Annotated in this window: 51 protein-coding genes (2 of these 51 only partly in view); 24 read left to right on the forward strand and 27 right to left on the reverse strand. The window is 39.3% G+C overall.

The window, feature by feature from the left end:
- The 3 genes from DSM03_RS02600 to DSM03_RS02610 form a co-directional block, all read left to right on the forward strand.
- A protein-coding gene (locus DSM03_RS02600; protein ID WP_128759434.1) for a GAS domain-containing protein crosses the window boundary here: on the forward strand, nt 1-780 show its 3' portion. It extends 102 nt beyond the left edge of the window; the window shows 780 of its 882 coding nt (coding positions 103-882); its start codon lies off the left edge, out of view; it ends in the stop codon at nt 778-780.
- A gap of 144 nt (nt 781-924) precedes the next feature.
- The gene (locus DSM03_RS02605; protein ID WP_128759435.1) at nt 925-2463 is read left to right on the forward strand and encodes a glycine--tRNA ligase; all 1539 of its coding nucleotides are present in this window, start codon (nt 925-927) and stop codon (nt 2461-2463) included.
- A gap of 145 nt (nt 2464-2608) precedes the next feature.
- Nucleotides 2609-5623 (forward strand): GEVED domain-containing protein, encoded by a 3015-nt coding sequence (locus tag DSM03_RS02610; protein ID WP_128759436.1) that lies wholly within the window; start codon nt 2609-2611, stop codon nt 5621-5623.
- Between the two features lie 16 nt (nt 5624-5639).
- Here DSM03_RS02610 and DSM03_RS02615 read toward each other — a convergent pair whose 3' ends face one another.
- On the reverse strand, nt 5640-9059 hold the full coding sequence (locus DSM03_RS02615; RefSeq protein WP_128759437.1) for a hypothetical protein: 3420 nt from the start codon (nt 9057-9059) through the stop codon (nt 5640-5642).
- A 120-nt stretch (nt 9060-9179) separates the two neighbouring features.
- Between DSM03_RS02615 and DSM03_RS02620 the strand changes: the two genes are divergently transcribed.
- From DSM03_RS02620 to DSM03_RS02635, 4 genes are all read left to right on the forward strand, one after another.
- Nucleotides 9180-9947, forward strand: a complete 768-nt coding sequence (locus DSM03_RS02620) for an exodeoxyribonuclease III (RefSeq protein ID WP_128759438.1) — start codon at nt 9180-9182, stop codon at nt 9945-9947.
- Between the two features lie 79 nt (nt 9948-10026).
- Nucleotides 10027-10986, forward strand: coding sequence for an OmpA/MotB family protein (locus DSM03_RS02625; protein ID WP_128759439.1), 960 nt, complete (start codon nt 10027-10029; stop codon nt 10984-10986).
- Between the two features lie 210 nt (nt 10987-11196).
- A complete protein-coding gene (locus DSM03_RS02630; protein WP_128759440.1) occupies nt 11197-11664 on the forward strand; it encodes a QcrA and Rieske domain-containing protein in 468 nt (155 codons plus the stop codon).
- Nucleotides 11665-11726: 62 nt separating this feature from the next.
- Nucleotides 11727-12761, forward strand: a complete 1035-nt coding sequence (locus DSM03_RS02635) for an aldo/keto reductase (RefSeq protein WP_128759441.1) — start codon at nt 11727-11729, stop codon at nt 12759-12761.
- A 67-nt stretch (nt 12762-12828) separates the two neighbouring features.
- Here the strand turns inward: DSM03_RS02635 and DSM03_RS02640 are convergent, their stop codons facing one another.
- The 18 genes from DSM03_RS02640 to DSM03_RS02725 all read right to left on the reverse strand — a co-directional run bounded on the left by DSM03_RS02640 (nt 12829) and on the right by DSM03_RS02725 (nt 31297).
- On the reverse strand, nt 12829-13527 hold the full coding sequence (locus DSM03_RS02640) for a BamJ family beta-barrel-assembly machinery protein (protein ID WP_128759442.1): 699 nt from the start codon (nt 13525-13527) through the stop codon (nt 12829-12831).
- A 33-nt stretch (nt 13528-13560) separates the two neighbouring features.
- On the reverse strand, nt 13561-13851 hold the full coding sequence (locus tag DSM03_RS02645) for a chaperone modulator CbpM (protein WP_128759443.1): 291 nt from the start codon (nt 13849-13851) through the stop codon (nt 13561-13563).
- A complete protein-coding gene (locus tag DSM03_RS02650) occupies nt 13851-14765 on the reverse strand; it encodes a DnaJ C-terminal domain-containing protein (RefSeq protein WP_128759444.1) in 915 nt (304 codons plus the stop codon). The genes DSM03_RS02645 and DSM03_RS02650 overlap by 1 nt, the downstream gene beginning before the upstream one ends.
- A gap of 147 nt (nt 14766-14912) precedes the next feature.
- A complete protein-coding gene (locus tag DSM03_RS02655) occupies nt 14913-15608 on the reverse strand; it encodes a ZIP family metal transporter (protein ID WP_128759445.1) in 696 nt (231 codons plus the stop codon).
- A 3-nt stretch (nt 15609-15611) separates the two neighbouring features.
- On the reverse strand, nt 15612-16340 hold the full coding sequence (locus DSM03_RS02660) for a BamJ family beta-barrel-assembly machinery protein (protein ID WP_128759446.1): 729 nt from the start codon (nt 16338-16340) through the stop codon (nt 15612-15614).
- 85 nt (nt 16341-16425) lie between these two features.
- The gene (locus tag DSM03_RS02665; RefSeq protein WP_128759447.1) at nt 16426-17790 is read right to left on the reverse strand and encodes an acyl-CoA dehydrogenase family protein; all 1365 of its coding nucleotides are present in this window, start codon (nt 17788-17790) and stop codon (nt 16426-16428) included.
- A gap of 76 nt (nt 17791-17866) precedes the next feature.
- Nucleotides 17867-19003: a M23 family metallopeptidase gene (locus tag DSM03_RS02670; RefSeq protein ID WP_128759448.1), complete on the reverse strand. Its 1137-nt coding sequence runs from the start codon at nt 19001-19003 to the stop codon at nt 17867-17869.
- A 40-nt stretch (nt 19004-19043) separates the two neighbouring features.
- Entirely contained in the window at nt 19044-20120 is a 1077-nt protein-coding gene (locus tag DSM03_RS02675; protein ID WP_128759449.1) for a PA0069 family radical SAM protein, read from the reverse strand.
- A 111-nt stretch (nt 20121-20231) separates the two neighbouring features.
- Nucleotides 20232-20492, reverse strand: a complete 261-nt coding sequence (locus DSM03_RS19085; RefSeq protein ID WP_262707727.1) for a type II toxin-antitoxin system RelE/ParE family toxin — start codon at nt 20490-20492, stop codon at nt 20232-20234.
- Between the two features lie 50 nt (nt 20493-20542).
- Nucleotides 20543-20770: a hypothetical protein gene (locus DSM03_RS02685; protein ID WP_128759450.1), complete on the reverse strand. Its 228-nt coding sequence runs from the start codon at nt 20768-20770 to the stop codon at nt 20543-20545.
- 173 nt (nt 20771-20943) lie between these two features.
- Nucleotides 20944-21726: an enoyl-CoA hydratase/isomerase family protein gene (locus DSM03_RS02690; protein ID WP_128759451.1), complete on the reverse strand. Its 783-nt coding sequence runs from the start codon at nt 21724-21726 to the stop codon at nt 20944-20946.
- Between the two features lie 65 nt (nt 21727-21791).
- On the reverse strand, nt 21792-23255 hold the full coding sequence (locus DSM03_RS02695) for a sensor histidine kinase (RefSeq protein ID WP_128760089.1): 1464 nt from the start codon (nt 23253-23255) through the stop codon (nt 21792-21794).
- A gap of 28 nt (nt 23256-23283) precedes the next feature.
- Nucleotides 23284-23832, reverse strand: coding sequence for a CopD family protein (locus tag DSM03_RS02700; protein WP_128759452.1), 549 nt, complete (start codon nt 23830-23832; stop codon nt 23284-23286).
- A 145-nt stretch (nt 23833-23977) separates the two neighbouring features.
- Nucleotides 23978-27073: a VPS10 domain-containing protein gene (locus tag DSM03_RS02705; RefSeq protein WP_128759453.1), complete on the reverse strand. Its 3096-nt coding sequence runs from the start codon at nt 27071-27073 to the stop codon at nt 23978-23980.
- A 39-nt stretch (nt 27074-27112) separates the two neighbouring features.
- Nucleotides 27113-28477 (reverse strand): MATE family efflux transporter, encoded by a 1365-nt coding sequence (locus tag DSM03_RS02710; RefSeq protein ID WP_201740397.1) that lies wholly within the window; start codon nt 28475-28477, stop codon nt 27113-27115.
- 63 nt (nt 28478-28540) lie between these two features.
- Entirely contained in the window at nt 28541-29581 is a 1041-nt protein-coding gene (gene hemH, locus DSM03_RS02715; protein WP_128759454.1) for a ferrochelatase, read from the reverse strand.
- A gap of 100 nt (nt 29582-29681) precedes the next feature.
- Complete coding sequence (locus tag DSM03_RS02720; protein WP_128759455.1) at nt 29682-30407, reverse strand: ThuA domain-containing protein; 726 nt, start codon at nt 30405-30407, stop codon at nt 29682-29684.
- Between the two features lie 2 nt (nt 30408-30409).
- A complete protein-coding gene (locus DSM03_RS02725) occupies nt 30410-31297 on the reverse strand; it encodes a helix-turn-helix domain-containing protein (protein ID WP_128759456.1) in 888 nt (295 codons plus the stop codon).
- A 191-nt stretch (nt 31298-31488) separates the two neighbouring features.
- Here DSM03_RS02725 and hemA point away from each other — a divergent pair, with 191 nt between their 5' ends.
- Genes hemA through hemF form a run of 8 tightly spaced genes read left to right on the forward strand, consistent with a single transcriptional unit; the run spans nt 31489 to nt 38043 of the window.
- Nucleotides 31489-32754 (forward strand): glutamyl-tRNA reductase, encoded by a 1266-nt coding sequence (gene hemA / locus DSM03_RS02730; protein WP_128759457.1) that lies wholly within the window; start codon nt 31489-31491, stop codon nt 32752-32754.
- A gap of 3 nt (nt 32755-32757) precedes the next feature.
- Nucleotides 32758-33675: a hydroxymethylbilane synthase gene (gene hemC / locus DSM03_RS02735; protein WP_128759458.1), complete on the forward strand. Its 918-nt coding sequence runs from the start codon at nt 32758-32760 to the stop codon at nt 33673-33675.
- A gap of 16 nt (nt 33676-33691) precedes the next feature.
- Nucleotides 33692-34345 carry a uroporphyrinogen-III synthase gene (locus tag DSM03_RS02740; protein ID WP_128759459.1) on the forward strand — a complete coding sequence of 218 codons (654 nt, stop codon included), beginning with the start codon at nt 33692-33694 and terminating at the stop codon, nt 34343-34345.
- Nucleotides 34346-34349: 4 nt separating this feature from the next.
- A complete protein-coding gene (hemE, locus tag DSM03_RS02745) occupies nt 34350-35381 on the forward strand; it encodes a uroporphyrinogen decarboxylase (protein WP_128759460.1) in 1032 nt (343 codons plus the stop codon).
- Between the two features lie 23 nt (nt 35382-35404).
- Nucleotides 35405-35866, forward strand: coding sequence for a DUF6973 domain-containing protein (locus tag DSM03_RS02750; RefSeq protein WP_128759461.1), 462 nt, complete (start codon nt 35405-35407; stop codon nt 35864-35866).
- Entirely contained in the window at nt 35866-36606 is a 741-nt protein-coding gene (locus tag DSM03_RS02755; protein ID WP_128759462.1) for an EI24 domain-containing protein, read from the forward strand. The genes DSM03_RS02750 and DSM03_RS02755 overlap by 1 nt, the downstream gene beginning before the upstream one ends.
- The gene (locus DSM03_RS02760) at nt 36603-37133 is read left to right on the forward strand and encodes a GNAT family N-acetyltransferase (RefSeq protein WP_128759463.1); all 531 of its coding nucleotides are present in this window, start codon (nt 36603-36605) and stop codon (nt 37131-37133) included. The genes DSM03_RS02755 and DSM03_RS02760 overlap by 4 nt, the downstream gene beginning before the upstream one ends.
- A 7-nt stretch (nt 37134-37140) precedes the next feature.
- On the forward strand, nt 37141-38043 hold the full coding sequence (hemF, locus tag DSM03_RS02765) for an oxygen-dependent coproporphyrinogen oxidase (protein ID WP_128759464.1): 903 nt from the start codon (nt 37141-37143) through the stop codon (nt 38041-38043).
- On the opposite strand, the gene DSM03_RS02770 is transcribed toward hemF, so the two are convergent.
- Nucleotides 38044-40692 carry a DEAD/DEAH box helicase family protein gene (locus DSM03_RS02770; protein WP_236638691.1) on the reverse strand — a complete coding sequence of 883 codons (2649 nt, stop codon included), beginning with the start codon at nt 40690-40692 and terminating at the stop codon, nt 38044-38046. It abuts the gene before it with no gap.
- Nucleotides 40693-40822: 130 nt separating this feature from the next.
- On the opposite strand from DSM03_RS02770, the gene hemB reads away from it, so the two are divergent.
- From hemB to DSM03_RS02805, 7 genes are all read left to right on the forward strand, one after another.
- Nucleotides 40823-41812, forward strand: a complete 990-nt coding sequence (gene hemB / locus DSM03_RS02775) for a porphobilinogen synthase (protein WP_128759465.1) — start codon at nt 40823-40825, stop codon at nt 41810-41812.
- Nucleotides 41813-41814: 2 nt separating this feature from the next.
- Nucleotides 41815-42324 (forward strand): DinB family protein, encoded by a 510-nt coding sequence (locus DSM03_RS02780; RefSeq protein WP_128759466.1) that lies wholly within the window; start codon nt 41815-41817, stop codon nt 42322-42324.
- Nucleotides 42325-42427: 103 nt separating this feature from the next.
- The gene (locus DSM03_RS02785) at nt 42428-43606 is read left to right on the forward strand and encodes a CNNM domain-containing protein (RefSeq protein ID WP_128759467.1); all 1179 of its coding nucleotides are present in this window, start codon (nt 42428-42430) and stop codon (nt 43604-43606) included.
- Complete coding sequence (locus DSM03_RS02790; RefSeq protein WP_128759468.1) at nt 43603-44076, forward strand: methylated-DNA--[protein]-cysteine S-methyltransferase; 474 nt, start codon at nt 43603-43605, stop codon at nt 44074-44076. The genes DSM03_RS02785 and DSM03_RS02790 overlap by 4 nt, the downstream gene beginning before the upstream one ends.
- Before the next feature lie 51 nt (nt 44077-44127).
- Nucleotides 44128-45267 (forward strand): serine hydrolase domain-containing protein, encoded by a 1140-nt coding sequence (locus DSM03_RS02795; RefSeq protein ID WP_128759469.1) that lies wholly within the window; start codon nt 44128-44130, stop codon nt 45265-45267.
- Nucleotides 45268-45269: 2 nt separating this feature from the next.
- Nucleotides 45270-45983, forward strand: a complete 714-nt coding sequence (locus DSM03_RS02800) for a 3'-5' exonuclease (protein ID WP_128759470.1) — start codon at nt 45270-45272, stop codon at nt 45981-45983.
- A gap of 28 nt (nt 45984-46011) precedes the next feature.
- Complete coding sequence (locus DSM03_RS02805) at nt 46012-47703, forward strand: ABC transporter ATP-binding protein (RefSeq protein ID WP_128759471.1); 1692 nt, start codon at nt 46012-46014, stop codon at nt 47701-47703.
- Between the two features lie 555 nt (nt 47704-48258).
- Here DSM03_RS02805 and DSM03_RS02810 read toward each other — a convergent pair.
- The 6 genes from DSM03_RS02810 to DSM03_RS02835 all read right to left on the reverse strand — a co-directional run bounded on the left by DSM03_RS02810 (nt 48259) and on the right by DSM03_RS02835 (nt 54395).
- Nucleotides 48259-48915 (reverse strand): CoA transferase subunit B, encoded by a 657-nt coding sequence (locus tag DSM03_RS02810; RefSeq protein WP_128759472.1) that lies wholly within the window; start codon nt 48913-48915, stop codon nt 48259-48261.
- A gap of 1 nt (nt 48916) precedes the next feature.
- Nucleotides 48917-49555, reverse strand: coding sequence for a peroxiredoxin (locus DSM03_RS02815; protein ID WP_128759473.1), 639 nt, complete (start codon nt 49553-49555; stop codon nt 48917-48919).
- A gap of 37 nt (nt 49556-49592) precedes the next feature.
- Nucleotides 49593-50291 carry a CoA transferase subunit A gene (locus DSM03_RS02820; protein ID WP_128759474.1) on the reverse strand — a complete coding sequence of 233 codons (699 nt, stop codon included), beginning with the start codon at nt 50289-50291 and terminating at the stop codon, nt 49593-49595.
- Between the two features lie 118 nt (nt 50292-50409).
- Nucleotides 50410-52746 carry a penicillin-binding protein 1A gene (locus DSM03_RS02825; RefSeq protein ID WP_128759475.1) on the reverse strand — a complete coding sequence of 779 codons (2337 nt, stop codon included), beginning with the start codon at nt 52744-52746 and terminating at the stop codon, nt 50410-50412.
- A 4-nt stretch (nt 52747-52750) separates the two neighbouring features.
- Nucleotides 52751-53233 (reverse strand): gliding motility lipoprotein GldH, encoded by a 483-nt coding sequence (locus DSM03_RS02830; RefSeq protein ID WP_128759476.1) that lies wholly within the window; start codon nt 53231-53233, stop codon nt 52751-52753.
- A complete protein-coding gene (locus DSM03_RS02835; protein WP_128759477.1) occupies nt 53226-54395 on the reverse strand; it encodes a PSP1 domain-containing protein in 1170 nt (389 codons plus the stop codon). The genes DSM03_RS02830 and DSM03_RS02835 overlap by 8 nt, the downstream gene beginning before the upstream one ends.
- 318 nt (nt 54396-54713) lie before the next feature.
- On the opposite strand from DSM03_RS02835, the gene DSM03_RS02840 reads away from it, so the two are divergent.
- Nucleotides 54714-55787 carry a M48 family metalloprotease gene (locus DSM03_RS02840; protein ID WP_128759478.1) on the forward strand — a complete coding sequence of 358 codons (1074 nt, stop codon included), beginning with the start codon at nt 54714-54716 and terminating at the stop codon, nt 55785-55787.
- Nucleotides 55788-55850: 63 nt separating this feature from the next.
- On the opposite strand, the gene trhO is transcribed toward DSM03_RS02840, so the two are convergent.
- Nucleotides 55851-56888, reverse strand: a complete 1038-nt coding sequence (gene trhO, locus DSM03_RS02845) for an oxygen-dependent tRNA uridine(34) hydroxylase TrhO (RefSeq protein WP_128759479.1) — start codon at nt 56886-56888, stop codon at nt 55851-55853.
- A 630-nt stretch (nt 56889-57518) separates the two neighbouring features.
- Here trhO and recA point away from each other — a divergent pair.
- Nucleotides 57519-57671 carry the 5' portion of a recombinase RecA gene (gene recA / locus DSM03_RS02850; protein ID WP_128759480.1) on the forward strand. 858 nt of this gene lie beyond the right edge of the window, so only the first 153 of its 1011 coding nucleotides appear in the window; its start codon is at nt 57519-57521; its stop codon lies off the right edge, out of view.

Consider the following 57671-nt stretch of genomic DNA (forward strand, 5'->3'; position numbering starts at 1 on the left):
CTCAGTGCAAGTAAGGTCGCCTTATCTGAAGAAAAAGAATTGCTTAAAGAGGAATTGAGCGCACTTTTGACCAATTACAATTCAGAAATAGAAAGTAATAAACTGCTTACTACAGAGCTCAAACAAGCCCGGTCTCGCATTCAAAACCTACTCGTTCGTCTAGAGAATTCAAATTCTACGCAAACCACTTTGCAAAATTATCGCAGAGAACTGGCTGTTTTACGAGATGAGCGGGATGCGCTTCGTAAAAAAGCAGACAGTTTGTTGCTGGAAAACGCTTTACTCGTTTCTCAAAAAACCACTGCAGAAGCAGCTTTTGATGAAACCGTTGTACAACGAGATTCACTTAAGCAACAAAATGAAGCGCTTCAAGACAATCTGGCAAAAGGTGCACAACTCAATGTAAGCAAATTTAAAACCAGCGGTGTGATCTTACGCCGTAGTGGCAAGACAGTGCCTAACGACCGCGCAAGTCGTATTGATAAAATTGAAATTTGTTATACCGTAAATAAGAATACACTTGCAAAACCCGGAGTTCACGATTTTTACATTCAGGTTATAAATCCTAAGAATAACGTGATGGGTGAGCATGTTTCTTTAGCCTTCGGCGAGAATATTTTGATTTATAGCGCGTATCAGCAAATCAATTATCAAAACGAAGAAATTAATTCGTGCGTGTGGATCAACCCCATGGCAGAAGAATTTAAACCGGGAATTTACCGCATCAATCTTTTTGAAAATGACCGTCTGCTGAGCAATAGCGTTATAGAATTAGAATAAGCAACAATCACAAAATAACGTCTGATTATCTTCTTAAAAATCAACCTATAAAAAAACCGCTGCATTGCTGCGGTTTTTTTATTTTTACCGCCTTGTTTCTTCGTAGAGAAACAACCTATACCAAACACAAAAGCAACATACCAAATGGCACAACAGGAAGATCATTTTAAAAAGGTAATATCACACGCAAAAGAATACGGTTACATCTTTGGGAGTAGCGAGATTTATGACGGCTTGAGCGCTGTTTATGACTACGGTCAAAACGGGGCAGAACTTAAGAAAAACATACGTGATTACTGGTGGAAAAGTATGGTGCAAATGCACGAAAATATCGTAGGGCTAGACGCTTCTATTTTTATGCATCCCACTACGTGGAAGGCTTCTGGACACGTAGATGCTTTTAACGACCCGCTTATTGACAATAAAGATTCAAAAAAACGTTACCGCGCAGACGTGCTTATTGAAGATTATGCAGAAAAGCTGAATCAAAAAGCAGAGAAAGAAATTGCAAAGGCAAAAAAACGTTTTGGTGATGCATTCAATGAAGAAGAGTTTGTAACTACAAACCCACGGGTTCTTCGCTATCGTGAAGAGCAGGAAACTGTGCTCAAACGCATGGCCCGCTCTCTGGAGGCTGAAGATCTTGCAGATGTAAAAGCATTGATCGAAGAACTGGGCATCGCAGACCCGGATACCGGTTCTAAAAATTGGACAGATGTGCGTCAATTTAACCTGATGTTTGGGACAAAACTGGGAGCTTCTGCAGAGACTGCAACAGATTTATATTTGAGACCTGAAACGGCACAAGGTATTTTTGTAAACTTCCTAAACGTTCAAAAAACAGGAAGGATGAAAATTCCTTTTGGTATTGCGCAAACCGGTAAAGCGTTTAGAAACGAGATCGTTGCACGCCAGTTTATCTTTAGAATGCGTGAGTTTGAACAAATGGAAATGCAATTTTTTGTACGTCCCGGAGAAGAATTAAAATGGTACGAGCACTGGAAAGAAACCCGCCTCAACTGGCATCTATCGTTAGGCCTAGGTAAAGAAAATTACCGTTTTCACGATCACGAGAAACTGGCACACTACGCGAATGCTGCCGCTGATATTGAGTTCAATTTTCCATTTGGTTTTAAAGAATTAGAAGGAATTCACAGCCGTACTGATTTTGACCTTAAAGCGCACGAAGCGCATTCTGGTAAAAAATTACAATTCTTCGATCATGAGTTGAATGAAAGTTATGTGCCTTATGTAGTAGAGACTTCAATAGGGCTTGACCGCATGTTCTTAGCCGTATTCTCGCAATCTCTTGAAGAAGAAGAATTAGAGAATGGTTCTACACGTACTGTTTTAAAACTACCTGCTATTTTAGCTCCGGTAAAAGCAGCGATTTTACCCTTGGTTAAAAAAGACGGTTTACCAGAAGTTGCTCAAAAAATCATTGATGATCTGAAGTATGACTTTAATGTGGCTTATGACGAGAAAGATGCTGTAGGTCGCCGATATAGACGTCAAGATGCTGCAGGTACTCCATTTTGTATTACAGTAGACCACGATACCTTAGAAGATGAGTGTGTAACAATCAGAGATCGTGACACGATGGAACAAAAACGTGTTAAGATTTCTGAACTCAGCACCATTCTACATCAAAAAATAGATTTTAAACACTGGATGAAACACTAGGTTCATGCATCACAAATATCTGGGCATCAAAATTAAAAGTACTGAATAATCCCATTTATTATATAATTAAAAAGCTCCCAATGGGAGCTTTTTTTAAGCTCTTTATTTGTTTCTTTCGTACATTTAAAGACTACAACCTGTTCAAATGATAAATTTTTATAGCCGCAAGAAACTGAATACGATCGTTCTAACCACTTTCTTTTTTATAGCTGGTTTTTTTCTGATTCCAGAAACGGCTATCGGCCAAACAAAAGAAAAACCTTCCTTTGTAAGATCTATAAAATTTGTTCGTGAAGTTCCCAGTATAGCTTCTCAAATACAAAACGGAACATTTACATCACCAGACAAATCTATTGAGCCACAAGAAATCAATCCTAAAAGACGTCAGGCAAATCAGGTGGTTCCGGGAAAAGGTTTACCCAAAAACGGAGATCCACTTATTAAGGAACAAGAAGATAAAACAGAAAGCAAATCATTTGATCTGGAGCCTATAAATGTATTTGAGGCAAATACCTCAAATTTTACACCTTCAGATCCTACAGGAGCCGTTGGTCCCAATCATTATGTTGCTGCCTGGAACGCAGGATTTAAGATTTTTGACAAAGCAGGTAACGAGCTTGCTCCAGAAGCAAGTCTAGGCTCTCTTTTTGCCGACAATAACGCAGGAGACCCTATCGTTCTATATGATGCCCCTGCTGATCGCTTCATTATCACCCAATTTGAAAATGAAGATGAAAGCACTGATGAAAATGAGTTTGTAAATGGATTGAACATTGCTATTTGTCAAGGTTCTGATCCTGTAAATGACGGCTGGTACATCTATACTGCAGGTTTTGAAACCGGTGCCTTCCCGGATTATCCTAAGTATTCGGTATGGAGAGACGGTTATTATATAACCTCAAACATCCGGTTAAGCGGTGGTGAAGCAACAGGTAATGCGATCTTTGTGATGGAGCGTGAAAAAATGCTTCAGGGTTTAACTGACGTTGGCTTTATTGGTTTTCCGTTACCTACACTGCAAACTAACGGCTTTTACAGTCCACAATTTTTCAACATTAGCAGTCCCGATGCTCCTACAACTGGCGGAGCAACTGTTGTGTATTATCAAGACGACTCGTGGTCTGGTGTAGCCGAAGATCACTTAAAATTATGGACCGTTGATGTAGATTGGAACACACCTACCAATTCTTCAATTTCTCAACCTGAAGTTTTAACGGTAACAGATTTTAATGGTGTTTTTGATGGAGGAAGCTTCTCGAATCTCCCACAACCTTCCGGACCAGATATTGATGCCATGCAAGGGACAGTAATGAATCAGGCTCAGTTTAGGAAATTTGATGATCACAACTCGGCAGTTTTCAACTTTGTTGTCAATGTAGCTCCTGTTGGTGAAGAACAAGCGGGTATTCGTTGGTATGAATTACGTCAAACAGCAGATGGCCAACCCTGGTCTATCTTTCAAGAAGGAACCTACGTATCTCCTACCGGTAATAATGCGTTTGCAGCAAGTATGGTTATGGACGGGTCTGGAAATATAGGTATGGGATACACAACCGTAAGTGAAAATCAGCCGGTCACCATCAACTTTACCGGAAGATATGATAATGACACAGCTGGAGAGATGTCAATTCCCGAAGCACTAATTGCCACCAGTACCGGTGTAAGTTCTTCAGAGCGCTATGCAGATTACACACACCTTACCGTTGATCCTTCAGATAAGGAGACGTTCTGGTTTATCACAGAGTATTTCAACACCCGTCGTAAAGATCTTGTAAGTGTTTTTAGACTTGCAGTAGATGAAGCTAATGACGTTCAGGTGATCGCTATAGATAATCCTCAAGATGGCGCGTTAACCGATTCTGAAGCAATAACAATTACGATTAGAAATGCTGGTAATTCAACACAAACTGCGATTCCGGTTAGTTATACCCTAAATGGAGTCACCGTCAATGAAACATTTACCGGAAATCTTGCATTTAATGAGACAGGCACCTATACGTTTACGCAAACGGCAGACTTATCAACCATAGGGCAAGAATATGAGATCACAGCAAGTACCCATCTCAATGGGGATGAGGATACCTCTAACGATGCGATGACTGTGATTGTTCAAAATCTATGGCAAAATGATATTGGTGTTTCATCTATAGACACTCCACAATCTGATTCTGGTTTGGGTTCTGCTATTTCAATTTCTGTAACCGTAACCAATTATGGTCAGGATGCACAGAATAACTTCCCGGTTTATTACAGTATAAATGGCGGTGAACAAGTTATCGAAATCTATAACCGCACTATTGAAGCTCAAACTTCAGAGAATTTTACTTTTAGTATCACAGAAGATTTTTCTGAAATAGGTTCTTATGAAATAGTTGCAGGCACCAATCTAAATGGAGATAGTGATCCTACTAATAATGAAGTCAGCAAAACTGTAACCAACAATTACTGCCAGCCGGTTTCTAATTGCGAAGATTTTGGAGATGGAGTTACCTTACTTACCCTTGAGGGAACTCTGGTAACACCAGCCTGTTCAAGTACAGGATATAGTGCAGATCTTGACACTACATTTAACTTAAATGTACAAAAAGACTCTTATATGGGTACTTTGCAAATGGGCTATCAAAATTCTGGCTATGTGATCTTTATTGACTTTAATAACAATGGTGGCTTTGAAGCTTCTGAAATCGTTTCTAGCGGAACAGTACAAACAGCAGATACAGATGCTGTGTTCACAGTCGATTTACCAGACAATGTTGAACTAGGCACTTACAGAATGCGCATACGCGGCAAAGATAATAACGAAGATGGTGACCTTAATGATTCCTGTGGCACGTTAGCCTATGGCCGTACTAATGATTATAGCGTACGTATTTTTAACAGCCTTTCGGTAGAAGAAAATATTTTCCCAGATAGTGAACTTGTAGTTCTTGAACCTGAAAAAAATCAATTTCAAATCTCGTTAAGCACCAATACAACTACCGAAAAAATGGCTGTAACTGTTTATTCTATTCTAGGTCAAAAATTAGCTGAAAACTGGGTCGAAAATGAATATGGAAGCTATGTCTATGATCTGGATATGTCGTACGCTTCAAACGGTGTTTATATCGTAAGATTAGGGAACGGCGATGGCGGACTATCCAAAAAAATAATAGTCAAATAATCTAACGTATTTTATTCTAGAAAAATGCACGCAACTGTACAGTACCGGTATGAATGGTGTGCGTAGTTTCACTTTTACGACCAAAATACGATAGATTCAAATCTAAGAACTGAGTAAGTCTTTTTTGTGCCAAAAGATTCCACGTAAAATTGCTTCCGGGTTGTAAACCTTCTAATATTTGATATGCCACAGGCGAAAAAGCACTACCGGCAAAGTCATTTTTGATGTATTTTATTTGGGCATTTAAAGACAGTTTAGAAGCTTCGCTAAACGAAAATCCCATCCCCAGATCGTGACGGGTAAGTGCTTCTTCATCCCCTATCGTATTTGTTTTTGTATTGAAGGCATAAAATGCTTCAATACGGCAGTTATCACTAAATAAATATGAAAGTTTTGGACTTATTTCTGTAAGCGCCAAGTCATAATTACGCTGTTCAAAATTTTCTGAAATACTGGTATTAGAGCCTAGATCTGCTTTTAAATTGATCAGGTAGCTAGACTTTACTTTATGTAAAAAAACCAGTTGATGGCTGCGCAATTCATTAGTTTGCAATCCTAACGATATTAGATTTTTTGTTGAATTTGCTAAGTAGGTGTAACTCGTCGTATATTTTTGTTTTCCACGATTGAAGAAAAGAGAATTTCTAAAATTAAGGTTTAAACCCAGCGTGCTTTTGCTATCATTAAACGGGTTCAAATCAAAACTATCTCCAGATCTAAAAACTTTACGGTCGATTAAATAACTCGTCTGGTTGTAAAAATGGGAAGCTATTTTTTTAAAGCCTGTTTTACCGCTCCACTGCTGTAAATTGAGTGTTATGATTTGGCTTAATTTGTTCTGGTGTGTTTTTACAAAAATCTGATTGGGCAACAAGACCCGAATAAAATCGGCCTCATCGCTAAATTGAGCCACCTCAAATTCTTCAAGCTGCTGCACGCCATCAGCGTTGTAATCGTTCCATGTAAATATACCCTGACCTTCATCAACTTTTACATAAGTGAATTCCTGTTGCGGAAGCGTCCCGCTACTGGTTTCAAAAACCGTATTGAGTCTCACGAGGTTTTTAAACAATTTCTGATCATATAACAGCCTCGAGTTTAAAGATTGCTCTGCCTGTATTGTCTGATTCTCATAATTCAGTTTACGGTAATTGGCAAAAATTCCTAACGAGGTGTTTTTGTTTTTTACAAGTTGTGACTTAACATAATACGTGTTGCTTTGATTTACACGCTCTAAACTATTACCCCGCAAACTATCATTTATTCGATAACGGTATCCTACCTCAACAAAAACACCTGTACTATCTCCTCTTCCTACAAATGCTTCATATGCCTGAAACCGTTGACTTAACGGATCATAAATTTTGGTTAAGGGGTTTTTACTTTCATTGCTTTCTGCGCGTACTTTTGCGCCAATCCAGTTCTTTTTTAATCCATATATGGCGGCGGTATTCAGTCTAAAGAAAGAAGTATTTGCCGTGTCTGCTTTAGTTTTTAGATAACTTCCATTAAACAGGGTTCGCAAGTTTTTATGCCGAAATGCTCCGGAAACACTATTGCGTGATCCGGTATAATTCTCAGCGAAGCCTAAATGCTCAAACTTATAATCAATAAATCCTAAAGCAGTATCTTGATACTGCAGTCCCGAAGTTACCAACGTCTGATTTCCTTCAGGAACAAGCGGCAAATTCCAATCTCTATTGAATTCAATAGCATAGGTACGTTCTATATTTCTAAAATCATCCTGAATGTAATCCAGATCTCCATAGGCATCAAGCGTTTGCTTTTGCGAATTTCCTAAAAGTCGCTGCTTTACCCGAAGTCTTCCAGCAAAGCCATCGTTATCGGCATCGTTCAGGTCAGAAAATAAATTGAGATCCTGCTTGCTTCCTGTCCCTTCAAAAGAAATCGCTGTTTTCTCCGAAGGATTATAAGCCCCTTGTATGACTGCCATTTGCAATTTAGTGGGCGCAAAAAGTCGAATTACGGGTGCATAGTTTCCTTGAGGCACTCCGTTTACCGGAGCTACATACTCATAAATTCGACTAATAGCGTTCTGATTTGCCAATATATAATCACCCTGATTGACCCCTACTTGTGTAAAACGCACATTAAAAAGTTCGGCTTCAGGATCGTTAGAAAACACAAAAGCCTCCCGACCTTGAATATTCACTTTTTGATATAATATCTTGTTTTCATTATAAGCGTCAGGATTGGCACTGGGTGCGATCATTTGAGTAGCATCATCACCGGCCTGCTGCAAAACAGCCACCTGTTCCTGATTCAAATTTTGCAAAAGCGGCTGATTTTTAGCATCACTTTCAGAATATACATGAGCACGTAACTCTAGCTTACCATTTTCAGTTTTATGACCGCCTCCCGCATACGCAATAACACGGGTATAATTCTGCTCACTATATTGATATTCTACCGAAATGCGCATCTCACTCGTGATGGGAAACGTGGGGTTAAATCGCAATTCACCGGCATTGTAATCTATTACATAATCTGCGGTTTCGCCACGCTCTAACAAAACGCCATTTACAAAAACCCGCTCGCTACCGCTTACAATAAGAACGTACAACTCACCGTTAGGCCCGGTTAACTTATACGGTCCTTGATTACCTTCCTGCCCTGTAAATCTGCTTTGTGTAAACACGCCGCGCACCAGTGCGCCAGTCGCAAAAAGATCAGTCTCTGAGTTTGTATTATCTAGTCTTCCGCCCAGCGAAAGTCCCTGTACTTTTTTTGTAAAGCGACCAAAATAGGAAGTTGAATTTTCAAGATTTATATCTCCTGCTCGTATACTCCAGTCATCGCTGTAGAGTTCTATAAATATCTGATCAAATTCATCCAAACGTTGCGAATACCCACCGTTTTGCTGTGGGATATTAGCATCTTGTAAAGAGGCGCGCAAGGATACCTTTTCACTCAATTTACCGGTTATTTGCAAATCGAGTTCGCTGTTGAGTGTGCTGTTCTGGTTGTTTCCGCTGGTTATCCCGCGCACTAAACTTCCCGAAGTTGTCAAACCATCAAAAGGCTTAAAAGCCGGTTTCTCGTCTTCTTCGGTTAATGCATAAACTCTGCTTAAGTTTCCTTCGCTGTTTACAACCCGTGCAGGATCATATTCAAAATAAACTTTGGTTAAAAATTCAGGATAAACGCGATATTTAAAAGTCAGAGAATCGGGTCTTGCTTCCTTCCGCTTAAGCGAAAAAAGAGATCTACCATAATCTATCGTATAAGCCGAAGAATCAATCAAAACACCTGTTGTCGTATAGACCTCAAAATCAATCGGATTGATACTTACCGAATCTAAACGTATCGTGTCTTGTACCACAAGAGTCTTGGTCTTATTTTCTTTAAACCGAAGTTCCTGCGCAATACTTGTCGCAGAAAATACCAGTAGAACTATAAATACAAGACTTCGCATCGGCTATAAATCTACGGGAAAAAGTATAAAGGTTACTCAACTCACAAACATTTGCACACAGGATACACGCTTCTGAATTCTGCTTAAATCGCTACCTTCGCCAAAACCCAAAATTTAAGCATGAAAATCATCACCTACAACGTAAATGGTATCAGAGCAGCGGCACGCAAAGGACTTTTTGAATGGCTCAAAGCTGCAGATCCTGATGTATTGTTATTACAGGAAACTAAAGCGCATCAAGAGCAATTAGACATAGATATTTTTGAAGAAACGGGCTATCACGATTACTGGTTTAGTGCTCAAAAAAAAGGATACAGCGGGGTGGCTGTCCTTACTAAGAAAAAGCCAGATAATGTTGTTCATGGAACAGGCATAGAATATATGGATTTTGAAGGCCGAAATATCAGAGTAGATTTTGGCGACCTGAGCATTATGAGCATGTATTTACCCAGCGGAACAAATTCTGACCGTCTAGAACACAAATTAAAATATATGGCAGATTTTCAGGCTTATGCTGATGAACTTCGCAAGACCAGACCCAACCTAGTAGTAGGTGGGGATTATAATATTTGCCACGAACCTATTGATATTCACGATCCTGTGCGGCTTAAAAATGTGAGCGGCTTTTTACCTGTTGAGCGTGAGTGGTTAAGCGGTTTTATAAATAGTGGCTTTACAGACAGTTTTAGACATTTAAACCCTGATGTAGAACAATACAGCTGGTGGAGTTATCGTGCTAATGCCCGTGCTAATAATAAGGGCTGGAGGCTGGATTATAATATGGTGAGCGAGCCTTTACAAAATAAAATAAAACGTGCGGTTATTTTACCTGAAGCGAAACACAGCGATCATTGTCCGGCATTATTAGAGCTTGAACACGAATTTTAAGAATTGTTATTTTCTTGGAGTTGGTAAGCCAATAAATAGCTATTGTAAACGTTACTCAACAAACTAACAAATAGATTGTATGCTTAAAAAAGTTTGCCTTATCGCTTTTACCGCAGCCACATTGACTTCTTGTGTTTCGGCAAAAGTTTACAAAGATCTAGAAGCACGCTTCGCAGATCTAAAAGCCGAAAACCAAGACCTGGATCACGACTTGACAACTTCAGAACGTTTACGCAAGCAGTTTGAAGAACAAGCTGCTCAATTAGAAAAAGAGCTTGCAACTACCACTGCAGAACGCGATGATTTACAACGTAAATATGCTGCTGCACAAGCAAATCTTAAAAACCTGCAAGAATCGTATGATGCATTAGAAGCAAACAGCTCTAAAGCACTTGCCGAAAATTCTAAAAAAAATCGCGAGTTATTAGGTGAGTTGGATGAGAAACAAGCTGCACTAGCTGCAGAACAAACCCGTCTTGAAAAAATGCAGCGCGATCTTACAGAACGCTCTCGAAGAGTTGAAGAATTAGAATCTATGATCGCAGCAAAAGATGCTAAAATGCGTGCGCTTAAAGATGCCATTTCTAAGGCTTTGGTTGATTTTGAAGGTAACGGTCTTACCGTAGAACAACGCGATGGTAAAGTGTATGTTTCTTTAGAAAATAAACTGCTTTTTGATAGCGGAAGCTGGACAGTAGGAACTAACGGTCGTCAGGCTGTAAACCAATTAGGAAGCGTTTTGGCTCAGAATCCTGAAATCGCTGTTCTTATTGAAGGTCACACAGATAACGTGCCCTATGGTGGCAACGGACTATTGAAGGACAACTGGGATTTATCTACTAAGCGTGCTACTGCTATTGTTGAAATTCTAAGTCAAAACAGTCAGATTGATCCTAAAAACCTTACAGCTGCTGGTCGTGGGGAATTTGCTCCTGTAGCACCTAATACTACTCCAGAAGGTAAAGCTAAAAACCGCAGAATTGAAGTGATACTTACCCCTAAACTGGATGAAGTCACTAAACTTCTGAATGATATTTAAATATCATTCAATAACCTCATAATCAAAAAAAACCTCTGCAAATGCAGAGGTTTTTCTTTTATAAACTTCAGATAGTACATCTGCGAAAACCTTATCGCTTAAAATAACGTATGTTTTTAACAGGCTAGTGATTTCAATATCAACTCCTCACCCCGTTTCACCCTTAAAAACTAACAAGTGCTTATGTAGCAACTTTAAAAACTCTGTATTATGAATAGAAAAGACTTTATTTTTTCAGTAGGAAAAGGGGTATTAATCGCTTGCTCTGGATCGTGTTTACTCGCATCCTGTAGCAGTAGCGATGACGGTATGGGAGATACGGGCGGTAATCCTGGCTCAGGAGGCAATGAAGGTAGCGGCACAAGAGTTAATCTGGCCATATCAGATATCCCTAATGTAGGAGATCAAAAACGTGTAAATAGTGTTTTATTTATACGCATCGCCACCGGAAATACTGCAGATGCATTTATTGCTACAGAAGCAGTTTGTCCACATCAGGGCGGGCAATTGGTTTTTAAAGGAGCACAAAATATTATAGAATGTCAATTGCATTTTGCTACCTATGAGCTCGACGGAGACACTGTTCAGGGTCCTCAAAACTCAGCTGGAAGCACCCGAGATCTAAAAATATATGCAACAACCTTGAATGATACTACTTTAACTGCTACGGTAAGCTGATTGCTATATTTATTGTAATAACTTCGCATCTTGATTTATAAAACTAAAAGAATCTAGATCACATGCGATATACAAAACTTCCTGATACAGAGATCGAAGTAAGTAAAATATGCCTCGGGACGATGACCTGGGGCGAGCAAAACACAGAAGCTGAAGGACACGCTCAGCTTGATTATGCTATTGAACAAGGCATCAATTTTATAGATACAGCAGAACTTTACAGTGTTCCCGGAAGAGCAGAAACTTACGGAAGCACAGAACGTATCATAGGCAGTTGGCTTAAAAACCGCGGTAAACGCGATGACCTCATCATAGCTTCAAAAATCGTGGGACCTGCAGAAATGTCTAAACACATCAGAACCGGCGGCTATACTAAAGCGGAGTTTAAAGATGCGATTCATAAAAGCTTAAAGCGCTTACAGACTGATTATATAGATCTGTATCAACTGCACTGGCCAGAGCGTAATACCAACTATTTTAGCAAGTTGGGCTATAGCCATGATGCCAAAGAAAGCTGGCAAGATAACTTTGCTGAGATTCTTGAAAATTTAAAGGATTTTGTAAAAGAAGGTCTCATCAGACACATGGGTCTAAGCAACGAGACACCTTATGGTCTTTCTCGTTATTTAGAAGAAAGCCGTAAAGGACTTCCTAAAATGATCACGGTTCAAAACCCATACAGTCTTCTTAACAGAAAAGATGAAATAGGTCTTACCGAGATTATGCATCGCGAAGATGTGGGTTACTTAGCCTATTCGCCTATGGCTTTTGGGGTACTTTCGGGTAAATATATAAATGGTACAGATAAGCCAGATTCGCGAATCAATAAATTTCCACAATACAACAGATATTCTAACGAACAGGCGGTTGAAGCTACAAAGCGTTATCAGGAAGTAGCTAGAAAACACAACATTTCTTTAGCACAAATGGCACTGGCTTTTGTCACAGACCGGCCATTTATGACTGCTAACATCATTGGGGCATCTTCTTTAGAGCAACTTAAAGAAAACATAAGCAGCATAGATCTTAAATTAACACCTGAACTATTAGAGGATATTGAAGCAGTACATACTGCGATCCCTAACCCTGCACCCTAATTTTAAAAATATTGATTATAAGAAAGCCCGCTAAATTAGCGGGCTTTCTTATAATTTATACACGTCTTTACTTTACTTCTAGTAATTCTATTTCAAAAATCAAAGTTGAAGACGGTGGGATTTCTCCCATATCACGATCTCCGTACGCCAAATCAGCCGGGATATAAGCACGGTATTTGGCTCCTTCTTTCATCAATTGTAAAACTTCGGTCCAGCCTTTTATAACCTGGCCTACCCCAAAAGTTATGGGTTCTCCGCGCTCATACGAACTATCAAATACGGTTCCGTCAATTAATTTACCTTCATAATTTACCTCAACTTTATCTGAAGCTTCGGGCGTGGCACCATTACCTGCACGTATGATTTCATACTGCAATCCGCTTTCGGTAGTGATGATTGCTTCTTTCTTTGCGTTTTCAGCTAAAAAATCTTTTTGAGCTTCTACGCGTTTTTTTCGCTCTGCTTCCTTAAGCTCAGAAAGCTCTTGGTTAAACTTTACCATTACTGCTCTACCCTCTTTTTCAGAAATCACAGAACTGTCTTTAAGCGCTTCCTGAAAGCCTTCTAAAAACACTTTTTTCTCAAAATAGTTGTCATAAGCAACCGGATCTTTTTTTATACTTTCTGCAATGGTCACGCCCATGTAATAGGCCACAGAATCCTGAAAACTTTGAAGTAAAGGTTTCTCTTCAACAACAACTTCTTTTGTACCACCACAATTTAAAAACAAGAATCCCAATGGGATAAAAAGCAATATTCTTTTCATATAACAAGTATCAAATTCAATTAGGCTGCTAAACTACTCATAAATACGCAGTCTGTTTTGAGTTTTTACAAGTTGTCTGTTTAAATTATCAATTTTATCAAGCAGATTGAGAATGACATCTATACCTTCAATATTAATATCTAATTCATTGTGAATACGCATAATTTTTTCAAAAACAGGAATGCTGTCGTGATGTAAACAACGCGTCTGAGATACGGTAACCACTTCAAGAACTCCCTTGTCGTGTAATTCTGTAAAAAACGTGTGCTCGATGTGGTATTGCTCACATAATTCTAATACTGGTATATAATCTGGAGTGCTCATCAGGATCTTAATTTTGCAAGTTCTTCAAATAATTCTTTTTCCTTAGCCGAAAGGTTTTGAGGCATTTTAACCTCGTAAGTGATGTATAGATCACCAGCCTGACCTTCTTTTTTATAAACCGGAAAGCCTTTGCCTTTGAGTTTTACTTGTTTGCCGTTAGGAGTCTCTGGAGCGACTTTGAGCTTGACACTGCTGTCAAAGGTCTCTATGACAAGCTCGCCTCCTAAAATTGAAGTATATAAGTCTAAAGGAACGGTTTTATACAGGTTAGCGCCATCTCTTCTAAAAGCGGTACTGTTGTTTATGATAAATTGAAGGTATAGATCTCCGTTAGGACCTCCATTTACACCGGGACCTCCGTAGACTTTAATCTTTATGGTTTGCCCATTTTCTACTCCAGCAGGTATTGTAAGCCTTATATTTTTACCATTAACGGTAAGTGTGCGTTTGTGTTTCTCAAAAACTTCGCGCAGCTCAAGTTCTAGTGTTGCATTAAAGTCCTGCCCTCTAAATTGGGCCTGGCGACCTCCTCCGCGAAAACCACCCCCGGCACCTCCGCCAAACATAGAACCGAAAAAATCTGAAAAATCTCCTTCGTCAAAACCTCCGCTGTATTGGGCGCGTCCACCTCCAGAAGCAGATCTGGAATATGGATTGCGCTGTTGTTCTGCCTGCTCGTAAGCATCAGCATGTTGCCAATCTTTTCCGTATTTATCGTATTTCTTCCGGTTTTCAGGATTACTCAGCACTTCGTTTGCCTCATTAACCTGTTTGAATTTTTCTTCAGCTTCAGTATCGCCGGGATTCACATCAGGATGGTATTTTCGGGCCAGTTTGCGGTAAGCCTTTTTAATTTCAGCTTCAGTAGCCGATTTATCAAGACCCAAAACCTTATAATAATCTATGTAAGCCATTTTGCTAAATGATTAAAGAATTTAGAAACAGAATACCTCTGCCTTTCTTCCTTTAAAATTACACTGTTTGGCACAAAAGCGATTACATACTCTTTTAAAATTTAGTTAGAATATGGGGTAGATCTGAAGAGTTTCCGCGCAAGCGAACTATGAGCTAAGGCTGTTTAAGTAAAAAGCCAGAACAAGACCTATAGCAGTAGCGATACCCGCCCAGTAACTGTCTTCTTGGTATGCTTTAGGAAAAACTTCTATAGCGAGAGAAGCAACTACGGCACCACCTGCAAAGCAACGGATGTTAGCCAGCGTTTCATCTGGAACGTCAGCAAGCAGTTGATTGCCTAAAAGTGCTGCAAGCGATAAGATTAAAGCTGTTGCAGACCACAGTAAAAGTACTTTCTTTTTAGAAGAACCGTTTTTAGTCATTTCTTTGGCTCCGCCTGCTGCTTCAGGAAGATTGGATAAGAAAATAGAACCGGACAGCGCAGCAACGGTAAGCGCATCGGCGCCTATAAGTGCCACTCCCAGTGCAAGATTTTCAGGAATTCCGTCCAGAGTAATTGCAGCGAGTAACCCCCCTCCACTATCTGAACCCCATTTTTTCTTAACCAAATAATCAAGTGCGGTAAAAACACCTGCACCTGCCATAACAATACCCAGCGCAATACCAATACTGGCTTTTTCTATCGCCGGGTTAATCAATTCTAATACAGTAGAAACAATAAGGGCTCCTCCTGCTAAAGCAACGAGAAAGCCCTCTGTTTTCTTAGATAAACTCCCGTAAATTCCCCAAACAGCGCCTAATATAAGCGCGCCGGATACTACGGAAATTACTATAAATGTCAATTTTTATTCTGAACCTTTAACGTCAATCAATTCTACGATAAATATAAGTGGCTCTCCCGGACCAATTTTAGCTCCAGAACCTCTTTGACCATAAGCCAATTCTGAAGGGATATAGAACTCATATTTTGCTCCTTCTTTCATCAACTGAAGACCTTCTGTCCATCCTTTGATTACTTGATTTACACCAAAAGTAGTTGACTCTCCACGGTCGTAAGAGCTGTCAAAAACGGTTCCGTCTAGTAATTTACCTTCATAATTTACTTCAACTTTATCGGTCTCAGATGGACTGTCACCGCTTCCTTCTTCGATTACTTTATACTGCAATCCACTTTCGGTAGTTTGAACACCATCTTTTGTAGCATTTTCTTTCAAAAATGCTTCTTCTTTTTTCTTATTGTCTGCTGCTTTAGCTTCTTGTTCTTTTTGCTGCTTTTCGCGCAATTGCATCTGAAACTTCTGCATCACTTGCTGCATCACTTGCTGGGGCATTTCTACACTATCAGTAAGCGCTTTGCGCACACCTTGTTCATACACATCAACATCAAAAAACTCATCAGGATTATCTCCTAAAGCTTGTTTAAATTGTGCTCCGGTATTCGCACCTATGATATAAGAAACAGAATCTTTAAAGGTTTTTAATTCTGCATCGCCTCCTGAGTTCATTTTAGAATTATTACAATTCACTAATGTAAGCGCAACAGGTAACGCTAGAAATAATCTATTCAACTTCATTTTATAAATTTTAAAATTTTCAAGTGCAAATAACGGGATATTAAAACACCTATAAAAATCTTTTAGAATCTATTATAAAATAGGTTTAACTCACAAAAGCACTATAACCGGTGATCGCTCTACCTACAATAAGTGAATTGATCTCCTTAGTACCTTCATAACTGTAAATCGCTTCGGCATCAGCCACAAAACGGGCTACATCATACTCTAGCAAAATACCATTACCGCCCATCACTTCACGGGCACGGCTCACCACATCGCGGGTACGCATCGAGCAAAATACTTTTGCTAAAGAAGCATGCTCATCAGTCAACTGGCCACCATCTTGCATCTCGCTTAAGCGGAAACAAAGCGTTTGCATAGCGGTGAGATTTGAAACCATCTCAACCAAATGGTTTTGTATCAGTTGAAAACTAGCAATTGGACGACCAAATTGCTCCCGCTTCTTGGTATATTTTAACGCTGCTTCATAAGCACCACGGGCGCAACCCACTGCTTGCCATGCCACACTGGCGCGTGTCATTTGCAATACTTTTGCAGTGTCTTTAAACGAGTTGGCATTTTGCAAGCGATCACTTTCGGGAACACGACAATTTGAAAGTGTGATCAACGCATTTTGCACAGTACGCAACGCCATTTTATCTTTCATCTTCTCAGCTTTAAAACCGGGGTTCTCTTTGCGCACAATGAAGCCTTTAACACGACCGCTCTCTTCATCACGTGCCCAAATGATTGTCATATCAGAGAATGTGGCGTTACCTATCCATTTCTTTTCTCCGTTTAAAACCCACTCCTCACCTTCTTTTCTACAGGTTGTTCCCAGCCCCCCGGCAGCACCAGAACCTACATCTGGCTCTGTAAGACCAAAAGCACCTATTTTTTCAAACTTCTGCATTTTAGGCAACCAGTATTGTTTTTGCTCTTCGCTTCCGCAAAGGTAAATAGAGCCCATTGCCAGACCACTATGCACACCGAAAAATGTCGAAATAGAAACATCAACTCTGGCAAGTTCCATCGCCAGAATTCCTTCTAGTAAAAAAGATTGACCGGGACAACCGTAACCTTTATAAGCAATACCGGCTAAATTAAGTTCTGCGAATTTAGGAATGATCTCATGCGGAAACTCGGCTCTGTTCCAGAAGTCGTTAGCAATAGGTTTTACCTCGTCTTCCATAAAATTGCGCATCTTCATCTGTATCGCCCGTTCTTCAGGAGAAAGCTTTTGCGCGAGGTTGTAAAAATCCCCGTCAATGGGTGGTAATTTATGCTGGCCTTTTTTTGCTTGAGAATTCAACATTTTCATCAAACCTTTCAGTTGACGATCATCAAGATTTCCCACAGCGCTCATTACCTGAGACAGATCAACTTTTTGAGAGAGTTTGGCCAAAGCATCCAGATCTACCGATTTCAACAAGCCTATTGTATTTTTTACTTTTCCGAATAACGACATCGTTTGCGTTTTTATAATTCAGTTTAAAAATACCAAGCTTTTGGCGCTCTTGCAGCCAAAAAAACGTTAATTACAACTAAAGCGGAGTTACTAAACTTTTATGCACAAATGCTCGCTTTGCCGCTGAAGTTTCAACATGCAACCAATCTGCTGTTATACCTAAAAGATTTACTGTATCTAACCGCGTAAGTGAACCTATTTGCTGAGACTTTGCCGAAGCACTGCTTCTCAAATTAGCACGAACTGACTTAACAAAATACCTGTTATAAATTTCTGAAGCTTCCTGATCGTTTGCCAGTTTAGGCTCTTCTTTTACAAACGGCAACGGATCAATCGTACCACTACCCCGACTGTAAACCCCAAAATGCAAATGTGGCGGTGTTGTACGCGCATTACCCGTATTGCCTAACAGACCTAGAGTATCCCCAATTTTCACGCGCTGACCATTAGTCGCAATAATACTGTCTAAATGCGCATAATACAAACTGTTGCCAAAAAGACCATCTCGCAACCAGACCTGCTTACCACCCAGACCGCGATTGCCGGTTCTGCTCACATAACCGGCTACACTAGCGAGCACAGGCGTACCCCGTGATGCAAAGATATCTACACCCTCGTGACTGCGCTTACCACCATCTCTGGGCGCTCCCCAATAACTTTGTATGGCTTTACTTGAAATGCCTGCTACCGGAAAACTATAGCCAGGTGTGCTCGATATAGTTAGTGTAAAATTTGACGCAGCGTTCAATTGAGGTTGAAAAACCACTTTATAAATCGCTGACTTTTTAGGTGAAAAATTCAACGTTGAATGTTCGTAAGCGGCCTGCTCCTCGAGTTTAAAAGGAGATATACTATCTGAAGTTTTCTCATACAGGTCTATAAAAACCAAAGGGTTTAAGCTGTCTGTTATAATACTGAAATCGTAGTTACGACCCCGTTCAAGATGGAGTTCATAGGCATAGACCGGATTAATTTCAGCATTAAAAATTCCGGTTTCCTGATAAGGAGAATCTACATACAAACTATCCTGAAGCGCTTCTTTAAATGTCATATTCCAAAAAATATAGGGCAAAGAATCCGATTCAAAGTTGCGCGCATAAACTTCCCGCGCTGTGGGTTGTGTTATAAAATCGGTAGCCTTAGTCAACTTGCTACATGAAGCGAATATGAGCAACCCGATTAATCCAAAATATATTTTTTGATTATTTAGCATAGTTTATAATAATACACAGAAACTATGCCATTTTAAAATTTTAGAAGAGTGAAAGTTGCCCCGGTCTGTACTGCTCAAACAAATCACAATTGAGTGGTGCAATGCTTCTTCCTTTGAGGAATTTATTACGTCCCAATTCCATTTGTGCTTTTATCTGGTTAGCAAACTCCCCGCTTCCCCGCATTCTGCGACCAAACTGGGAATCGTTTAAATTGCCTTCGTGACAAGCCGCAATCTGATTGAGCACTTTATCTGCGCGATCTGGCATCGCCGATCTAATCCACTGTTCAAAAATTTTACCGATGGCACCATTGAGACGCACTACCGTGTACCCTACTGAGCGTGCACCGTGATCAGCTGCTGCTTTGATGAGGGGTAACACTTCGTGACTATTGATCCCCGGGATTATGGGTGCGGTCATCACATTGACTGGAACGCCCAATTCTGATAACTTTTTTACAGTTTCTAAACGTTTTTTGATACTTGCGGTACGCGGCTCAAGCAAGCGTCTGGTTTTTTCATCTAAAGTTGTAATAGACATATTTACCTGAATCAAGTTGTTTGCAGCCAATTCTTTAATGACATCAAGATCTCGCTGAATCAATGCATTTTTAGTGATGATAGCTACCGGATGCCGGTATTTATAAAAAGTCTCTAGTAAGTTACGCGTAATTTTAAAACGCTTCTCTGCAGGCTGGTAACAATCTGTATTTCCTGAAAGAACAACGGGAGCAGCTTTCCAGCTTTTTTTGGTGAGGTGCTTTTCTAGCAAACGCACGGCATTGCGTTTGACTAAAATGCGACTTTCAAAATAGAGACCGGCACCATAGCCCCAATATTCATGCGAATTGCGCGCATAGCAATATACGCAGCCGTGCTCGCAACCCTGATACGGGTTTAAGGAATATCCCATTCCCACATCTGGACTTTCTACTTTGTTGACTATGGTTTTGGGAAACGTATCTATAAAGAGCGTCTTTAAATTTTGTGGCTCATCGCCTTCCTGAGCACAGTAGTTTAGAAAATCATCCCGCAGCTCGTGACTGTTTTGATCAAACCGATTAGCAATTTGTGCCTGAGCTCCCCGCCCTTTTAGGTGTTCCCCTTCTGCTTGCATAAAATTGGATTTATTACAAATATATGGAATAATTCCTTTTTATAAAGTTGAAAAATCGCTTATAGAGAGCAATTTGAAAAGGTAGGTTTTTAGTTAAAAGGTTTTGCGACATTACTTTTTATCGCTTAATATCTGTAGTAATTTTTTCTGGTCTTGTCGATTGTCCCAAAATGCAGTAATCACAATCTCGTTATCGGCTACTTTATAGAAAATGCTGAAATTTCCAAGGGATGTTACCCAAGTGTCTTTGAAATCAGTTTTTCTATAAATGAAAGGCGTTTCAGCTATTTGATTAGTTCGTTCTGCTACAATTTGAATTAATTTCTTCGAATACGTAGTAGATTTGTTCCATTTTACCCAATATTCAGGTATTCCAACGTATTAAATATCCGCAGTGCGTGTCAATCTTACAGCTCGTTTAGTCACTCCAGATTGCGTTTATCCATGGTTTCCTGTGAAATCAAACGCCCATTTCTAATATCGGCTTCGCTCATTTCAAGCATTTCTTTTTGCTCGCCATTAAGCTCTACAATTTCATCGTCTGCGGTAGTGGAAGAAATCAGTTTATCAAGAGCGACTAAAACATCCTTGTTTTGAATAGAACGGATTTTGTCAATAAGTTCGCCACGTATTTTATCAACTGTCGCCATAATTATTTTATATAATGTACAATTTCGGAAATTTCGTCGAGTTCTCATAATGCTGTACAACGAACCAAATTAAATGACGATTAAAAAGTGATAAGCAATAGGTCAAATCTTTAATATTTAAATCAAAAAAACCGCTCAAAAGCGGTTTTTTTGATTACTCTAATAGAGTGCCTTTATTTCCCAGGAAACTCCGGTTTGCGTTTTTCTAAAAAGGCACTGGTACCTTCTTTAAAATCTTCGGTGCCAAAGGAAGCTCCAAAACCTTCGATCTCGGTATCATAACCGTTAACTCCGGTTTTAAAGCCTGCATTTACGGCTTGTATCGCTGTAGCAATTGCAACCCCACTATTGTTTAAGATTTTTGCGGCTATTTTTTCGGCGTGCGACATCAATTCTTCCTGCATTGTCACGTGATTGACCAGACCGTATTGTAACGCCTGATCTGCATTGATCATACTCGCGGTCATGATCATCTCAAAAGCGCGGCCTTTGCCAACCAGCTGCGGTAAGCGTTGCGTACCCCCATATCCGGGAATCAGGCCCAGAGAAGTTTCCGGCAATCCCATACGGGCGTTGTCACTCGCAATACGAATGTGTGCCGACATCGCCAATTCTAGTCCGCCTCCTAAAGCAAAACCGTTAATAGCTGCGATCACCGGCGTGCTTAAATTTTCGATGAAATCAAATAACAATTTTTGACCTTTTCGCGCCAGCAACGCTCCTTCTTCTTCTTCAAAATCAGAAAATTCACTGATGTCTGCGCCGGCCACGAATGCCTTCTCTCCGCTTCCGGTCAAAATGATAACCCCTATATCTTCATCAGCATCTGCTTTGGCAAAGGCATCGTGCAGTTCTTGTATGGTATCGCGGTTGAGTGCGTTTAACTTTTTAGGTCGGTTGATGGTTATGACAGCCAATTGATCATCGACTTCATAAATAAGATTTTCAAAATTCATAGTCGTAATTTTTATTCCACAAAGTGGAAGTTATTGCTAGATGTAAGGCTCAATTTCAGGTAGATCTATACCTCAGCAATAGGAAAAGTTACTTTAAAAACGGTTCCTCTTTCGGCCTTAGAAGTAAAGGTAATGGTTCCGTTATAGGTTTCCACAATATTTTTTACCATCGCCAGACCCAGGCCCATTCCGCTGGATTTTGTGGTAAACTTAGGCTCAAAGATCATTTCAGCATTCTCTTCAGAAATACCGTGACCGTTATCACAAACCAGAATGCACACCGTGTCTTCATCGCCTTTGATCTCAACCCTAATTTTAGGATCTTCGACATCTTCGGTAGCCTGAATGGCATTTTTTACCAGATTGGTTATCACTCTAATGAGCTGGGTACGGTCTAACTTTACAATAATTTCTTCGGAATCTGTACCAAAAGTAAGGTAATGCTCTGTGAAAATATCCAGTGCTAATTTGGTCACAAAAACCACATTAAGCGTTTCGTTTTGCTGCGCAGGCATTTTTGCAAAATTGGAAAAAGCCTCCGCAATCGAACTCATCGTATCTATCTGCTGGATGAGGGTTTTGCTGTATTCATCTAACTTTTTATGAATCTCTGGATCTTCGGGGTCAAAACGTCGCTGGAAACTCTGCACTGTCAAACGCATTGGCGTCAAGGGATTTTTGATCTCGTGTGCCACTTGCTTGGCCATCTCGCGCCACGCCGCTTCACGCTCACTTTGTGCAAGTTTTGCCGCACTATTTTCGAGCTCGTCGATCATCCCATTATAGGATTTTACCAGATTGCTGATTTCTTCACTGGCATCATCAATCTCAATGCGCTGGTTGCGTTTATCTAACCGGGTTTGGATCATCTTATCACTTATGGTTTTTAAACTGCGCGTAATGTATCGCGATAAGAAATATGATAGCGCAGTTGCGATCAAGAGCATAAACAAATACCCTTCTGCCAGGCGGCGTAAAAATTCGTCCAATTCACGCGTGATGAAATCATCATCCTGAATGTACGGCAGATTCATAATCGCCAGCGGCTTAAACTGGTTGTCGTTGATGTAAGTATATGAAGATTGATATTTAACGCCGTCAATCTCAGATTGTACCACCCAACGTTTTGTAGGCATATTTGCTAAACCTTCTAATACATTGGGATTTAAGGAAGTTTCTAAGGTGTCTTCGGTAAAACTTTCTTTTGATTTGACTAGAAGCTTTCCGTTGAGATCATAAATATTGATAGGTAAATCGTGAACATCTGCAATGCGGTAGATGTCGTTGTTAAACTTTAAAATAAACGGAATATTCTCAGAAATAACCTCGTAAGTCGTCTGGTCTAAAACATAAGCGATCTCTGCCCTGATCTGATCTTCTTTACGCAACAAGCGATCTCTGTGATATTCTTTAGCCTCTTCTTTATATTGAACGACACTAATAATACCAATGAGGATCGAAGCTCCCAAAATGAGAAATACCATCCCAAAAAAGATGCGCAGGCGTAAAGAAAGCTTATTGAATTTCATTGGCAGATAAGTATCAAAAACCGCGCCGTTAGGCATTAGGGTTTTTGTCGCGTATGCTTTTATAGAGTTTTATGCCTAACATTAAAAGTATGGCCAAGGTAATTAAACCGGCCAATCCCCAGATCCAGTTGGTTGTACTTTTTGTAATAACCAGAAAAATAACTGCGAAAAGAATAAGCGTTGGTCCCTCATTCCAAATGCGCATAAACTTGGTGGTGTATTTAAAATTACCGGCTTGTAACTGTTTATAGATCTGATGGTTTTTAAAGTGATAGGCATACAACAAAACCACAAACCCTAGTTTGATCTGCATCCACGGAGCATATAAAATCCCCGAGTTTAAATGCAGCATAATAAAGGCAAAAAGACTGGCTAAAATCATCGAAGGCCAGGTTATTATTTTCCAGAGACGCTTAGTCATCAAAGCCAGTTGATCTCCCAAAATTGTACGATCTGGTTCAGATTTTTCAGAAGCTTCAATCTGATACATAAACAAGCGTGGCACATAGAACAAGCCTGCAAACCACGTCACAATAAATATAAGATGCAGAGATTTTAGATAGTTGTAATATTCCATACCGCAAAGGTAAAGCTAATTGCACGTTGTGTGAAGGGATAATATAGTGTTAAAACAACTGCAGCAGTATTAAAACCACCCCTCAATTTCTGCGAAATTGTGTCCCCTCCTTTGAAAGGGAGGGGAACTCTTTAAAAGGTTTTAATTAATTCTCTTCAATGAACAGATAATTCAATTGCATTGCATTAAACTCTTTATTGAATGCAGCAACCTCATCGCTAACCAACTTGTCAAACTTGTTTAATTCTGAATCTATTTTAGCTGTTAGTTCATCTTTTACCGCTACATCCTGATCTGTAGGAGCAAAATCTCCCATCCCTACCAGTGCATTTAAATGTGCCAATTTATTGGTTAACCGGATTGGGAAGTTTAGAGGATCCTGACCACTTCTGTTTTTGGTTTGGTACAGGGCTTTTTCGATTTCTTCCAAACCTTCGCGTAGTTTTTTCGATTTTTCCCGCAATTCTTTGGTATCCGGATTGTCTTTGTATTGCTTTTCAAAAGCACTCAGCTGTCCGGTGATGTTGCGTATTTTTTTGATGCTTTGATGCGCGTGATCTACGGTTTCATTAACATCATTGATAAAATCAAACTGCGCCTGCATATCAGCTAAAGTCGATTCAGAACGGGGATCTGCTAAAACCGTATAAGGCTGTGAGTAATCCGTGCCGTTTACATTCAATTTTACGGTATAAGTACCAGGAATTTGTTTGGGTCCTTCGGTACTGGCCCACCATAAAATCATTCCGGGCAAACGTTCTGCACCTTCATAGGTCATATCCCAGTTAAACTGGTTGCCTCCTTGTTTAACTTCCAGTTTGTCCTTTTCGCCTTTGGTGCTATACGATTTAATCGTGTCTCTTTTCGCATCAAAATAGGTGAGCGCAACACTGTCTTTCTTCGCATCATATTCCGGAAGGTAGAAATAGGTCATCACGCCACTGGGATGATTGGTTCCTGCGGAATTCGATTTGCGACTGCCGCCATCCATACGATAGGTGTCTTTGGGTTTGAATAGTTTTACCACATTGGTTTTACTATCGCCATCCAATTGATGCAATACGCTCAAATCATCAATAATATACAAGCTGCGACCCTGAGTAGCGACGATCAAATTGTTGTTTTTAAGGGCCAAATCTGTAACCGGAACAATTGGTAGATTTAATTGAAAAGGCTTCCAGTTGGCTCCCGCATCAAACGAAATGTACATTCCGGTTTCGGTCCCCGCATACAGCAAACCTTCCTGCTCCGGATCTTCGCGAACCACGCGGGTGAAGTGCTCGGGAGCGATCCCGTTGGTGATTTTTTTCCAGCTTTTGCCGTAATCGGTAGTTTTATACAAATATGGCGCAAAGTCACCCGATTTGTATTTGGTACCCGCGATGTAGCAGGTTCCTTCATCAAAATAAGATGGCTCGATGCTGTTGATCATCATCCACTCGGGCATTCCTTTGGGCGTTACGTTTTCCCAATTCTTACCGCCATCACGGGTTACATAAACGAGTCCGTCGTCACTACCCGTCCATAACAGACCTTCTTTTAACGGACTTTCATTGGCTGCAAAAATGGTACAGTAGTATTCTACGGAAGTGTTATCCTGTGTGATGGGTCCGCCTGAAGATTTTTGCTTCGACTTATCATCTGTCGTCAAATCGGGACTGATAACCTCCCAGCTTTGGCCTTCATTGGTCGTTTTATGCACATGATTGCTGAAGGTGTACAGCACATCGGGATTGTGACGGGAAAACATAATGGGGAAATTCCATTGAAAACGGTACTTCATGTCTTCGGCACCGTGACCCATAGGATTATCGGGCCATACCGAAACCGAGCGCACGCTGTTGTTCTCGTGATTGACGCGGGTTAAGAATCCATCATAACTTCCACCATAAACAATGTCTGGGTTTTTGGGATCTACCGTGATATGGGCACTCTCGCCACCGGCAGTGCTTTCCCAGTCTTCTTCACTTATGCTGTATCCATCGGTGCGATGCGGAATACGAACAGTAGAATTATCTTGCTGTGCGGCATAAATACGATACGGAAACTGGTTGTCTGTTGTCACCCGATAAAATTGTGCGGTAGGCTGGTTGTGATAGGTACTCCAGGTTTCGCCTCCATCATAGGTAATCTGCGCACCACCGTCATCGCCCATAATCATACGCATAGGATCCTCGGGAGCAATCCATAAATCGTGGTGATCGCCGTGTGGGGCGTTGTTGCTTTCGAAAGTTTTACCGCCGTCTGTACTTTTATGATAGCTTACGTTAAGCACATATACCACATCTTCATCTTCGGTATCTGCATAGACTTTGGTGTAATACCAGGCACGCTGGCGTAAGTTTCGGTCGTCGTTAATGAGTTTCCAAGTGGCACCGGCATCTTCACTGCGGTAGAGTCCGCCTTTGTCTTTATTTTCAACCATTGCGAAAACCCGCTCAGAGTTTACGGGCGAAACGGCTACACCAATAATCCCTAACGTATCAATGGGGAAACCTTCGTTTTTAGAAATTTCTTTCCAGGTGTTACCGCTGTCTGTAGATTTCCATAATGCTGAACCTTCACCCCCACTTATAAAACTGTATGGTGTTCTTCGGCTGTGCCAGGTTGAAGCATATAAAACGCGTGAATTATTGGGATCAAAAGTAAGGTCAACCGCACCCGAATCTTCATTAGAAAACAGCACTTTATTCCAGCTTTTACCGCCGTCTGTAGTTTTGTAAACACCACGTTCTTCGGTGGGTTTGTAGATATCACCTAAAACTGCCGCATATACCACATCGGGATTATCCGGGTGAATCACAATTTTTGAAATGTGCCTGCTTTTAGGCAAGCCTGCCTGGTCCCAGGTTTTACCGGCATCTGTGGTTTTCCACATGCCGTAGCCGGAAGAAACATTTCCGCGCAGCGTATTTTCACCACCGCCCACATACATAATATTATGATCGCTGGGTGCCACGGCTACCGAGCCGATACTTCCACCAAAAAAGCCGTCTGAAATATTCTCCCAGGAGCGTCCGCCGTCTTTGGTACGCCAAACTCCACCTCCGGTTGCTCCAAAGTAAAACAGATTGGGTTTACCGGGAACTCCGGTTACTGCAGCGCTACGACCACCGCGAAAAGGTCCCACCAAACGGTATTCTAATGCTTCATAAAGAGACTCGTCAACATCCTGACCAAAACCTGAATAAGTTGAAAAGACTAAAACTGAAAAAAATAAACGAAGTAAAAATTTGTGCATACTTAAAAAACTTAGTTAGTAGCTAACTAAGTTAATCAATCAATTCTTTTCTGTAGTACCCGTTTCTAGTTTTAGCCGGGTTTCTCGCCATAAAAAGTATCCTGTAACGATTGTAGATAGCGTATCTGCCAGCGGAAAAGAGATCCATACGCCTAATTCTCCAAAATAATTGGGTAGTATAAGCACTAGCGGAATGAAGAAAAAACCTTGTCTGGTCAAGGTTAACAATAAAGCTGGTGTCGCTTTACCTATCGCCTGATAATAAGCTGACCCTATCAACTGAATCCCGATAATCGGAATCGCGGCAAACACCCAGCGCATGGCCCAAGGCGTGTCACGTAAAACCGCTTCGTCTTGCGTAAAAACCGAAACTATACTTTCGGGAAAAATCATGATCAACGCAAAAATGACTAAAGCCACCCCACAAGCATAGGTAATGGCAAGTTTGATGCTTTCGCGAACGCGTGAATAATTTTGTGCACCATAATTGTACCCGGCGATCGGTAAAAAACCTTGTGTTACGCCAAGAACCGGAAACAAGGCAAACATAAGCATACGGCCAATTATCGCATAAACGGTTACCGAAGCTTCTCCTCCCAATTCAAAAAGAATATTATTCATCAATAAATAGGTAATGCTCACCACCGCCTGACGCGCAAGCGTCACAAAACCTAAGGCAGACATTTCTTTGAGAATGGGAAGATCAAGACCAAAATGACTGAAATCTATTTTCAATTCTGAATTGTCACTTAAAAAATACCAAAGCACATAGAAAAAACAACAGATATACGAAGCCGTGGTAGCCCAGGCAGCTCCTTCCATCCCCATATCGAGAACATTGATAAGCAAGTAATCTAGAATTAAATTCCCCAGCGACGGAATGATCATCGCAATCATCGCAAACTTGGGTTTTCCTTCTGCTCGAATCACGTTATTGCCCATCATACAAAATGCCAATACCGGCACACCATACAACACAATTCTATAATAAATTTTAGCAGGATCGAAGATGTCTCCTTTTCCTCCAAAAGCAGGAATCAATTGATTGATAAAAACCAATCCTAAAACCACCATACTTACTGTTAGCAAAAATGTGATTGTGATTTGATTGCCAAAAGTTTTTAAAGCCTTTGCCTTATCATTTGCTCCCAAAGCCCTGGAAATAATAGAAGAACCACCAATGCCAATTGCCATACCCAAAGCCGCAATAAAAAAAGAAACCGGAAGCACTACGTTTATTGCGGCAATGGCAATACTGCCAATCCAGTTACCCACAAAGATGGTGTCTACCAAGATATTAAGTGACATTACCAAAATACCTATTGATGCCGGCAAAGCCTGCTTGATCAATAGAGAACTGATAGACTCATTACCTAAAGCTTCAGATTTATTTGGTTTGAGCAATTTGTATTCTATTTAGAAAGATTTCAGCCTAATCAAGAGATTCCCGCCTAAGCGGGAATTAAATTATGCTATCGCTTTTGAGGCTTCAACCAAAGCCCAATCGTTGATCCAGGTGGCAATTACGTGCGCCCAATCATCCCGGTCATTCAAACACGGGATCGTTGTGAATTCTTTACCGCCCATCTCGTGAAAGATCTCTTCCCCTTCCATAGCGATTTCTTCTAGCGTCTCGAGGCAATCACTTACAAAAGCCGGTGTAACGATCGCTATTTTTTTGATTCCTTCTTTACCAAAACGCTCTATGGTACGATCTGTATAAGGCTGCAACCACGGATCAAAACCTAAACGCGATTGAAACGAAGTAAAATATTTATCTTTTTCTAAACCTAACTTTTCTGCAACCTGTCTGGTTGTATCATAACACTGATGACGGTAACAAAACTGGTGTGCTTGTGATGGTGTCTGGCAGCAGCTGCCATCTATTTTACAATGGCTTTTTGTAACATCACTTTTTCTAATGTGACGCTCAGGAACCCCATGATAACTAAAAACCAATTTTTCAAAATCGAGATCTTTAATCTTTTCCTGAATGCTTCGGGAAAGCACTTCGATATATTCGGGTTTGTTGTAAAATGCCGGGATATCTGAAAAACGCATATGCGGAAAATGCTCTTTGCGCAACTCTTCAGCTAAAACCAAAATAGTTTCGGTAGTTGCCATCGCAAATTGCGGATATAACGGAAGAATCAAAACCTCATCTACTCCTTTTGCATTGAGTTCTTCAAGACCTTCTTTTAAAGATGGAGTTCCATAACGCATTGCCAAAGCAACAGGGACATCAACTTTATCGGAAACCTTTGCCTGAAGTCTTTCACTTAAAACAATAAGTGGCGAACCTTCATCCCACCATATTTTTGAATAAGCTTCTGCAGATTTTTTTGGCCTTGTATTCAAGATGATGCCTTTTACAAGCAGCGTACGCGCCCAAAGTGGAACATCAATCACGCGCTCATCCATCAAGAATTCACCCAGATATTTTTTTACGTCTTTAGGGTCTGTGCTATTGGGCGAGCCCAGATTGACCATAAGTACTCCTTTTTTCATGCTTATTTTTTAAACTTCAAAATTACGACTTATACCCCTGTTAAAACAAAAAAGCTATAAGGCTTGTCAGGGCAGGTATTGATGTTTTCTATTGATTTGATTATTCAACCAACCACTTCATCACATCCTCAAGATGTTGCCTAAACTGCGGTTCTGAATACGACTCTTCTGTATGACCGCCACCTGTATAATACATTTTACCATCGCCTACTTTATGATACCAGGCGTGGGGGTGATACACCCCGTTTTTACCTCCTTCATAAGAAGACTCATCAAGTGTAAGCGTGACCTTAACATCAGGATTCAGGTTTTTGAAATTGTACCATTCATCGGTACGTTCAAAACTATCGGGGAACGCTTCAACTGTTTTGTGTTTTTCTTTTTTAACGACCCGAGCTTTTTGAGTTTTTGGATGACTCACAAAATACCCCCCTATAAATTCCCCATACCAAGGCCATTCATATTCTGTATCAGAAGCTGCGTGGACACCAAAGAATTTTCCGCCTAATTCCATATAGTTTTGAAAAGCTACCTGTTGCTCTTCTCCAAGAATATCACCGGTTGTATTTAGAAAAATCACTAAATCGAAGTCTTTTAGATTTTCAGAATTAAAGATTAAAGAGTCTTCAGAATGTTGAACTGCCCATTTGTTTTCAGAAGCTATTTCTTTTAAAGCCGTAACACCAGTTTCTATAGAACTGTGTCTAAAACCATTGGTTTTTGTAAAAACCAATACATTTTTCTTTGTTAAAAAATCACTTTTTTTTGTTGAGTTACAGCTCAGAATTAAAATCGAGACAGAAAGTAAGAGAAATATTTTTTTCATAATTAGCTAAGAGATTGAATGTATTTTTTAGGTGTAGTACCGTATTGTTTTTTAAATGCTGCAATAAAATGACTTGCCGTGCTGTAGCCTATTTTTAGTCCTACTTCATTTACATTATGTGAACCGCTAGCAAGCAACTGCCTCGCGACTTCCATCTTATAATCAAAGAGAAAACTATATACAGAATCCCCATAAATCTGCTTAAAACCTTCTTTCAGTTTATTTAAACTCAGATTGATCTCATCTGCAAGTTCTTGTAAAGAAGGAGGCTCTGCCATACGTGCAATGATGATATCTTTTGCTCTTTTGATTTTTACTACATTATCTTCATCTACTAAAAACGGGCACTGTTCCACATCAGCTTCAGAAGGGCGGTTAAAATACAAACTGAGCAATTCATAAGCCTTTCCCTTAAAATAGAGCGCTTTAACTGAAGCATGCAAATTATAGTTCATCAATTGGTTGAGCACAATCGCCATTGAAGGTGAAATCACACCATCTTTATAATATTTACGATCGCGGTTTTCATCACTTAAAAAAGTTATGAAATCGGCTTCACGAGAAAATAGAGAATGAAATTTTTTAATAGAAATGAATACTGAAATCACCCAGCTATCCGGAGCGATTTCTAGATTTATAGGTAAATCCCGTTGTGGGTTGTAAAGCAATAAGGAGTGTTCTTCACTTAATGGAAGCTTATAATTACCTTCATTAAACTGAAATACAGAAGTACCTTTTGCACAAAAATGAAACTGAATATAGCTGCTGTCAACCTCACGGGTTACTAACTGTTTTTCAGCAGTTTCATTATTAAATTTCAGTATAAAAAAACCTTCTTCAATATTGGTTTCGCTATATAAACCTGCAGCGATATTTTTTAATGTTTCCATACTCAAAAAAAAGTATTTTATTTAGATTTATTCTAAACAAATGTGAAGGATCACATTCAGAATTTCTCACTAAATTAGCCTATTTTCAGCTTTTTGAAGTCAAAAACGACATTTTATTCGGTCATCGTTAAAAATCATACCTCTAGCGTTACTTTTTAAAGTTTACTCGAAATACATTTGCAACCGAACTTATGAATACAAACGGCAAACGACATTTTTATCCGGCTTATCCCGGTGATTTTTTCGCCATTGGCTTAAGCTATTTAAAAGCAGATGCTGAGACGCGCGGGCATTTTAGTGTTGACAGTACTATTCAAGAGCAAATTTTAAAACGCGCTCAAGAAGAAGGTATTGAAGGGCTGAGTATCATTTCTACTTGTAACCGTACCGAATTGTATGGTTTTGCTCAAGAACCTCTAGATCTTATTAAATTATTATGTGAGCATACCCGCGGTACCATCGCAGAATTTGAAGCGGTATCGTACTCCTATAAAAATGAGAAAGCCGTTGAGCATTTATTTAAAGTAGGTACCGGGCTTGACAGCCAAATTTTAGGAGATTTTGAGATCATCAGTCAGTTAAAAAATGGGTTTAAGCGTGCTAAAAAACTCAAACTGGTCAACCCATTTATGGAGCGACTTGTAAATGCAGTGATTCAGGCGAGTAAGCGCATTAAAAATGAAACCAATATTTCTAGCGGAGCGACTTCTGTAAGTTTTGCTTCGGTTCAATATATTTTATCACGTGTTCCGTTTATTTCAGAAAAGAATATTTTGCTTTTCGGAACCGGAAAAATCGGGCGTAACACCTGTGAAAATTTGGTAAAACACACCAAAAATGATCACATCACGCTCATTAATCGTACTAAAGATAAAGCGGAAAAAATTGCCGGAAAATTTAACCTCATCGTTAAAGATTATGCAGACATCCAGTCTGAAATCGCACAAGCAGATGTGTTAATTGTAGCTACCGGCGCACAAAAACCAACCATTTCTAAAGAGCTTTTATATCTCAAAAAACCACTTCTTATTTTAGACCTGAGCATCCCTAAGAATGTAAATGAGAATGTAGAAGAAATTGATGGTGTAAGTCTGGTTCATCTAGACCAACTTTCAAAAATCACAAACGATACGCTTAACCGTCGCAAAAAGCAGTTACCACAAGCGCAGGCAATAATTACTGAAATTCAAGACGAATTTTATGAGTGGTTGACCACACGCCAATTTGCACCCACTATTAAGGCTTTAAAACTAAAACTGGTAGATCTTAAAGACGGTGAGATAGACAATCAACGTAAAAAAATTGCCGGTTTTAACGAAGAACAAGCTGAAATAATCAGCGAGCGTATCATTCAAAAAATCACTACACAGTTTGCAAAACACTTAAAGACGGAAGACATTTCACATACTGAAAGTCTTGATCTCATTCAAAAAGTGTTTAAACTTCAAAATCACTAAGCTTTGGCAAAAACCATACGCATAGGTACCCGCGATAGCGAGTTAGCGCTTTGGCAGGCACACACTGTGCAAGATCAATTACAAGCTCTGGGCTATAAAACCAAATTGGTTTCGGTAAAATCTACCGGAGATCTTATTCTAGATAAGCCACTATACGAACTGGGAATCACCGGTATTTTTACTAAAACACTAGATGTCGCAATGATCAACGGGACGGTTGATATCGCTGTACATTCTATGAAAGACGTTCCTACTCAGCTTCCAAAAGGCATTGTACAAGGCGCTGTTTTACCGCGTGCTGCTCAAGAAGATATTTTTGTTTTTAAAGATGACAAAAGCACTGCAGCTTTTGATAAACCGGTAACAATTGCAACCGGAAGTCTGCGCCGTAAAGCGCAATGGCTCAATAAATACCCGCACCATAACGTGGTAGATTTACGTGGAAATGTAAATACCCGTCTACAAAAAGTGGCGGATAACGAATGGGCAGGAGCGATTTTTGCTAAGGCCGGTTTAGAACGCATCAATCTAAAGCCTGAAAATCACGACATTCTTGATTGGATGATCCCCGCACCGGCACAAGGTGCGATGGTTATCGCCGTCATGGAAAATGACGCATTCTGTAAAGAAGCGTGTAATCAACTGAACGATGTGAATGCTGAATTAGCAACACGGATAGAACGTGAATTTCTTAGAAAATTAGAAGGTGGCTGTACAGCTCCAATAGGTGCTTATGCAAAAATAAAAGAGGGACACATCCATTTTCATGGAGCGCTTTTTAGTCTTGACGGAACTCAAAAGTTAGAGATTGAAGAAACCATTCCCGCTTCTGAAAGTGAAAATTTTGGAGCCTTGTGTGCGCTAAAAATCTTAGACGATGGAGGTCGCGAATTGATGGAAGCGATTAAAAAAGAATTGTAAATCCCCCATCTTTAATATGAAAGCAGTTCTTTCCACAAAAAAGCTAACACCTTCTCAAAAGAATTTAATTCTTGGAGCTGGATTTTCAGTTGTGGAATATGATGCCATAAAGATTGAACCATTAGATTTTAAACTTCCGAAGGAATTAAAAAATCTGATTTTCACGAGTAAAAATGGGGTTTATGCTTTTTTAGAAAGAAACCATATTTCTCCAGAAAAAACAAATTGTTTTTGCGTAGGTTCTAAAACTAAAGGCTTACTTAAAGAAAAAGGCTTCAATGTGATTAAAACCGCTCAAAATGCATCAGAATTGGGTGATTTTATCATAAAAAACTATCAAAAAGAACATTTTGCTTTTTTTTGCAGTGCGATACGCAGAAATGAATTACCTGAGAAATTGACTGAAAATCTGGTGAGTTTTGAAGAGATTATGGCTTACGAAACTCAATTAAATACTAAAACATTCAACAGGCAATTTGATGTAGTTCTTTTTTTTAGTCCGTCTGGAGTAGAAAGTTTTACTTCAGTAAATACATTAAAAAATACGCTTGCTGTTTGCATTGGTCAAACTACCGCAAACGAAGTACAAAAATATACTGAGCATTTTACCATTGCTAACGCTACCACTGTAGAAAGTGTGATCGCTAGAGCGGTAAAAGCATTAAACTAACATTATGATCAAAAACGATTTATTTTTAAGAGCATTAAAAGGAGAAACGGTTGAGCGTCCTCCGGTTTGGATGATGCGTCAGGCGGGTCGCTACTTACCCGAATTTCAAGAGATAAAGGCTAAGTACGATTTCTTCACACGCTGTCAAACTCCAGAACTTGCGAGTGAGATCACCGTACAGCCCATTCGTCGTTATGGCATGGATGCTGCGATTTTGTTTAGCGATATTTTGGTAATTCCACAGGCAATGAATATTGATGTGGAAATGAAACCTGGAGTTGGGCCGTGGTTACCAGATCCTATCCGCTCGATGAAGCAATTAGACCAAGTAATTGTCCCAGATATCAATGACACCTTGGGCTATGTGATGGATGCTATCAAAATGACTAAAGAAAAACTCAACGACGAGATTCCTTTAATTGGTTTTGCCGGCAGCCCGTGGACGATTTTATGTTATTGTGTGCAAGGGCAAGGCTCTAAGAATTTTGATATCGCAAAAGAATTTTGCTTTACGCAGCCTGAAGCTGCTCACGCATTACTTCAGAAAATCACAGATACAACTATTCTATATTTAAAAGAAAAAGTAAAAGCTGGTGTTAATGCGGTTCAGGTATTTGACAGTTGGGGTGGTATGCTTTCTCCTGTTGATTATCAAGAGTTCAGTTGGAACTATATCCAGCAAATTATTGATGCTTTAAAAGACGAAATCCCGGTAATTGCCTTTGGAAAGGGTTGCTGGTTTGCCTTAGGCGATATGGCAAAAAGTGGTGCTTCGGCATTAGGTGTAGATTGGACGTGTAGCCCACGAAATGCCCGTTATTTAAGTGGTGGTAACATCACACTTCAGGGTAATTTTGACCCAACGCGCTTGTTTTCGCCTCCGGCAGAAATCAAACGCATGGTGACTGAAATGATCGATGCTTTTGGTAAAGACAAATACATCGTAAACCTGGGACACGGCATTTTACCTAATATTCCGTTAGAAAATGCAGGAGCATTTATTGAAGCAGTAAAAGAATACAAAGCAGAACGATGAGCATACGGGCGCGTTTAAAATCAATGAGCTTTGCTCAACTTTTTAAGCTTGCCTCTCTTTTTATCGCACATCCCGGTTATGGGTTTATAACAGTTCGTGCGTCAAAAAAAGTGATACACATTGCAACTCAGGTTTATGGGAATACCCACCATAAAAGCAATCGCGCCAATGCGTTTAGACACGCGTTGTGGACGGTTTTATTAGGAAAAGCAGTTTATCAGAAAACCCATAATCTAGAAAAAGCTAAAGGTTGGGCAAAGCAATTTACCGATCTGCACGAAGAGTTATTTATAAATAACGAGTTAGATCGTGCAATGGATTTGCATAATAACAACTTTGGAATTCAAAAGTTGAAAGAACTCGTTACACCCACCGAAGCAGATACGATTGCATTTTTGAAAACCGAAGCAGATAAAGCTGTTCAAATAACACAAACTGAAGAAACTAAGCAACATCCGTTAAATTTGGTTTATATTTCAGAATAATGATACAATCTATTTTTAGCGGACTTTCGGCTTATAAAGATTCTATAAATCTGATGCGCAAACTGCGTTTATGGAAGTTTTTTGCCGTGCCTATGGTTATTAGTTTTTTTACGGCTCTTGTGATTGGTATTACCGCTTATGGGCTTTCAGATAATATTGGCCATTTTATCGCACAGCTTTGGGTATGGGAATGGGGTGCACAAATCGTAGAAACTATAAGTACAGTAGTTGGCGGTCTAATTATTATCGTACTGGGTCTTATTGCTTACAAGCACATTATAATGGCTTTTTCTGCACCTTTTATGAGTCCGGTTTCTGAGAAAATAGAAGCACATTTTTATTCTGGAGTGCATCAACATCGGGATACGACAAACGCCGGTCAACTCGTTCGCGGGATAAAAATAAACTTAAGAAACTTAGCATGGGAACTCCTCATGAGTATTCCGCTTTTGTTGTTGAGTCTTATTCCTGTTGTAGGTATTATTGCCACAGTTTTACTGTTTCTCATTCAGGCATATTATGCCGGTTTTGGAAATATGGATTATACACTAGAACGCCATTTTCCGTATCGTGAAAGCGTTAACTTTGTAAAAGCTAATCGCGGATTTGCCATAGGAAACGGAATTGTTTTCATGCTGTTTTTATTGATTCCTTTTGTAGGAATTATTTTGGTTTTGCCCATTTCGGTTACTGCCGCAAGCAAAACAACGCTTGAACTTTTAGAACAACAAAAACAATGAGTGAAGAACCAGAATATGAACTGAGGCTTTTAGAAACCGATGATGCTAAAGCCTTGAATTTTCTTTTTAAAGAAAACAAAGACTCTTTTAAAGAATATTTTACCGAAACCTACAAACAAACCAAAACCATTAAAGCTTCTAAAGCTTTGATTGAACAAATCATCAAGCTTGCTGAAGAAAAGAAGACGTTTTACTTTGGATTATTTACTATCATTCACCCTGAATTGGTCGGTTTGGTGATCTTAAAAGAAATAGATCTGGATAAAGGCGAAGGCGAAATCGCTTATTGTCTGGCAAAACGCTTTAGAGGTCGCGGTTGGATCTCAGAAGCCGTTGAACTCGTAGCAGATTATGGTTTTGTAAATCATAACATACATCACTATAAAATCATTACCCATAACAGTAATGAAAAAAGTATCGAAGTTGCTCAACGATCTGGTTTTATCTGGCACAGCACCTTAGAAAAAGAATTTAAACCCCTGCGAGGTAAAGCTCAGGATATGGAGCTTTATGTCTTAAAAAAGTAACATACAAATGAGAGATCAGTTTGTAAACTACATAAAAAATTTACAAAATACTATCACTGCAAAGCTTGAAGCTATTGACGGTGAAGCAACTTTTAAAGAAGATTTGTGGCAACGCAAAGAAGGAGGTGGCGGTCGCACGCGAGTGCTTGAAAACGGTGCGGTTATCGAGAAAGGTGGCGTAAATATTTCTGAAGTTCACGGTCCGCTGGCACCGGCGATGCAAAAGTATTTTAACGTAGGCGATGTTGATTTTTTTGCCTGTGGATTGAGTTTGGTGATTCACCCTAAAAATCCATTTGCTCCTACGGTACACGCTAACTGGCGGTATTTTGAAATGCTTGATAAAGAAGGAAATATCGTAGATTCCTGGTTTGGTGGCGGTCAGGATTTGACGCCTTATTATTTGTTTGAAGAAGATGCTGCTCATTTTCACCAAACTTGTAAAACAGCCTGTGATGCGCATGATCCGGCATTCTATTCACAATACAAAATGCGCTGTGACGAATATTTTTACAACAGTCACCGTGGTGAAGCGCGTGGATTAGGCGGTTTGTTTTTTGATTATCTCAAAGCAACAGACGAGCGCTCTATGCAAGACTGGTATAATTTTGTAACGCAAGTGGGTGATAGTTTTCTGGATGCCTATGCTCCTATTTTAGAAAAACGCAAAGATTTGCCTTATGGCGAAAAAGAGCGCGACTGGCAAGAAGTGCGTCGTGGCCGTTATGTAGAATTCAATTTGGTTCATGATAAAGGAACACTCTTTGGACTCAAAACAAACGGAAGAATTGAAAGTATTTTGATGAGTCTTCCTCCCAATGTACAATGGCGTTACGATCATCACCCGGAGCCCGGGAGTGAAGAAGCTAAGCTGGTTGAAGTGTTAGAAAACCCTAGAGATTGGGTTTAATTATTTCCAGATAGTAGCTTGTTTAGTCTTAACGTGTGTATCTTTTTTGAGCTCGTTAAAGCGGGCTTTTAGAAGTAATTTTCGACCTTCGAGATTTCTGGTGAATATTAATTCTGAAGTTCCTAAATACTGTTTCCAAAACTCATAAAAAACAGACGCTTCTTTCTTTCGCTGTGCAAAAATTTCAGGAACTGTAAAGCAGCTTGAAAAGCCTAATTTTTCTCTTAACCAGTCTGCTTGATTGATGACATACCGTGGGTTATTTACAGGTGCTAGAACTTCTTGTAAATACTTCACAAAAAGCTTCTCTTCTTTTTCTGTAGCACCTTTTAAAAAACAGTTTAATATTCCCACTTTGGGTTCTTCGATCACTAACTTGATCTGATCAGGAGCTGTATTTATATGTTTCAATCTTACCATAGTATCAAAAACCACCTTTGCAATAGCTTCGATTTCTTTATCTATTCTGCCATAATACAAATACAGTTTTGTCGCTCTGTAAAGCTTAGGTACTAATGTAACAGCCATTGCAGCTGCTACAGCTACAATAAAATGAATTATTCCTTTTGCAATTAATAAACGTAAATAGCTCAAAAATAATTCTGGAAGAACAACGGTGAGAACAAGTACGATTTCTGATAAAGCATATTTTAATGTACTGTTATAAGCAACCTTGCGCTTTACTGCAAAAGGCTTATTATCATCAAAATTCAGCTTTAATTCATTGACCATTACAGAGCCAGACTCAATAGCCTCATCCCAACGCTGCTTTACATTTTTTCGATTTTTAGCCACATGTACCATATGCTCATTAAGCTCTGACAATTGATCAGCATTTACATCAAGGTCAAGTCGCTCGATTCCGTTTTCAATAACCGGATTCCCTGCTAAGGTTACACCACAAAAAGCTTCAAATCTTCGCTGGAGCAATTTATAATCTGCACCACCATTTTTTACTGTAGGATCTAAACAAGCTAAATGCCAGATAGACGCTATCTTATCTGGTGATTTTGGAGAAACACGTATAGCTCGACCACGCATTTGATTAGACATAACAAAAGAGCCTACAAAAGAAGCCAGAATAAGTGTATTCATCGCAGGACAGTCCCAGCCTTCACCAAGCAATGACTTTGTCCCAATTAATATTTTTATAAAACCATCTTCAAAAAGACTGGTGATAACGCCAATCAATTTTGTTTTTGATACAGAATTCGGTTTAATAATTAAATAGGGTGAATCAGGAAGTTGCTCCCAGGTAAGATCGCCGTCAGCCGTTCTTTGCCTCAATACTTCAATAACCGAACTGTGTAAAATAATTAGTGATCCCGTTAAAACAGCAAGGTCGTGTTCTGCAATCTCACTATATCGCAAATGCTGAAAAATTGGGATGACACCTAGTTTATTTAAATCTGAAAGTTGACTTTTTTTAAGTTCTAAAAATTCTTTTCTAATATAATCTGATAAGATTACCGCTCTTAATGAGGACCCCAAAGCTTCAGATTCTGTTTTTATAATTTCAAATATACTGTTGAGCTTGGTGGTACTTTGTGAAAGTGATTTGTAAAGGCGCTGCTCCCCAATAAGATTCACTCTTTTTTGATCTAAACCTCCTATTTGCCGAAGCTTCTTTTCTATAGCTACTAATACAGCCTCTTCTTCAAGATAGTGCTCCCGATGATCTATAAGATAATGCTGCAGTAAAATTTCAACCCACTTATATGAAAAATTAGGAATATACTCTTGCTCTTTTTCATCAAGGCCTAAAACTTCTAGTTTTTCTTTTGAAATAATTATTCCTGAAGCATTTAGAAATATGAGAATCGCAGAATAACGCTCCGGGTTTTCATAAATATCAGGCAAAACCTCATTGGTTTTTGTGTAAAATGAATGGTTCTTTACAATCTTAATAAATGTTTCATCAAGCGTAAGTGCTGTTACAAAATGATGCAATTGTTCCCGGTATTCCTGAATGTATTTTATACGCTCCTTGCTGGGTTTTGAAAAATGAATGTAGTCCTGATGTGGACAAAGATTATTTTCTTTTATGAGTTCGGGTACTGTAATCTCTACATCTACCGGTCCGCACAAATCAAAATAATTGCGCAATTCACGCGGCGAACTATCATACGGAGGTGTAGCTGTTAAACTCGTATAAATACCGTTTTCTATTTTCTTCAGCTCAAAAAGCGGGATCCACCATTCGTTTTTTAAATGATGAGCTTCATCCAGAACAATATGTGCAAGGTCTTGTTCCTTAAAAAAATTGATTAAAGCCTCTGAAGAAGCATTCATTTCATTTTTAAAGAAAGCATGTAAAGATTGATACGTAGAAAAGGTTAGCGTTGCTGGTTCTTTTAAATTATAGGAGCACGAAACAGCATCTCGATCCTTAAGAAAACAATTTTGCAAACGATCGTTCCACTGATTTCTAATAGTAAGTGTAGGGCATAAAACGAGTGTTCTTCGGTTTATTCTACGAATCATTTCGAGTCCTAAAACTGTTTTTCCAGAGCCTGGAGGAGCAATAACATGAAGATGACCATCATTAATATGGGTGTCAAATTCTTTTAAAAATTTAGCTTGATACGATCGCCAGGGGAAAATAAAATTGAGGTGCCGGGTAATAGCAAAATCAGACTTTAAGCTCAAAATATAATAGTAAATTTACCGTGTTATACACCAATACAGGCATTAAAGAAAACAAGATTAAATTCGATTCGAGCTCTGAAAGATTTAGTCTCGATTATCGAGTAAATTTGCCTGTAAAATACAGAATATTATGTTCCCATTAAGAAGAAATCGCAGATTACGTACCTCTGAAGCTATGCGCTCGCTTGTGCGTGAGACCAGTATATCACCCAATGATTTTATCGTACCTCTTTTTGTTGTTGAAGGAAAAGGGGTTAAAGATGAAATCGCATCGATGCCAGGCTATTACCGCCTGAGTTTAGACAATCTCGCAAAAGAGATAAAAGTACTCTGGAAAATGGGCTTAAAAAGCGTTTTGCTTTTTGTGAAAGTAGACGATAAACTTAAAGATAATGCGGGTACCGAAGCTTTAAATCCAAACGGATTGATGCAGCGTGCGATAAGAACGGTTAAAGATGTCGAGCCGCAAATGATGGTAATGACAGATGTAGCGCTTGACCCCTACTCTTCTTTTGGTCACGATGGTATTGTGGGCGGCGGAAAGATCATCAATGATGATTCTAGTGCAGTTCTTGCAGAAATGGGACTTTCTCACGCTAATGCAGGAGCAGATTTTATTGCACCCAGCGATATGATGGATGGTCGTATTTTTGAAATGCGTACACTACTTGAAGACGAAGGACACCACGACGTAGGTATTATGAGTTATTCGGCTAAATATGCCTCTGCATTTTACGGTCCATTTCGTGATGCGTTAGACAGCGCCCCGGTTGACCTTAAAGATGTGCCAAAAGACAAAAAAACCTATCAGATGGACTATGCAAACCGAAACGAAGCAATCAAAGAAACCTTAATGGATATTGATGAAGGTGCCGATATTGTGATGGTAAAACCTGGATTGTGCTATCTGGATATCGTGCGTGATATTAAAAATGCGGTAAATGTCCCCGTTGCGGTGTATCAGGTGAGTGGTGAATATGCGATGATCAAAGCTGCTGCTGCAAAAGGATGGCTCGACCACGATGCTGTAGTTCTGGAGCAGAGCTATGCCATCAAGCGCGCCGGTGCAGACCTGATTGCAAGCTATTTTGCAAAAGATGTGGTTAAATTGATTTCCTAGTTATGCGCAATTTTTTCATCTTGATAATGGCCGTTTTGAGTTTCAGTCAGATTTCAGCACAGGAAAGTCTTTACAAAAAGGCCTGGCTTGAAAAATGGCAAAACTCAAAAGAATATTTGATTGCTATCGCCGAGCAAATGCCAGACTCGCTGTATAATTACAAACCTACCGAACGGGAGATGAGTTTTGCCGAGCAGCTCGAGCACATAAACGGCAATATGGAATGGCTGGCCACTACTTATTTTGATAAAAAAGAAGCCGAAGTGAGTACTTCAGCAAACCCAAAAGAGCGCATCATTGCCAATCTTGAATCTTCATTTGATCAAATTCAGGGAACCATAAAAAGCTATCCCGAAACTAAACTGGAAGAATTTGTAGGTTTTTTTGCAGGTGAAAAATCACGTTTACAGATTCTTAATTTGCTTCAGGATCATATCACCCATCATCGCGGACAACTCATTGTATATTTAAACCTAAAAAAAATTAAGCCACCTCAGTATACGGGGTGGTGATTAAATCTCAGGTTTAATTCCACAAAATATCCCCTAAGCTTTTCTTAACCCATTGGTTAGACCTTTTGATTTATAGTATATTTATCTCAAATCAAACTAACCCATGGCTCTACTTATCGCATTTGCGTTTATATCAATATTTTTCTCCTTTCTCTGCTCGATCTTAGAGGCGGTTTTACTGAGTGTTACTCCAAGTTTTATCCGTATTAAAACCAAAGAAGGTCACGCCTATGCCAAAACTTTGGCCAACTTTAAAAAGGATATAGACAAACCGCTTATCGCAATTTTAACGCTCAATACTATCGCACACACAGTAGGCGCGATTCTTGTGGGAGATCAGGCCGGTACAATGGCAACAGAGTCTGGATGGAATTTCTCGATTTTAGGATTAAATTTTGTCGCGATTGTTTCTACTATAATGACATTGCTCATTCTGGTACTTTCAGAAATTATTCCAAAAACTATAGGCGCTACCTACTGGAAATCTCTGGGGAATTTCACGGCTAAAACGCTCTCTTTAATACTGATTTTATTAAAGTATACTGGTATTCTCTGGATATTAATGCAAGTGACTAAGCTTGTCGGAAAATCAGCGCACGTTAGCACCATGAGCCGCGAAGAATTTATGGCCCTTACCGATGCCGCCGAAAAAGAAGGGGTGTTTGAAGACAACGAGACCACGGTGATTAAAAACCTGCTCGTCTTTAAATCGGTTATGGCAAAAGATGTCATGACCCCATTTCCGGTTGTGGTTACCGAAGATCAGAGCATGACCTTAAAGCAATTTCAAAAAGAACATCCGCATCTAAAATTTTCCAGAATCCCGGTTTATGAAAACAAATCGCATAACATCACGGGTTTCATTCTTAAAGATGATGTACTTGAAGAGATCGTAGAAGAGCACGGCGAAAAAACACTTGCTGATATCAAGCGCGATATACTTATTGTAAATTCAGACCAACCTATACCGTTACTTTTTGACACCTTTGTGAAAAGCAGGGATCACTTAGCGCTGGTGACCGACGAATTTGGAAACACCATCGGTATCGTTACCATGGAAGACATTATTGAAACCCTTCTGGGACTCGAAATAATGGACGAGAGCGATACTATTGAAGATATGCAGGTACAAGCTCGTAAAAACTGGGAACGTCGTGCAAAACGTATGGGAATTCCGTTAGAAAAAGTTAATACACCACCTATTAACGTGAAGCTCTCACCACAACATGATACCGACGTGAAGCGAGAAGATATGCCTGATTCTGATAAACCTTCAGCATGAGTGAAGCATTTATAGATTCGCCATTGGGAACACTCGTAATTCAGGGAGATGAATTGGGACTGCAACGGGTTGAATTTATAGATGAAAAAATTCCGCAAAGCGAAAGAATTCCGGTTGCTTTAGAAGATGCGGTGTTTCAGCTAAGTGATTATTTTGAAGGAAAACGCAAAACCTTCGATCTCAAATTGAATCCACAGGGAACCGATTTTCAGAAACGTGTTTGGCTTCAACTTGCACAAATTCCTTTTGGTAAAACTACTTCTTATTTACAAATGGCTAAAGATCTGGATGATCCCAAAGTTATTAGAGCCGCGGCCTCAGCAAACGGAAAAAACCCAATCGCAATCATAATTCCCTGCCACCGGGTAATCGGTAGCGATAATTCTATGACCGGCTACGCCGGCGGAATCTGGCGTAAAAAATGGCTTCTGGAACACGAAAATCCGGTAAAGCAACAGTCTCTTTTTTAGAAGTACGGATTTCCTTAAAAAATCGTAACCCTTTTTCGGTATCTTTAAGTTATGAAATTTCTTAAGCGCCTTTTTATTGGTTTTATAAGCTTTTTGGTCGTACTCATCATCGCATTATATGTGTTCGATTACGACTATCTGCTCAAGGCTGTACGCACGATCTATTTTACCGGTCACACTACGGCATACCTTGAAGATTATAAGAAGTTTGACAATACGCGTATTGAAGCCGGCAACCCACAGGCCTGGCCACAGGCAAAAAACTACAACATGTATGAACTAAGTGATACGCTTCAGAGCATTCATAAAGCATACGGCTCTATTGCTTACATCGTGATCAAAAATGACAGTATCGTATTTGAAGAATACTACGACGGGTTTGGTCAGACTTCAAAAAGCAACTCGTTTTCGATGGCAAAAAGTTATGTTTCGGCAATGCTTGGCAAAGCAATAATGCAAGGCTATATCGAAAGTTTGGATCAGCCGGTGGGTGATTTTATTCCGGAATATACTGAAGGAACAGCTGCGCAAATGACCGTTGGCGATCTCGCCTCTATGGCCAGTGGTCTCAATTGGGACGAGTCGTATTACAGTCCGTTTTCAGTAACTACTCGAGCCTATTTTGATGATGATTTAGAGTCAGTAATGCTCAATTTAGGAATGAAAGAAAAACCAGGTGCCGGTTACAAATACCTCAGCGGAAACACACAATTACTCGCCATGGTTTTAGAGCGTGCCACTGGTAGAAAACTAGCTGATTATCTCTCTGAAAGTTTATGGAAACCGCTGGGTGCAAATAAAGATGCTCTTTGGCAGCTGGATAGCGAAGAAAGCGGACTCGTAAAGGCCTATTGTTGTATTGCCTCTAACGCACTTGATTTTGCCCGTCTGGGAAAACTTTACAAAGACTATGGCAACTGGAACGGCACTCAAATTCTCGACTCTACTTTTGTTGCCAAATCGATCAAGCCGCGATTTTCTGGGGAGCCATACGGTTATGGCTTTTGGTTGAAAGATTATAAAGACAAAAAAGTTTTTATGATGCGTGGACATCTCGGGCAATATGTGATGGTAATTCCTGAAGATGATCTCATAGTTGTAAGATTGGGTCATAGTCGCGGTAAGGTGAATGAAACTTTTTACCCTGATGAAATAGACACCTATCTTGAAGAAGCGTATAAAATGAATTGAATATGATCTCCCGACTCCAACTTGAAAACATTTTATTTCTAGATATTGAAACCGTACCACAGCACGAGAATTTTGATGATCTGGATGCTGATCTACAACAGCTGTATGCTGACAAAACCGAATATCAACGCAAAGATGAATTTACTGCAGCAGAGTTTTATGACCGTGCGGGCATTTGGGCAGAGTTTGGGAAAATCGTGTGTATTTCGGTAGGCTATTTTCACAGATCGGGAGAGCAGCGCAATTTTAGAACCACTTCTTTTCATGGTTCTGAAAAACAGCAATTACTGGAGTTTAAGAAGCTACTCAGCGAGCATTACAACAAACCACAGCATGTGCTTTGTGCACATAACGGGAAAGAGTTTGACTTTCCTTTTATCGCCCGAAGAATGATTGTAAATGGCATCAAGCTTCCGTTTAAGCTAGATCTCTTTGGTAAAAAACCATGGGAAGTTCCACATCTGGACACCTTAGAATTGTGGAAATTTGGTGATTACAAACATTATACTTCCTTAAAACTGCTCACTAAAATTTTAGATATTCCTTCTCCAAAAACAGATATAGACGGTAGTCAGGTTCGTGATGTTTTTTATAAAGAAAAAGACATCGAGCGCATAATTGAATACTGCGAGCGCGATGTGGTTGCAGTTGCTCAGATCGTATTACGCCTGCGCAATGAAAAACTTCTGGAGGATTCTGAAGTCACTTCTGTATAGAACAAACAAGATATTGTAATTTTAAAGTGTGAACAAAACAGCTCTTCTTTCAGTAGAAAATCTAAGCATAGGTTTTAAGGCCGGCAATAGACTTAATCAAGTTTTACACAACATCAATTTTGACGTTTATAAAAATGAGATTGTAGGCGTTGTTGGTGAGTCTGGCTCGGGTAAATCTGTGACCAATCTAGCTGTTTTGGGTTTACTTCCTAAACGTATTTCTGAAGTGATTTCCGGTAAGATCATTTTTGAAGGAAAAGATCTATTGACGTATTCAGATAAACAACTTCAGAAGATAAGAGGCAATGCGATTTCTATGATTTTTCAAGAACCTATGAGTTCGTTAAATCCCTCTATGCGTTGCGGCAGGCAAGTCACCGAAATATTAAAAAGACATCAGCAAATCAGTAACGAAGCAGCAAAAGCTGAAACGTTGAGACTGTTTGAGCAAGTAAAACTTCCTCGTCCCATAAGTGTATTTAAAGCGTATCCCCACGAGATAAGTGGCGGTCAGAAACAGCGTGTCATGATTGCTATGGCAATTGCTTGTAAGCCGCAACTGCTCATTGCAGACGAGCCTACAACCGCGCTTGACGTTACTGTTCAAAAAGAGATCATTCTGCTCTTAAAAGAGCTGCAACAGCAAACAGCAATGAGTATTCTCTTTATTTCGCATGATTTGTCTTTAGTTAGCGAAATAGCAGATCGGGTTCTGGTTATGTACCGGGGTAAAATTGTCGAAAGAGGCAGTGCAACTTCAATTTTTAAAAATCCACAAGAAGATTACACGAAGGCTTTGATCTATGCCCGACCTTCTACTACCGAGCGTCTGAGTAAGCTACCCACTGTTGCTGATTTTTTAAGCGGAAAGCCCTTAGCTCAAGCAGTGAGTTCCCAATCTCGGGAAAAACAACATCAGGATATTTACAGCAAATCACCCTTATTAGAGATTAAAAACGCACAAAAAGAATATTACTCAAAAGTTTCCTTTTTTGGTAAAACCGAAACCGTAAAAGCAGTTAATAATGTGAGTTTTAAAATTTATGAAGGCGAAACGCTGGGGCTTGTAGGTGAAAGCGGCTGCGGAAAATCAACTTTAGGGAATTTAATTCTTCAGCTCGATAAAGCAACTTCCGGAAGCATTTTCTACAACGGAAAAGATTTGACAAAACTGAAGTCTAACGAACTGCGTAAACTTCGGAAAGATATTCAGATCATCTTTCAGGACCCCTACTCGTCGTTGAATCCAAGGTTGACAGTAGGTCAATCGATCACTGAAGCGATGCAGGTTCATAAATTGTACGGTTCTAAAAAAGAGCGCAAAGCAGAAGCATTAAAATTGCTGCAGCAAGTAGGCTTAATGCCTGAGCACTATGACCGCTATCCACACGAGTTTAGTGGTGGTCAACGTCAGCGCATTGGCATTGCACGTACAATAGCTGTAAAACCTAAATTTATTGTTTGTGACGAATCGGTGTCTGCTCTGGATATTTCGGTGCAGGCTCAGGTTCTTAATCTTCTCAATGAACTTAAGGAAACTTATCAGTTTACTTATTTATTTATCTCTCACGATCTGGCAGTAGTAAAATATATTTCAGACCGTTTACTGGTAATGCGGAACGGGCAATTTGAAGAAACAGGTGAAGCTGATGCTGTGTATGCAAATCCTGAAAGTGCTTACACCAGAGAACTTATAGATGCCATTCCCAAAGGGATTTAAAACATAAAAAAGAATACTTTTTTCGCTAAAAAAATAAAAGTATTTGCAGTCGCTAAAATTTCTTTAAGGGTAATTTTTGTTTGTTGAAAAAAAGCATTCATACTGTATTTATTTACTAGTTATCTGAAATTAAAAGCGCGGAGCTCCCCCCACGCTTTTTAACAAATCATAACATCATAATACTCCTATTCTGAAGTTAACACATTAAGGACTCCTCCTTAATTAAAGTTTCTTGTAAATCATTGATTTGGGCTTTGCTAAAATAACTTATTTTCTAATTATTACAAGTTCAAAACAACAAAATCTTTAAAAAAAGTTAAAGAAATGTGTTTTTCAACCTATTTTAAATGTCTATAATCGATTTTTTAAGTTTACTATTTACCTTTTCGTATTTAAAATTCATATTATAGAATAAAAAAGGAGCCATATAGATGGCTCCTTTTTTATTGTTACCGTCAAAGGATTGATGCCCTGAGACTTGCCGTGAAATTGAAAATTTATTCCTAACGAATGCCTCGCGGGCTTGCCCTGAGGTAGTTCGCTTTATTTAAAGTTTTAAGCTAAAATCATTTCAGGAACTTCATCTGGGATTTCCAGTTTTCCTTCTGTAGCAGCTTTGATCTCATCAACTGTAACTCCCGGAGCTCTTTCTAAAAGTTTGAAACCATTTTCAGTCACCTCAAGAACAGCAAGATTTGTAACAATCTTAGTAACACACCCTACACCGGTAAGCGGCAAAGTACAGCGTTTTAAAAGCTTAGACTGCCCTGCCCTGTTCGTATGCATCATTGCAACAATGATATTCTCGGCACTGGCAACAAGATCCATTGCGCCGCCCATACCTTTTACCATTTTCCCCGGAATCTTCCAGTTTGCGATATCTCCATTCTCAGCAACTTCCATAGCGCCCAAAATCGTAAGATCTACATGCTGACCCCGAATCATTGAAAAACTCAATGCAGAATCAAAAAACGAAGCTCCTTTCAGCGTAGTAATAGTTTGTTTTCCGGCGTTAATAATATCGGCATCTTCTTCTCCTTCAAATGGAAAAGGTCCCATACCTAAAACCCCATTTTCACTCTGAAACTCGACTTCTATGTCGTCTCTTACATAATTGGCTACCAGCGTAGGTATCCCAATCCCAAGATTGACATAAAAACCATCTTTAACTTCCCGAGCGATACGCTTAGCGATTCCGTTTTTGTCTAACATCTTATTTATTAGGTTGAGGAGTCATTCTTAAATAAGGCTTGATCTCTGTATGCCCTTTTGGGAAAAACTCCGGAATTTGTTCATTACTTACACTTGGTGAAATCACACAATCTTCGCCATCTTTCCAGTTAGCAGGTGTAGCTACTTTGTGATACGCTGTAAGTTGAAGCGAATCAATAACGCGTAAAATTTCATCAAAATTACGACCTGTTGAAGGTGGATAGGTTAGTGTCAATTTAATCTTCTTATCTGGCCCGATTACAAAAACTGAGCGTACGGTTGCTTTTTCACTCGCGTTTGGGTGAATCATATCGTAAAGCTCTGCTACTTTATGATCTTCATCCCCTATGATCGGATAATCTACCGTTGTGTTTTGAGTCTCGTTAATGTCTTTAATCCACTCTTTATGTGAAGCTACCCCATCAACACTTAGCGCGATAGGCTTTACATTACGTTTTTTAAACTCACTATGGTAATTTGCAACGGTACCCAACTCTGTTGTACAAACCGGTGTATAATCTGCCGGGTGTGAGAATAAAATCCCCCAGCTGTCTCCCAGCCATTCGTGAAAATTGATTTCTCCTTCAGTAGTGTCTACTGTAAAATCTGGTGCTGTATCTCCTAATCTTAAATGTGCCATTTGTTGTATTTAGTTTTAAATTATTTGGAAGTTAATTTTATCGTTTTCTTACTGTGCGTTGTTCAATACGCTTTTCATAATTCTTTCCTTCAAAAATACGTTGAACAAAAACTCCCGGAATGTGTATCTGGTTAGGATCGAGTTCTCCCGCCGGAAGCAACTCTTCTACCTCAGCAACTGTCACAGTTGCCGCACCACACATTACAGGATTAAAATTACGCGCAGTCCCTTTAAAAATGAGATTTCCGGCAGTGTCGCCTTTCCAGGCTTTAATGAATGCAAAATCGGCCTTAAAAGCGTGTTCTAAGACATACATTTTACCATCAAACTCACGGGTTTCTTTACCTTGGGCTACTTCTGTACCGTAGCCAGCAGGTGTGTAGATAGCAGGAAAACCTGCTTGTGCAGCACGACAACGCTCAGCAAGTGTGCCTTGTGGAATCAACTCAACATCCAGCTCACCACTGAGCATCTGACGTTCAAACTCAGCATTTTCACCCACATAAGAAGAAATCATTTTTTTGATTTGTTTCTTCTGAAGCAACAAGCCTAATCCAAAATCATCAACACCTGCATTGTTAGAAATACAAGTCAATCCTTTAACATTGAGCTTGACTAAATGTGCAATTGCATTTTCCGGAATACCGCTGAGTCCAAAACCCCCAAGCATCATCATCATATTGTCTTTGACACCTTGTAATGCTTCTGAAACCGAGTCTACCGTTTTTGTTATCATTTTCTCATTTTAGAATAAGAAAATTACAAAATACGTTATCTAACAGCAATCTTTTAGCAGTATTTTATGCTATCTATAATAGCATAAAAATTGCGCTATTCTGTTTAAATCATATCTTTTAAAAATCTAATTCATCAGGCACTTCTACACCTTCATCTTCTTCAGAAGAGATCGAACAGTCTACACGGATAGATAGATTTTCGGGTTTCTCAAAATCTTCTTTAGAGATTTTAAGGTCTTCATCTGCATAGCATTTTTTCATAAAAACAGCCCAGATCGGTAGAGCCATTGTCGCTCCCTGCCCATATGTTATTGAAGGGAAATGCACCGAACGATCATCACCACCTACCCAAACGCCGCTTACCAGATTAGGAACCATACCCATAAACCAACCATCACTTTGATTTTGAGTCGTACCCGTTTTCCCGGCAATAGGATTTTTAAACATGTAAGGATGCCCGGTGATTACATTTTTATAAACACTACTATTTATAGCCCCCGAGCGCAAGCGTGCTCCAGAACCGTATTGGGTTACTCCTTCCATCAGGTTTACAGTAACGTAAGCAGATTCCTGACTGATCACATCTTTTGCTTGCGGGATGCTTTGATATAGAATTGTTCCGTTTTTATCTACGATCGTTGATACAATTTGCGGCTCTACGTGAACCCCTTTATTTGCGAATGCAGAATAGGCCGAAACCATCTCAAATAAACTCAAGTCTGCCGTACCTAAAGCAATCGAAGGAACTGCTGGAATATTTTCAGTATCTACACCTAATTTTTCAATAAGGTCTATAACCGGCCTAGGACCTACACGATGCATTAAACGTGCAGAAACAGTATTTATAGAATTTGCCAAAGCAGATTTTAAGGTGACCATACCACCATATCCACCGCTAGAATTTTCTGGACACCAGTCTTTTTGTGTCCCCATCTCTCCTGCAGGAATACAATAAGGAATATTAGGTATAGTATCGCAAGGTGAAAGGTGTAATTGATCTATTGCTGTCGCGTACAAAAACGGCTTGAAGGTAGAGCCTACTTGTCTCTTTCCGGTTTTTACGTGATCGTACTGAAAGTGCTTGTAATTGATACCGCCAACCCATGCTTTGACCTCACCGGTTTGTGGCGTCATACTCAGCAAACCTGCTCTTAGGAAACGCTTGTAATACAAAATACTGTCTCTGGGTGTCATCACCGTATCAATCTCTTTTGCGCCGTCTTTCCAGACAAAAACACGCATATCAGTCTCTTTGTCAAAAGAAGCTTTGATTTGCTCAACAGGTATATCACGTGCCGTCATTTTTCTCCAACGATCAGAATTACGCATTGCACGATTTAAAATACTTGTTTCTTCTTCTTCAGAAATATCCCTAAAGGGAGCTGTTTTGTTTCTTTCGTTTTGTCTGTCAAATTCACGTTGCAGATTTTCCATATGGGCGGTTACTGCTTCTTCTGCATAGCGCTGCATACGAGAATCTACCGTAGTTGTGATCACGAGTCCATCGCGGTAAATATTGTAATATTCCTCGTTACCATCTGCATCAACTCCTTTGGGGTTTTGTTCAATCCAATCTGACATAAATGCGCGTAGATATTCTCTAAAATACGTTGCGATACCATCTGCATGACCTTCTGGAGAAAAGTTTATTTTCATAGGCATAGCGATAAGACTATCCCGTTGTGTTTCTGTGATCTTATCGGTTTCAGCCATTAACGCTAAAACGGTGTTTCTGCGTTCTAATGATTTGTCTTTTGAGATTTCTCTATACGGGTTGTATTGACGTGGATTTTTTAGCATTCCGGCAATAATCGCAGATTCTTCCGGGCGTAGTTCTATAGGTTCTTTATCAAAATAAATTTTTGATGCAGAACGTATTCCCACTGCCTGAAACAAGAAATCCTGCTTGTTGAGATACATGGTTATTATCTCTTGCTTGGTGTACTGTCGTTCAAGGCGTGCTGCAATAATCCATTCTTTTACTTTTTGAAGAACACGCTCAAATTTGCTACTAGGTGTATCAGAAAAAAGCAATTTTGCCAATTGTTGTGTTATGGTACTCGCTCCACCTTTTGAACCTAAAAATGCTACGGCACGCGCAGTACCACGCATATCAATACCCGAGTGCTCATAAAAACGCCTGTCTTCGGTAGCAACGACGGCATCGATAAGGTTTTGAGGTAAATCTTCATATTTAACCGGAGTACGGTTCTCATTGTAAAATTTCCCCAGCGTTTTTCCGTCAGAAGAAAGTATTTCTGTAGCGAGATTACTCTCTGGATTTTCTAGCTCTTCAAATGTGGGTAGTTTACCAAAAACTCCCCAAGAAGCCAATAAAAATATTAAAACTATTGATGCTATTCCGCCTAAAAATAAAATCCAAAAACCCTTAATATACGGGCGATAATTGGTTGATTTTGTCTGTTTTGCAGACTTCGTTTTATTCTGAGCCATTTAATTATTCTTTTGTTTTTTCAATACGTAAACCCACATCTCTTATTCCTTCTAAATCTGCAATAGGGTTCACATCTCCATTGCGCCGCATTGCCTGTTTTATAGAAAAGGTGTAGGTGCCTGCCTCGTTAAATTGTATGTTTTCTTTGTACCAAAGTTTGCTTTCTTTTAAGTCTCCAGAACCAATGCCCAACCATGTACCGTCTGGTCTTGCCATCTCATACTCTAAGGTATCTGTAATGGCTTTACCATTAGGAAACTGCATATCTGTGATTAAAAACAAGTTACTAAAAGCGTATGAGTTGTCATTGCGCAAGCTTATAAACGCGTTATAATGTGCTAAAGTGTCTAAATCTTCAATTTTAAATACCACAGCAGAATCACTTTGCCAATGATCTGGCAAAGATTTAAATTCATGGAAGACAGCTGTTTTATCACAAGAGATGAAACAGATCAAACTCAGAATCGCACCAAAAACTTTATGCATCTTTTTTAGGCCCCTTTTTGCGATAATTACCTTTTTTTCTTCGGCTCTTTGAACGCTTTTTTGAAGTCTTAGGCTTATCAAAACGCGTTAAACTGTCTTGACCAACTACATTACCAAATTCTACTTTAGAATCCGTAAGAAGCTCTACTGCATATTCTTCTAAGCTGGCGACCGGTTGATTTTTCTTATTTGCCTCTAGAATTTCGTTAGCTTGTGTTGTGGTTAGCTTATGCCAGTTCATCCACTCACCTTCATAAGCATACCACAAATGACCTTGAAAAATATCTATCTTCTGGCAAACTGCTGTACCTTTTTCAGTTTTGAGCTTTTGTTCTGTTTTAGGAAAGTCTTTAAGCGCATCCAGATATGCATCTAGCTCATAGTTTAAACAGCATTTAAGCTTACCGCACTGACCGGCTAATTTTTGAGGATTTAAAGAAAGTTGCTGGTAACGCGCAGCACTTGTAGTTACCGATCTAAAATCTGTTAACCAGGTAGAACAACACAACTCGCGACCACAAGAACCTATACCTCCTAGACGCGCGGCTTCTTGTCTGAATCCTATTTGACGCATCTCAATACGTGTTCTAAATTCTTGTGCAAATTCTTTGATCAATTGTCTAAAATCTACGCGTTCTTCTGCTGTGTAAAAGAATGTTGCTTTAGAACCGTCCCCCTGAAATTCTATATCAGAGATTTTCATCTGCAAGCCTAAACGTATTGCAATTTGTCTAGAACGTACTTTAATCGCCTCCTCTCTATCTTTTACGTTTTGCCAAACTTCAACATCTTTCTGGTTGGCTTTTCGGTATATTTTTAAAAATTCGTCTGTATTGTAGGGTACTTTTTTCTTCTTCATCTGTATGCGAACCAATTCACCAGTAAGCGATACAATACCTATATCGTGACCAGAAGCTGCCTGTACAGCAAGAACTTCTCCCACATTAATCTGAAGTTTATCTACGTTTTTCACATACTCTTTGCGACCATTTTTAAACCGAACTTCTACGAAGTCAAATTCTTCCTGACCGTCTGGCAAACTCATATTTGAGAGCCAGTCAAAGACTGTTAGCTTATTACATCCGTCAGTACCACAAGTACCATTATTTTGACAACCACGTGGCTGACCATTTACGGTCGTACCACAATTTCCACACGCCATGAGATCCTATATGTTTGTAAATCTCTGATCTAAAATGATCAGGATTTAGTTATTTGTATATATCGAAAACGGAAGTCTTCCGTCTTAATTGCTGCTAAAGATAACATTTTAGACATGCAAAAATATAGTAAATCTAATTGGCATCACCTGCTTAATAAAAAATCCTTTTGATATAAAAATTCAGAAAATGATTTACTTAAAGGCTTTTAAAAAACATTCTAAAGCCTAACATGTTAATTTTTGAGGATTCAGTACAATGATGCTTTGTCAAGAAATCATTAATAGTTAATTTGTGTTAAAACATAACTTAAAACTATTATGATTAAAAATTATTTAAAATTTATAGTTATTGGAAGCTTATTGGCTTCTTGTAGCCAAGATGAATCATTAACTCCTGTTCAAGAAGTAAATCTTACCGCAACTTCACAAGAAGACTTTGAACTTTATGAAACAGAATTTGCTGTTCCTTCAGGGTTGATTCACGAAGATTTTGATTTGATAACTGCAAATGCAGTAGAACCCACTTCTTGTGCTCCTACTCCTTTTAGTACTATTATTTCTGAATTAGGTTATGCAGGATATGACATTTACGGATTATTATATTTTGATTTATACAGTCAGATAAACCAACTTTCTACATTTATTGATCAAGACCCACAATATTTTGGAGCTGATGGAGAAGACACAAATTATGTAGTAAACAGAACTCGTAGTCTTGAAAAATTTTGGGATATGTCAGATTTGATTACCGTGCGTGGTCAACACAATGCTACTTTAGAGAATCGTGATAAAATCGCAGATGTATACTTAAACTTCTCAACACTAACAGAGGAAGAAGCATATGCAAATGCAGATGCCTTTCTAGAAATCAACGAGGCAAGCACCTTTTTAATTGAAAGTCCGTTGTTGTCTTTTGATGGTTTTGCTTCTTCAAGCGATCTTATTGTAATAGGTGATGGTCTTGTTGAATTAGCTTCTGAAGCAGGCGTTGAAGACAAAGTTGTATGGACAGGGATTTTAGCACACGAGTGGGCTCACCAGATTCAGTTTGATAATTTTGATGTTTGGTATCCTGAAGGAGCTGCAGATAATGCTCCTGAAGCAACTCGTTTTACCGAGCTTGAAGCAGACTTTTTTGCTGCTTTTTACATGACTCATAAAAGAGGTGCTACATACAACTGGAAACGTGTAGCAGACTTTAATGAACTATTCTTTAATATTGGAGATTGCCAGTTTACAAGCCCTGGACACCACGGTACGCCAGATCAACGTATGCAAGCTGCAAAGGCAGGTTTTGACTTTGCACAAAGCCAAAGGAAAAAAGGTCAATTACTTTCTGCTGATCATGTTCACTGGGCTTTCTTAACCTATTTAGAAAGTAGTATTCTTTAATTTTTAGAAAAACGTGTATACTAAAACAGCCGGCAATTGCCGGCTGTTTTTTATTTATAAACTCTAAGCTTTACGTTGAAATTTTAATTTCTCAGACCTACCCTTTTTAAAAATCTTATTGCTGTTGGGTATGCCCTTTCTCAATTCTTTTTGCACTTCATAAGGCAAAGCGATTATTTCTTTACACTCGTCTGAGCAAGTATGATTCATTGCCTCTGCACACTCCTCACACTGTATAAATAATAAGTGACAGGCTTCATTTTCACAATTTACGTGCGTGTCGCAAGGTTTGCCGCATTGATGACAATTAGAGATAATATCTTCAGAAATACGCTCGCCTCGACGATGATCAAATACGAAATTTTTTCCTTTAAATTTATTCTCAAGTTTCAACTGCTCCACCTGACGGGCATATTCAATAATTCCGCCCTCAAGCTGATAAACTTGTTTAAAACCTTTGTGCTTATAATAGGCACTGGCCTTTTCACAACGAATTCCACCAGTACAATACATAACCAGCTTTTTATCTTCCTTATGATCACGCAGATCTTCTTCAATAAGATCTAAGCTATCTCGAAATGTGTCAACATCTGGAGTTACCGCGTTTTTAAAATGGCCTATCTCGCTCTCATAGTGATTGCGCATATCTACCAGCACCACATCATCACTCTCTATAAGTTCATTAAAAGTAGCTGCATCTACGTGAATCCCTTTATTAGTAACATCAAAAGTCTCATCGTTAAGACCATCTGCTACAATTTTATCACGCACTTTAACTTTCAGCTTTAAAAAAGACTTAGCATCCTGTTCTATTGCAATATTGAGGCGTACATTTTCAAGAAAATAAATTCCGTCTAGAAAATTTTTAAAAGCCTCAAAGTTTTGAGCCGGTACCGAAAGCTGAGCATTAATCCCTTCGTGAGCGACATAAATACGACCTAAAACGGCCAGCTCATCCCAGGCGATAAAGAGGTGATTTCTAAAAAGGTGTGGATTTCCAATTTTTGCATATTGGTAGAACGAAAGCGTAAGACGGTCTTCGCCGGCCTCATCAATGAGCGCTGCACGTTCTTTTGCACTTAATTTGTTGTACAGTTGCATGCTATACTAGATTTTAAGGTTAAAAGTGGCGCAAAATTACAGTTTTTAGACGGTTGTGACAACTAAGTCTTATAGGTAGCAAAATGAAAGGCATAGAGCACAAAAAATGCCCGCGATAGTTTTCGAGGGCATTTTTCTTGAACGGCTAATTCAGGTTATATATTATTTTGATTTTATCAAAACTTAAACAACCTAACCGCCGTCCAATCTGGTATTGCAACTTACAGTGATGCTGATACATCCTAGAAGTTTACAATATCTAACTTGTGTTTTCTGCATCATAGCACTACAGATTACTTTAATCTATAGATACACACATATGTAAAAGGTTGCCTGACAATATGTTAAAATAGTTTTCTAGGAATTTTTCCTGATTAATAGCTTTATATCAATAAAAAGTAATGTGTTATTGGAATTTTTCCGATAATTTAGCAATGTATCGTTGTTTCCATAAAAAAGAAATGGTACTTTAGCGCTTTGATTTATCTATTCAATTTTTGAAGCATTTTTATTCAAAAACACTTGTAAATCACCCTGTGCGGAGAAACATTAAGATAATCAAGAGGTGTCATTTATTTTTAGACATCTACAGAAATAAGACCTTAACAGGTAATAAAGAAACTAAAAACTATGAGTAAAGAACAAGAAGCCAAATTAAAAGCCTTAAAGCTTACCCTTGATAAAATGGATAAAACCTACGGGAAAGGTACCGTAATGAAAATGGGAGATAATGCCATTGTAGAGGTTGAAGCTATTTCTACAGGTTCATTAGGTCTTGACATT

This window comes from Leeuwenhoekiella aestuarii, assembly GCF_004104055.1.
Taxonomy (GTDB): Bacteria; Bacteroidota; Bacteroidia; order Flavobacteriales; family Flavobacteriaceae; genus Leeuwenhoekiella; species Leeuwenhoekiella aestuarii.

Coding starts and splice junctions, on each gene's coding strand:
- DSM03_RS02605 (WP_128759435.1), top strand. CDS start 925: ATGGCACAACAGGAAGATCATTTTAAAAAGGTAATATCACACGCAAAA.
- DSM03_RS02610 (WP_128759436.1), top strand. CDS start 2,609: ATGATAAATTTTTATAGCCGCAAGAAACTGAATACGATCGTTCTAACC.
- DSM03_RS02615 (WP_128759437.1), bottom strand. CDS start 9,059: ATGCGAAGTCTTGTATTTATAGTTCTACTGGTATTTTCTGCGACAAGT.
- DSM03_RS02620 (WP_128759438.1), top strand. CDS start 9,180: ATGAAAATCATCACCTACAACGTAAATGGTATCAGAGCAGCGGCACGC.
- DSM03_RS02625 (WP_128759439.1), top strand. CDS start 10,027: ATGCTTAAAAAAGTTTGCCTTATCGCTTTTACCGCAGCCACATTGACT.
- DSM03_RS02630 (WP_128759440.1), top strand. CDS start 11,197: ATGAATAGAAAAGACTTTATTTTTTCAGTAGGAAAAGGGGTATTAATC.
- DSM03_RS02635 (WP_128759441.1), top strand. CDS start 11,727: ATGCGATATACAAAACTTCCTGATACAGAGATCGAAGTAAGTAAAATA.
- DSM03_RS02640 (WP_128759442.1), bottom strand. CDS start 13,527: ATGAAAAGAATATTGCTTTTTATCCCATTGGGATTCTTGTTTTTAAAT.
- DSM03_RS02645 (WP_128759443.1), bottom strand. CDS start 13,851: ATGAGCACTCCAGATTATATACCAGTATTAGAATTATGTGAGCAATAC.
- DSM03_RS02650 (WP_128759444.1), bottom strand. CDS start 14,765: ATGGCTTACATAGATTATTATAAGGTTTTGGGTCTTGATAAATCGGCT.
- DSM03_RS02660 (WP_128759446.1), bottom strand. CDS start 16,340: ATGAAGTTGAATAGATTATTTCTAGCGTTACCTGTTGCGCTTACATTA.
- DSM03_RS02665 (WP_128759447.1), bottom strand. CDS start 17,790: ATGTCGTTATTCGGAAAAGTAAAAAATACAATAGGCTTGTTGAAATCG.
- DSM03_RS02670 (WP_128759448.1), bottom strand. CDS start 19,003: ATGCTAAATAATCAAAAAATATATTTTGGATTAATCGGGTTGCTCATA.
- DSM03_RS02675 (WP_128759449.1), bottom strand. CDS start 20,120: ATGCAAGCAGAAGGGGAACACCTAAAAGGGCGGGGAGCTCAGGCACAA.
- DSM03_RS02685 (WP_128759450.1), bottom strand. CDS start 20,770: ATGGCGACAGTTGATAAAATACGTGGCGAACTTATTGACAAAATCCGT.
- DSM03_RS02690 (WP_128759451.1), bottom strand. CDS start 21,726: ATGAATTTTGAAAATCTTATTTATGAAGTCGATGATCAATTGGCTGTC.
- DSM03_RS02695 (WP_128760089.1), bottom strand. CDS start 23,255: ATGAAATTCAATAAGCTTTCTTTACGCCTGCGCATCTTTTTTGGGATG.
- DSM03_RS02700 (WP_128759452.1), bottom strand. CDS start 23,832: ATGGAATATTACAACTATCTAAAATCTCTGCATCTTATATTTATTGTG.
- DSM03_RS02705 (WP_128759453.1), bottom strand. CDS start 27,073: ATGCACAAATTTTTACTTCGTTTATTTTTTTCAGTTTTAGTCTTTTCA.
- hemH (WP_128759454.1), bottom strand. CDS start 29,581: ATGAAAAAAGGAGTACTTATGGTCAATCTGGGCTCGCCCAATAGCACA.
- DSM03_RS02720 (WP_128759455.1), bottom strand. CDS start 30,407: ATGAAAAAAATATTTCTCTTACTTTCTGTCTCGATTTTAATTCTGAGC.
- DSM03_RS02725 (WP_128759456.1), bottom strand. CDS start 31,297: ATGGAAACATTAAAAAATATCGCTGCAGGTTTATATAGCGAAACCAAT.
- hemA (WP_128759457.1), top strand. CDS start 31,489: ATGAATACAAACGGCAAACGACATTTTTATCCGGCTTATCCCGGTGAT.
- DSM03_RS02740 (WP_128759459.1), top strand. CDS start 33,692: ATGAAAGCAGTTCTTTCCACAAAAAAGCTAACACCTTCTCAAAAGAAT.
- hemE (WP_128759460.1), top strand. CDS start 34,350: ATGATCAAAAACGATTTATTTTTAAGAGCATTAAAAGGAGAAACGGTT.
- DSM03_RS02750 (WP_128759461.1), top strand. CDS start 35,405: ATGAGCTTTGCTCAACTTTTTAAGCTTGCCTCTCTTTTTATCGCACAT.
- DSM03_RS02755 (WP_128759462.1), top strand. CDS start 35,866: ATGATACAATCTATTTTTAGCGGACTTTCGGCTTATAAAGATTCTATA.
- DSM03_RS02760 (WP_128759463.1), top strand. CDS start 36,603: ATGAGTGAAGAACCAGAATATGAACTGAGGCTTTTAGAAACCGATGAT.
- hemF (WP_128759464.1), top strand. CDS start 37,141: ATGAGAGATCAGTTTGTAAACTACATAAAAAATTTACAAAATACTATC.
- hemB (WP_128759465.1), top strand. CDS start 40,823: ATGTTCCCATTAAGAAGAAATCGCAGATTACGTACCTCTGAAGCTATG.
- DSM03_RS02780 (WP_128759466.1), top strand. CDS start 41,815: ATGCGCAATTTTTTCATCTTGATAATGGCCGTTTTGAGTTTCAGTCAG.
- DSM03_RS02785 (WP_128759467.1), top strand. CDS start 42,428: ATGGCTCTACTTATCGCATTTGCGTTTATATCAATATTTTTCTCCTTT.
- DSM03_RS02790 (WP_128759468.1), top strand. CDS start 43,603: ATGAGTGAAGCATTTATAGATTCGCCATTGGGAACACTCGTAATTCAG.
- DSM03_RS02795 (WP_128759469.1), top strand. CDS start 44,128: ATGAAATTTCTTAAGCGCCTTTTTATTGGTTTTATAAGCTTTTTGGTC.
- DSM03_RS02800 (WP_128759470.1), top strand. CDS start 45,270: ATGATCTCCCGACTCCAACTTGAAAACATTTTATTTCTAGATATTGAA.
- DSM03_RS02810 (WP_128759472.1), bottom strand. CDS start 48,915: ATGTTAGACAAAAACGGAATCGCTAAGCGTATCGCTCGGGAAGTTAAA.
- DSM03_RS02815 (WP_128759473.1), bottom strand. CDS start 49,555: ATGGCACATTTAAGATTAGGAGATACAGCACCAGATTTTACAGTAGAC.
- DSM03_RS02820 (WP_128759474.1), bottom strand. CDS start 50,291: ATGATAACAAAAACGGTAGACTCGGTTTCAGAAGCATTACAAGGTGTC.
- DSM03_RS02825 (WP_128759475.1), bottom strand. CDS start 52,746: ATGGCTCAGAATAAAACGAAGTCTGCAAAACAGACAAAATCAACCAAT.
- DSM03_RS02830 (WP_128759476.1), bottom strand. CDS start 53,233: ATGCATAAAGTTTTTGGTGCGATTCTGAGTTTGATCTGTTTCATCTCT.
- DSM03_RS02835 (WP_128759477.1), bottom strand. CDS start 54,395: ATGGCGTGTGGAAATTGTGGTACGACCGTAAATGGTCAGCCACGTGGT.
- DSM03_RS02840 (WP_128759478.1), top strand. CDS start 54,714: ATGATTAAAAATTATTTAAAATTTATAGTTATTGGAAGCTTATTGGCT.
- trhO (WP_128759479.1), bottom strand. CDS start 56,888: ATGCAACTGTACAACAAATTAAGTGCAAAAGAACGTGCAGCGCTCATT.